Source organism: Tamlana sedimenti, from assembly GCF_038148895.1.
Classification (GTDB): domain Bacteria; phylum Bacteroidota; class Bacteroidia; order Flavobacteriales; family Flavobacteriaceae; genus Tamlana.
Genome location: NZ_JBBVGQ010000007.1, coordinates 57,672 through 112,920, shown reverse-complemented (window position 1 = coordinate 112,920; position 55,249 = coordinate 57,672). Strand labels below are relative to the sequence as shown.

Here is a 55,249-nt window from a genome sequence, read left to right as displayed (position 1 = left end):
GAACTATAATAGTTTACCTGCTCTTTGGTCAATCCTAAAGTTACTATATTTTATTATGCAAGTCTAAAGGAACTATACACATTGTTGGCTACAGTTTTTATTCATTTTTGGTTTTGGCTTAATGTCCGCTAAAAGTTCTTCTTTGTCAAATACAAATCTTTTAGTTCGCCTGTCAGATATAAATCCGTAATCTTTCCACATTATTTCGGCTCCGTCTTCAATATTTTCTTCATAAATTGGCAGAAGTTCTCCAATTCCGACAAAAATCCATTCCATTTCAATTTGGTCAGAGTTTATGAATTTGTATTCAGCTTCTTTTCCCATTTTGACAGCTTTGTCAAAGGCCTTTTCAGGTGAACTTGCTTTTATAAGATGGTGATTTCCCCAAGTTGTAACTCTTCGCAAATCTTGTTTTTCATTTCGGTTAACTGGTTCGCATTTTTCGACAATCTCAACTACGTACCAATCTCCGTTTTCGTTTGATATTTTCTCTTGGTTTTTCATTTTTCAAATTGTAGCCAACAGTTGGCTAAACGTATTACGTTTATCTACATTATATTTATTCCGTTAAATATAAATAATATTCTTACAGGTTTCTTCTTTCCGTAGAATAAAACTTCAAGTGAAATTAAATTATCTGTAGTTTATACTTGTAGTTTTTTTAACTTTCCGAGCAAAACAGTTTATAAATGCCCCTAATATTAACGTCCAATGCTTCTTCCTACATCGGTAATACCATTCTTGTTATTTTGGTATGTGGCGTGTTGGTTCTTTTTGTTTTTTACATCAAAAAGGTTATCACTTCTATTTTGGATGGCTTTGAAATGCTCTATGCCCGTTTTACAAAACGCCCCATATTTATTCATTTTTATCCTTTTAGGCGTAAATTAACTGCAGAACAAATAAAAATATTAAAAGATAATTTTGCCTTTTACAATAGGTTGGATGCCAAGCACCAAAGGTATTTTAGGCATCGCATGGCTACTTTTATTCTTCGTAAGCATTTTGAGGGGAAAGACGGTTTTGAAATCACCGAAGAGGTTAAAGTGCTTATTTCTGCAACGGCCATTATGCTTACTTTTGGTTTTAGAAATTATACCATTCCATACATTAAAAATATATTGGTTTACCCAACCCAATATTATTCCACAGCAAACAAAATATACCACAAGGGGGAGTATAACGCCCGATATGAAACCTTGGTACTATCTTGGGATAATTTTATGGAAGGTTATAGAATTGACGACGATAAGGTAAATTTAGGCATCCACGAGTTTACCCATGCCATTCATTACAATTGCATGAAACAGAATGATATTAATTCAATCATTTTTGTTGATACCTTTAGTGAATTGAGGGAGCAACTGGCTTCAAACGAGCAGTTGAAAAATGATTTGGTAGTATCAAATTTTATTAGGAGCTATGCCTTGACCAATGATTCTGAACTATTGGCGGTAATTGTAGAAACCTTTATTGAAGCACCCATAGAGTTCAGTCGGCTTTTCCCTGAAGTATATGCCAAACTGAAACAAATGCTGAATTTTAATTTTAGTGGATATTAGCCAAATTCAATAGTGGACAACCTGATTTGAAAACCGCTTTTTTTCGAGATAAATTTAATATTCGTACATTTAAAATTGTGCGCCTTTTTTACAGGTACATTCTGTTGGCATCAAGCTAAAATAGATTAAATGAAACGCATTATTTTCTTATTTACCTTAAGCGTAATATGGAACCTGTCTTCCCAAACAAAAACAACTTTTGTTTATTCAGTAAAAGGTGTGGATACGTTAAAATTAGATGTTTATACACCAAGAAGAATAAAGAAATCTGAAAAGCTTCCGGTACTTTTATGGATGCACGGTGGTGGTTTTTTTGAAGGAAAAAGAAATGATAGAAGTAATGTGAAGTTGTGTAAATACGCTTCTAGAAATGACTATATCGGGATTTCAATTTCATATAGATTACTTAGAAAAGGTACTGAAAGTAAATTTGGCTGTAACTGCTCAAAACAAGAGAAATTGGAAACTTTTAAACAAGCGGTTATAGACTTTCTGGATGCAGCAGCTTTTATTGTTAAAAATGCCAACCAGCTTCAAATAGATACTGAATATATCATAGCAGGAGGCAGCAGTGCCGGTGCAGAGGGCTCTCTAAATGCAGTTTATATGCGCGAGTATTTTGTGGACAGCCTTGAAAAGTATAAAGATATAAAATTCGCAGGATTATTTTCTTTGGCTGGGGCCGTTGTAAATGCAGATTATATAAAAAAGACCAATGCCGTGACCAGTGTGTTGTTCCATGGTACAAAAGACCAATTAGTACCTTTTGCATCGGCTCCGCACCACTATTGTAAACCCGAAAATCCAGGGTATTTAATGTTGGATGGGTCTGAGGTTATTGCCAAGAAATTGGAAGATTTAGAGACTTCTTATTATTTCAATGTGGTAAAAGAAGCTGGACATGAAATTTCTGGAGTACCATTCAGGGATTTAAATAAAGTGTTCCATTTTTTTGAACGTACCGTATTAAATGATGAAATCATTCAAACCAAAATTATAAAAACTAAATCTCCTTGATGTTGCTATTTGGTTTGGTTCAATCTGTGTTGAACTATTTTTCTTTATTTTATTTATTATAAATTGTTGTTTTCCAGTCACCTTAGGAATCCTAAATTAATGGAGCATGATTTTTATCATACAATTTAAATTTTTGTATCAGTAATTTTAGTCATACTAAACTAAAATACAACGTGATGATACGAAAAGCACCAGTTTCGATGATAATGACAGAGCACGTTATCACGCTAGGCAAAAAAGATTCCTTAGAAAAAGCAGAGCATTTATTTAAGCACCACAGGATAAGACATATACCCGTAGTTAGCAATCATGTTGTAATTGGTATGCTGAGTTACACCGATTTGTTGCGCTTGAGTTTTGCAGATATTACTGATGATTTTGACTCACCTGCCGATGTTATGGTATACAATATGTTTACCATTGAGCAGGTAATGAAGCGAAACATTGTTACCGTATCATCATCACATTCCATAAAGGAAGTAGCCGAAATATTGGCCACTAAAGAGTTTCATGCCTTACCCGTTGTTGATAATAACATTTTGGTAGGTATTGTAACCACAACCGATTTAATAAAATATTTGATAAAGCAATTTTAATTTTAAAGCTGATGTTATGATAGAAGATGCGCCTGTTTCAGAAATAATGACCAAAAATATCATTGCACTTACCAGATCCGATGATTTAGAAAGAGCAGAAGTCCTTTTTAAAAGACATAAAATAAAACATATTCCTGTGGTTGCTGAACAAACGATTATAGGTATGTTGAGTTTTACGGATTTAATGCGGATTAGTTATGCCGAAGTAGATTCAGAAGCCAGTAATTCCGTTGATTCTGTGGTTTATAATATGTTCACGATTGAACAAGTTATGGTGAAGGATGTTGTTACCGTTGCAAGTGAGACTACAATAAAAGAAGTAACCGAAATTTTAGCAGGACGTGAATTTCATGCGTTGCCTGTTGTTGATGACGGCGATTTGGTAGGCATTGTAACAACTAGGGATTTATTGAATTACTATTTAAAACAGTATTAAGAATTGGCAGCGGCTTTTAGTTCCTTTATGGTCTCAATTTGATTACTGCTCTTAAACACAAAACTTCCGGCCACCAAAACATCGGCTCCGGCATCTGTTAGTTGCTTGGCGTTTTTGGTAGTAACCCCGCCATCAATTTCAATTAATGTAGATGCGCCTTTTCGGGTAATTAATTCCTTTAGCTCTTTTATTTTTTTATAGGTGTTTTCAATAAAACTTTGTCCGCCAAAACCAGGATTAACACTCATTAAAATGACCAAATCAATATCGTTGATGGTGTCTTCCAAAACATTAATGTTTGTATGTGGATTTAGGGCTACACCTGCTTTCATGCCCTCTGCTTTTATGGCTTGAAGCGTTCTGTGCAAATGGGTACAGGCTTCGTAGTGTACCGTTAAATGATGGCTTCCCAAATCTGCAAAAGTTTTAATATATCTATCTGGGTCAACAATCATTAAATGTACATCAACGGGTTTCTTGGTATACTTTGTTATAGCTTTTAAAACGGGCATACCAAAAGAAATATTTGGAACAAAAACACCATCCATAATGTCGATATGAAACCAATCGGCATTACTTTGGTTAACCATTTCTATATCGCGTTGAAGGTTTGCAAAATCTGCAGCCAAAAGGGAAGGAGCAATAAGTTTTGAAGACATATTTGTTTTTGTTTGGACAAAGATAGTAAAAGCGATTTCCTTTTGAAAGATATTTTAACAAGGGTAAAAACAAACCCCCGGTAATCAGCCGGGGGTTCTTTCATCAATCAAAAAACGAACAGTTATGTGTAACTGTTTGTTACTGTAATTTAGTCGTTACGCTAGGGCGAAACTAACCTAAATATGTTTTTAATATTTTACTTCTAGACGTATGTTTTAATCTACGAATAGCTTTTTCTTTAATTTGACGTACACGCTCACGGGTTAAATCGAACGTCTCACCAATTTCTTCCAAAGTCATTGGGTGTTGATTTCCTAAACCAAAGTACAAACGGATAACGTCTGCCTCACGAGGTGTTAAAGTTTCTAAAGCACGCTCAATTTCTGTGCGTAACGATTCATGCAATAATTCTTTATCTGGGTTTGGTGATTCACCACTGTTCAATACATCGTATAAGTTAGAATCTTCACCTTCAACCAATGGCGCGTCCATACTAACGTGACGACCAGAATTCTTCATGGATTCTTTAACGTCGTTAATGGTCATGTCCAACTCTTTCGCTATTTCTTCAGCAGAAGGCGGACGCTCATGGCTTTGCTCCAAGAACGCAAACGTTTTGTTGATTTTGTTAATGGAACCAATTTTGTTCAATGGCAAACGCACAATACGAGATTGTTCAGCCAAAGCTTGAAGAATCGATTGACGAATCCACCAAACAGCATAAGAAATGAATTTAAAACCACGGGTTTCATCAAAGCGTTGTGCTGCTTTAATCAGACCTAAATTACCTTCATTAATTAGATCGGGTAAAGTTAAACCTTGATTTTGGTATTGTTTTGCAACCGATACAACGAAACGTAAATTGGCTTTGGTTAATTTTTCTAAAGCTACTTGATCGCCAGCTTTAATTCGTTGTGCCAATTCTACTTCCTCATCGGCCGTAATAAGGTCAACCTTTCCAATTTCTTGCAGGTATTTATCTAACGAAGCGGTTTCTCTGTTTGTAACCTGCTTCGTAATTTTAAGTTGTCTCATCTAATGTTCTCCTGTTAATTTAAAACGTGAATATAAAGGGCATTTAAGGGTTATACGTAATATAACAAGTAAATGTTACAAAAAGTTTAAAATTTTTTAACTTTCTGTTCATAAGACCCAAAAATTCCGTGAGGTTACAAATTTAAATTCTTCAGCAAATACTTAAATCTTAATCGGGTTTTTATCACTTAAATTGATGGCTTCCAACATGTCTTGGGTAAATTTGTAGTGCCCTCTTTTGGTGATTAGCTTAAAGCGATGCGATTTTAAATTGCTTAATGTGTTTAGAAAAAGCCATTTGGATTTTAAAAGTTTTGGCCTTTCTGATTTTAGACTGATGTCAAAGTAATATTTTCTGCCTTCTTTAATAGCTACCAAATCAGGGGTAATGGAGATGTTGCTACCTGCCTTGGTGTATGATTTTGGAGTTTCGTAACCTTCCGTATCGGCTTTGATATTTTCGAAACCGTGATTTTCCAAATAAGTTATGGAGTCTTCTAAAACGTCTAAATATTTTTCTTTGTCTTCTTGAATCATAACCTCTAAAGTAATGAAAATCAGTGTAATTTCAAATTTTTTAAGGAGGTTTAACGTTACATTAACTCTGAATGGGTTTATAAAAACGTCATTTTATCGTCCATATTGATGCGTTCTTTTGCAATGGATATCTTTTGATGAACCTTTTTAAAGAAAAGGGTTCTATCCCTTTCACCAGCTGTTGCCAAAAGTTTTGAGTTGGACATTTGTTTTTGCAAAAATTCAAACATCATTTCGCAGGTTTCTTGATGCTCTATTTTAAAATAGCTTAGTACTGTAAACGGCGAAAAAAACATTTTGCCAAAAGGAGTAATGACCATTATGGTGTTTGTAAGCATGTGCAAATCACATTTATATAACATGAATGAGTTGGAGTTGTTTTGGCCACCAATACTTTGGTCAATAGTTTGTTTTTCAACATGATCGATTACTTCATGGATATCATCACAAATTTGAAGAGCCAATTCTTTGGAAACCAATCCCGCTTCAAAATAATAAAGTACTTGTTGGATGGAGCCATTTACCGTATTGTCGCTCCAAAGCTCTGTTATATTGGTGTGTTTATAAATTTCACCCAATTCAAAAGCGCTATCCAATAACGATTTTGGAATGGTTTGTACCCAATCGTCAAAGGATATTTTGGTTTTGGCCATTTCGGTATTAAGGTCTTTTAACCAAACGTACATTTTGTAACGCGTTAAAAGAGAATCTGTTAGTGTGTGAAATAAAGGAATGTCCTTGCTGGAGTAGATGAACTGTGCATTTTTAATTCTTTTCAAGGCACTAATGTTCTGGATAGATTGTTCAATCCAAGTTTCCAAGCCTTGCACATCATTTATTGGGGGCGATATTTCGGTAACAATCATGTTCGAACTCCCAACCTCAAATAACTTGTTGAGCGAAATTTTATAGTGCTTGGCCAGTTTTACGCCTTCTTCAAGAGAAATATTGGTTTTTAGGTTTATTCTTCTGTATGCCGCATCGTAGCCAACGTCTAGTATACCGGCTATTTCCTCAACAAAGGAAGTGTTGTTGTTTGCCTTTTCTTTAAGATACTTTATGAATTGCTCTTGCATTTTTTGAGAAATTGGAAGTAGGTTCTCGTAGATTTTGTGAAATTTAAGAAAAAAATGTGGAATTTTTGGATGATTATCTAAGGCGTTTGCGAAATATTGCTATTATTTTTGTGTAGTAATGAAATAGTTATGAAAACTACAGCAACATACCAAAATTCGTTTCTATCCAAATTTATGGATAAATATATCAGCTACGTGGTTGTTAAAAAAAGTTACAAAGCATTATTTATGCAAAGAAACCAACAAGAATTACGAGTGCCTAAAGTAGGATTATGCTAGGCATAATATGGAAACACCTTTGTTGGAATCTAAACACTTTATTCTTCATTTAACGGCTTCTGGTTAAAAAAACTTCCTATTTACCTGAAATATTGGCCAATACCTCTATTCATTGTATGAAACTCGCTCTTTTTTTCTAAATTAGTGGGTAACTAACCAACCAATTGAATGAGTTTAGAAAATGAAGTCATTGACTCTGTTAAAACGGTCGTCAACTTTTTATTGATTGCCGGTGTTATACAAGGCTTTGGTTTTAATCTCGTAACCATCTTTGTAAAGAAGAAATTTGATAAGGTTATCATATTTCTCAATTTAACCGTACTGTTTATCTCCCTTAATAACTTACAGGCATGGCTAATAGATAAAGAAATTATCTGTAGCTTATATGTTATCAAACACCTGGAAGTGCCATGGTATTTATTGATTTTCCCCATGTTTTATGCGTTTACCGCCAATTTTTTAAGGATTGAAAAACGCGTTAATGACTTTATCAAGCCTTCAATGATTATTTTTATTTTGGAAATTGTATTAAGGTTAGTTGTTATATCTATTATGTATCACGACCCAACAAATACAGATGACGGCTTAATAAAAACATACACGAAATATGAGGAAATTTTCAATGCTGTATATGCTATTTTCTTATTCGCTAATACCAGTATCCTTGTTTTTAGGAAGCACGAAATGCTCGATTATATATTGGCCTTCGATGACCTAAAATGGATAAAACTGTTTTTTAAATGGGGCGTGGTGTTGATTTTACTTTGGATAGTGGCTATTATATTAAAAGGTGAGTTTGAAGATAAAACGGCTTATTACCCTTTACGCTTGGGTACTTCTATACTTTTATACTGGATAGGTTATCAAGGGTTTTATAAATATACTGTGGTGCAGGACCGTATTTTTTTACGAAGTACAATTGCAAACAATGAAGTTTTAATTTCTTCAAACGCAGAAAATCAGTTTGTTACTCAAAAGGATGAATTTATTAATGAAAGGCACCAAAAGGAATTTGATGCGGTAAAAAGCCATATTATAAAAAGTAAACTATACCTGAATCCACTGCTGAGCATGGAAACGGTTACCGATGAATTGGGTATTAGCAAAAGCCATTTGTCTAAATTGATTAATTCGTATAGCCAATTTAACTTCTCCGATTTTATAAACTTTTTGCGTGTAGAACAAGCCAAAAAGTTTTTATCCAACCACGAGTTTAGTGAATACACGATTGTTGCTATAGGCTTGGAATGCGGATTCAATTCAAAGTCAACATTTTACTCCGCTTTTAAGAAATTCACCGGAGAAACACCTACCACTTTTAGGGAAAGGGAATAGTCCGAGATTATCGTTGGACATCCTAATTTATCTATCCTAGACCTTCTCGGATATTAATCTTATTGTCTGCCAATAACTTTGCGATAGTAAAAATAATCTAAAACTATTAGCAATGATACCAGCACTTATTTTTTATCTCTTCAAGAAATTGAAAAAGGCTGATAATTCTAACAAGTCGTTAGTCAGTCTTAAAAAAATAGCATTGAAGCTAAAATCTGTTTTCTTTTAATTGAACATGTTTAAAAAGAAGAACCAATTGGAAAACAGGAAGGGATGTTTAAGTGTAATTAGTAGGTTTTTTTGTAAAAAGAAGTGATAAAAGTATCATCAAAATTTTTGCGAACCCTGATGAGGATCATTGTACAAGGATTTTTATAAAATTAAATTTAGTTAAAGCTCAGGTTAAGGCTTGTTCTTATAAAACTGAAATTAAAAAATTTATAAATGAAAATACTTGGAAAGCACTTTAGATTAATGTTTAAGAAAGTAAAAAGTATTAAGAAGGTACTTAACAGCGGTATAAAACCCATCACAAAAATCATGATGTTGCTGCTACTTTTTAAAACTTAGATGGTAAATAAATCCATTTTTCATAGCAATGGATAAGGTGGTTAAAATAAACTTAAAAAAACTAGTCATGATACCAGCACTTATTTTATACCTCTTCAAGAAGTTTAGAAAAATGGATATATTCATTAATTCACTATTGAATTTTAAAAAAATAGCTCTCAAGCTAAAGTCTGTTTTCTTTTTATTGGCCATTTTGGCGTCATTATCATTTACCGATAAAAGTATCAATAAAGCACTGACCTATAATGTGGTTAAAAATGACAAGGTTATAGGAACCATAGAAATAAACAAAAATGCTTTTACAGATTCAACAGTTTATAATTTAAAAAGTCGGATAAGCGCCAAATTTCTCTTCAAATTTTGTGTTACGGGCAAGGAAAAGTCGGTATTCAAAAATGGAGTGCTGGTATATTCCTCGGTTCATAGAACGCTAAACAATAAAACAAAGGTCAATCATAAAATTGTACTTAAAAATGGACAATACAATCTTTTGTTGGGCGGGGAAAATATTCCATCAAAGATTGGTTCCATCAATAGAAACCTAATCACGCTTTACTTCAGCGAGCCCATTGGTGTTACTGCCGTTTTTTGTGATAACCTTAAAAAAATGGTGCCCATAAGACCATTGGGAAATGGAGAGTACCGGGTAGATTTTGAAGATGGAAAGCACAATATTTTTCATTACAACAATGGAACCTGTGTTAAAGTTGAAGCTGTCAGTAAGTTTTTTAACGTCGTATTAATTCCTGCATAGCCATGAGTAATTTATCAAATATTTGGACGTTCATTGGTGTTTGTTTTGCCACATATTTCTTTGTTAGCTTTGTATACAAAAAGCTAGGAATAAATAATTTGCAAACCGCACTGATGTCGGCCAATGGTTTGCGATTATTGAATTTGAAACACCTGTTGGGCATTGTTCTTTTTGGTGTTCTTTCATACATCCAAACACCGGAACTGAACTATCTTGTAAAATCATTGGAAATAGCAAAACTGCATACCCTGATTCCATTTTTTATCATAGTGTTTCTATCGGTTTTTGCGTCGCAATCAAGTTTTAAAAGGCAACAAGGCTTAAGGGAAACGGAAATTAATCATTACAATTTTTCAAATGCATGGGTTTACTTTTCCATAAGGTTTGCATTTTTGTTTTGCTATGAGTACTTCTTTAGGGGTGTGATGCTATTTATGTTTCTTGATATTTTTAGTCTTCCCGTAGCTATATTTTACAGTACGGTTTTGTACGTGCTCATCCATATTTTCGATTCAAAAAAAGAAATAATAGGGGCTATTCCTTTCGGAATCATCCTTTGCTTATTTACATATTTAACAGGTAGCGTTTGGTATGCCTTTCTAATTCATCTGTCACTATCTGCAACCTATGAGATTTCAATGTTCTACTACGTAACGTTTAAACATAAAACCATCAAAAATGAAAAAGTCTAAAGTATTTGTAACAGGAGCTACAGGCTATGTTGGCCATCAATTAGCTAAAAAACTGGCCGATGAAGACTATGAAGTTGTTGCGCTGGTAAGGGATATAGACTCTGAAAAAATTCCGCGCCACAACAACATCTTACCCGTCAAGGGAGATGTGTGCGATTTTCATTCTATTGAGTCTGCCATAGATGGGTGTACATATGCTTTTCATACGGCTGCGTACACCAATTTAAAATGCAACAATGTAGATAGTTTTTATAACACCAATGTTCGGGGAACAGAAAATGTATTGAAGGCTGCCCAACAAACGAACGTTAAAAAAGTGATTTACTCCAGTACACTTTCCGTTTTCGGGCCTTCATATAAAGATATACCTATTACAGAATCTCAGCCTAGGTTGGAATCTTATGCGAATGATTACGAACTGACTAAAAGTATGGCCGAAGAATTGGTTTTGGACTATGAGAGGAAAGGTTTGCCGAGTGTTATTCTCAACCTTTCTAGGGTTTACGGACCTGGGTTGAAAACCTATTCCAACGGTGTTAACAAGCTTGTGAATATGATTAGAAAAAATGATTTTTTAATCGTTCCTTCAAAACTTGATATTGTTGCCAATTATGTGTACATCGATGATGTGGTTAATGCCCACCTTTTGGCTTTAGATAAGGGAAAAAGCGGTGAAAAATATATTATTGGAGGGGAAAATGCCAGTTACAACCAACTCTTTAAAAAAATAAAATCGCTTACAGAAAGTAAGATTAAAATTTTAAAAGTTAACTATAACATGGTAAAAGGTGCGCTCATGTTATTTTATAAACTCAATGGAGTATTTGAATTTGACGCATCGGTAACCCCCAAGGTATTGGACTCACTATTCACAAACCGGGGAGCTTCTTGCAATAAAGCAATTTCCCAATTGGAGTATAGAATAACCCCGTTTGATTTGGGGTTAGAAAGAACCATTAATTTTTTATCAAAATAACCATCATGAAAACATATACATTAATAACAGGTGCCAGCCAAGGTTTTGGAAAAGCCATGGCTTTAGAGTTTGCAGAACGGAAAATGAATTTAATGCTTGTTGCCCTGCCTCATTCAGGCCTGCCACAGTTGTCAAGTTTTATAAAAGAATATATGGATGTAGATGTCCGTTATTTAGAACTTGATTTAAGTACAACCAAAAGTTGTTATGACATTGCAGAATATGTCGACAAACACAAACTTCAAATTAAATATTTAGTAAACAATGCTGGCGTTTTGAGTAGAGGCCTGTTTGAAGGATTGAACGAAGAATTTATTCTCAAGCAAATAGCGGTAAATGTAACAACACCAACACTGTTGATTAAGCTTTTGCTGAAAAATATGAAGGCCGCTGCACCTGCCGCAATTTTGAACATAAGTAGTATGGCCAGTTTTTTTGCGTTGCCCAAAAAGCAGGTTTATGGAGCTACAAAGGCATACTTAACATCATTTTCCAAAAGTTTGGGTAAAGAATTGAAAAAGGACAATATTTCCGTAACAACCATTTGTCCAGGTGGTTTGAACACAACAACAAGGTTATGCTATCAAAACCGAATTCTAGGTTGGATACCAAGAAATACGGTACTAAATCCGAAAGAGGCTTCAAGAATAGCTATTAATGCCATGTTGAAAAGGAGAAAATTAATTGTGCCAGGTTTTATAAATAAATGTTTAATGCTATTGGACAAACTATTACCTGAATTTATAAAAGATGCATTGACCAATAGGGAGATTAATAAATTTCCTGCTGGAAAATTACAAACATGAATTAAAACGTAATGAACTTTTAAAATCTACAATTATCGAGATTCTGTAGAATCAATTTGACTTAAAATATCAATTATGAGAAAATATTCAAAAATACTTGTTACTGGAGCTAATGGTTTACTTGGAACGAATACCATAATAGAGCTATTGAATCAAGGCTTTATGGTTAGGGGATTTCTAAGGAATAGAGATAATTTTGTTGGACCAACTCATCAAAACCTCGAACTATTTGAAGGGGATATTACAAAAGTTAACCATTTGAATGAAGCTGTGAGAGATATTGATTGCGTTATTCACACAGCTGCTATTACCCGACAGCATATTCTAGATTACAAGGATTACTACAAGGTTAATGTTGAAGGTGTTGAAAACCTGGTGTTAGCCTCCATCAAAAATAAGGTTAAAAGAATTGTTTATGTAAGCACTGCCGCTCAATTTGGATATGGAACCCTAAAAGATTTGGGAAATGAGTCAATTGATATTAAGCAGCCATTTAAAAAGCAGTTTTATGTAAAAAGTAAGAAAGAAGCTTATGATTTTCTTCAAACCATAAAAAATGAAATAGAAGTAGTAACCGTTAATCCATCATTTATGATTGGAGCTTATGACTCGAAGCCCAGCTCTGGAAAAATAGTGCTTATGGGCATAAGAAACAGGTTGGTTTTTTGCCCTCCAGGTGGAAAAAACTTCGTATGTGTTCAAGATGTTTCAAGAGGTGCCATTAATGCAATGATTCATGGTAATAGTGGTGAGTCATATTTATTAGCTAATGAAAATTTAAGTTTTGAACAGTTCTTTAAGCGATTAAGAAAACTATCTAAAAACAATATGATAATAATTAAAATTCCAAAACTCATTATGATTTCATTGGGATACTTTGGAGATTTTTTGAGGTATTTAAAAATCCCGATTCAATTATCTACGGCGAATATTAGGCTACTGTGTGTAAATGGTTTTTATTCTAACAATAAAGCTAAAAATGAATTGGGTGTGCATTTCAGCCCCATTGAAAATGGAATACTTGATGCCGTGCATTGGTTTTCAAAACATAGGTCTTAATCGTTTTCTCATTAATCATTCATTTTAGATTTGTCCTAAATTATCCATAAAACACCAAATGGGATATCGGTACCAAAAGCTTATGGTAGTTTTGAATCATTAACGAAGCAAACTGTATGAATCATGAAAACTTTACTTCAACTATTGATTTTATTGTTGCTCACTTCATGTGGATCACATAGGGTTTACACCACGGCATTATACGGGTCTTTAAAGTCTTATACCGAAAAGCAACATTATGTAGATAAAAAAACAACAGAAACCTATGTTTCAGGAGATTTAAGTTTTGGTAAGCATATGCAGGAGTCGGGGGATTTTGATGATACCAAAACTATAGGTTCATTAAATGTGCACCGCAATACCACCGGAGAATTTTATAATTACTATTACGGTTTGGGAGCCTCGATGGGTACATATATTTAAAGAAGCTTATGAAAGTATCGTGAGCAAAGGTGAAAAGGCAAATTTTTATAATATCCATTTAAAAACGGGTATCAATTACACGTATACAAGACCTAAAGTTGATTATAGGTTTTTAGGGGTGGAATTTGCTTATCATAATGAATTTGGCGACTATCAAAAAAAGTTGGAAGAGCTCATCAAGGTTGATGATCCAAATTTAATTGTGGTAAATCAAAAATCGATGTTTACCTATCACTTGTATTCAGAATATGCCTTTAAATCATCAAATCAAGATGCTTTTACTGTTGGTCTTTATGTTGGAGGTTTGATTGGACTTAAAGAAACCGACATGTTTAGTGGCGATGCCACCTACAGTGGTATAACATTGGGGTTGAGGTTAAAAAAATATACCATCAGTTTAATTTACGAATCTGGACAAAATCAAATTCGCTCTTCAAAACTGGGGTTGACTTATCAATTGTAAAAATTGAAATATGGTTTTGTTAAACAATAAAAATTTTAAAGGAAATGAAAACTTTAAGATTAATTACAGCAAGTTTTCTCTTGGCCATTTCACTGCTTTTAAGTAATTGTTTATATGGGCAAGTTGAATCAAAAAGTGTTTTTATTCGAGTATACAATCTCGAAGGTAAAAAAATTAGCAAGGGAAAGATAGTTTCTCTAAATGACTCTATTCTACGTTTGACATTGGCAGGGGTCAAAAAGAGTGTTAACTTTAAAGACATAGGTTATATAAAAACCAAACGATCTGGCGGACACAATGTTGGTATGGGTATTTTAATTGGAGGTACTGTTGGGGCAATTGCCGGGGCTACTTTATTTGAGCCCGACCCACCTGGAACTTGGATACGTTACACAAGGGGAGACAATGCCGGAATTGGAGCAATTTTAGGATCTATGTCTGGAGCTGCAATTGGAGGTGTAACAGCTTTAACCAAGAAATCAAAGACTTTTATTATTAATGGCAATAGTCAAAATTGGAATGCTTTTCAAGAGGCTTTTAATAATTAAAATTATGAAAAGAGCATATTTAAGAGGTTTGATTTTCGTGCTTATTTTTGCGGTAAACTTTAGTTTACTCAATTGTGAAGGAGCCCTTAACTGTTTAACGGGTTTAAAACCTCCAGAGCTTCCAACAAAACAATTAATGCCCGGATATTTCGAAAAGAACTATTACGATACTCTTGTGCCATATGTGCCTCAAAATCCAGATGCTCAAGGGTATAATTGGTATTTTGAACTTGAAGGGCAATTACCAGAAGGAATAGAGGTTTATCTAGATGCTGAAAAAATAGTTTTTGAAGGCATTCCGAAACAGACAGGAATATTTGAGTTAAAAATTTTTCTGGATGTTGACCCAATTAATGGGGTAGGTTTATGCGATTCTGCAAGAACATCAAGAGAATATACCTTACAAATAAACCCTTAGTAGGTTATTGAGACTAAGTTTGAAAACTAAAATTTAATCTACCTGTTGTTTTTAATTATACTCTAACATGCCCATCACCAAATACATAATATTTATTGGTTACCAATTGTTTTAAACCCAGTGGTCCACGGTGATGCAATTTATCTGTGCTAATGGCCAATTCGGCTCCAACACCCATTTGTCCGCCATCGGTAAATCGGGTAGAGGCATTGTGGTAAACGGCGGCACTATCAACTTGTTCCATAAATTGTGCAGCCTTGTTTTTGTCTTCTGTTAATATGGCAGCGGAGTGCCCACCAGAATAGGTGTTGATTTTTTCAACAGCTTCATCGAGTGAACTTACTTCTGCAAGTACTATTTTTAATGCCAAAAACTCCTCGTACCATGTGTCTTCTTCTTGGATTTTATTTTCACTTGAAAGAATATTTCCAATGTTTTCGTCCACAAGAATGTTGACGTTGGCCCTTCTTAAAACATGTTGCAGTTCTTTCAGCTTGGCTTCGTAATTCGGTATGTTTTTATTGATCAATACTTTATCCAAAGCATTACAACCGGAAATTTTATCGGTTTTAGCATTTAAAATAACTTTCAAGGTTTTCTCCCAATTAGCATCCTGCGCTACGTATAAAAAGTTGTTTCCACGCCCACTTATTAGTACGGCGCAGCTTGCATGGTCTTTAACGAATTTAATTAAGCGCTCGCCGCCTCGAGGTACAATTAAATCTAAGGGTTCTGACGGGTTTCTTAGAAATTCTTGGGTTTCTTCGCGTTTTAAATGCAAAAGTTTTATCCAGTCTTTTGAAAGGCCATTTTCCACCAAAGCCTCATGCCAACACTGCTCCAAGATTAAATTGCTGTTTATGGCTTCTTTGCCGCCTTTCAGCAATATTTTGTTGTTGGCTTTAAAGGCTAAAACCGCAGCTTCAATGGTGACATCTGGTCTCGATTCATAAATAATCAAAATTGTGCCGAATGGTGCCGTTTTGTTCGTAATCTTCAAACCACTATCCAAAGTTAAATCGGAAATAACGTTTCCAACAGGGTCGTTCTGTACTCTGACTTCTTCAATGGCTTTTATCATGCCATCAACTTTGGCTTCGTTTACAACCAACCGATCGAAAAGGGCTTGGTCTTCGCGGTTAAAGGCATCGAGGTCTTTTTTGTTGGCTTTAATGATGTTGTGCCGTTCGCGATCTATAATTTTCACCATAGATTCAAGAACTTTATTTTTTATCTCTGAACTTAAAAGTTTCATTTCTTTGTTTTTTTAGTGAATAAATTTTGTGCCAATTTCTTTGTTGTCAAGAATATCAACAATAACATTTTCACGCTTTCCATTGGCAATATATGTCGGGATATTTTTTTTGGCTGTACCCTTTGCGATTTTAATTTTTGAAGCCATGCCGCCTCGTCCTTCGCCTTCCTTTTTATTCGAGGCTTTTACATATTTTTCAACGTTTTGGTTTACTTTAACTTCATTTAGTTTTTTGGAACCTTCATCATCGGGATGTCCGGTATAAAGGCCGTCGGTATCGGATAGTATGATTAACCTATCGGCATCTATTAACTCCGCAACCAAACTGGCCAACTCGTCATTATCTGAAAACATGGACATGGTCAACGAAACGGCATCATCTTCATTGGCAATGGGGATTACCCCTTCAGACAATAAACCTTCGTAACAATTGATCATGTTTTCGCGGTGCTTGCCGGGGTCGAAATCTCTTTTGGTAGCCAAAACCTGTGCGCATTGCATACCATAATCGTGAAATATATTATAGTAATAACGCATCAACCTGGGTTGCCCTACCGATGAATAAACCTGGCGTCGTATAGATTTGTCGGTAATGCTGGTTTGCCCCAAAATTTCCCTTCCGGCTATGGCAGAACCCGATGATACCAAAACCACCATGATGTCTCGTTCATAAAGCACAGAAATTTGTCTGACCAATTCCCTTAATACGGGACCTAAAATCCGGTTGTCTTTGTTGGTCAGTACATTGGTGCCTACTTTTACAACTACTCTTTCAATATCTTGTGCCATTTTATTTATTTTTTCCAAGTTCTACAGCTCTGTCAAATGCAGCGTAAGCCCCTTCTTGAATCAGTTGTTTTACATTGTTGTCTTCCATAGAATCGATCGCAGCTTGGGTGGTTCCGCCTTTTGAGGCCACGCGGCTTATCCAAGTTTCGGGCGACATGTTATTTTTGTTAAACAATTCTATGGCACCTTCAAAGGTGTTGCTTACCAATATTTTTGAGTCGTATTCTGAAAATCCCATTTTTTGGGCAGCTTCCAACATGGACTGCATAAAGTAAAAGACATAGGCAGGGCCACTTCCCGAAATACCAGTCGAAGCATCAATGAATTTTTCAGTATCAACATGAATGGAAGTTCCTGTGGTATCCAACAAGTTGCGAACCATAATAAGTTCAACTTTTGAAACATCTTTAGATTCGGTATATGAGGTCACGCCTTTGCCAACTTGTGCGGGTAGGTTAGGCATGGTTCTAATTACTTTTTTGGCGTTTAGTTTTTGTTGTATGGTATTTATGGTAACCCCGGCCATGAGCGAAACGATTAGTTGCCCTTGGCTGAGCATGGGTTTCATTTGTTCAAATAAGCTATCGCTGTGATATGGTTTTACGGCAACGAATACAATGTCTGCCTTGGGGAGGCAATCGTCTAAATTGTCGTAAACATCAAATCGGTCGTCTTTACGTAATGTTTCAATTTTTTTTGGATCAGTATCATAAATTCTGAGCTTGTGTTTGCTCAATAATGATGAGTTTGCCATGCCCTCGGTATAGGTTAAACCCATGTTTCCTGCTCCAATTACTAGTACTTTCATTTTTTATTGTTTCAATATTTTTTACGGGTATAATGCCGCAAGGATTGTGCAACAGTGCCAAAATGAAATTTTGATTTTGAGAATTAGGATATCTTAAAGCTTTTTTGCCAATCGTTAGAAGATTTGAATGATATCAACATAATCGTTAGGGAAACACTAATTGAAAAAAATAAAAAATGTGGAAATATGACAGGATGTCGGTGACAATTTGTAATTTTTGTAAGAAAAGAACTCAATTCAGCCCTTCAAAATTTCTTCACACTGATATTGATCATTGCGCAAAAATTTTTATCAGACTAAATTTAATAGATGCACTAAGCAATCAAGACACAAAATCAACAAAGTGTTTTTATTGCTTCAAAAAATTTAAAAGATGAAAGGGTTAAGAAAACATTTTAGGCTCATAGCCATGGCTTTTGGCATTCTAGTATTGTTACAAAGCTGTGTTGCATACAAGAAAGGGAACTATACTCTCGAACAAGCTGTTGCCGAACAAAATAGGGTGAAAGTAAGAACTGCAGAAGGTAAAACCATTAAATATGAAAAAGTAGAGTTTTTGGATGGAACATATTATGGCAGAAAAATGATAAAGGGAAAAAGTAGCTTGGTTGCCCTTGACGAGGAAGATATAAGCGATGTAATGCTTCAAAACAAAAAGATGTCTACTCAATTATCCATTATAGCTCCTTTTGTGGTTATTGGTGTTGTTTTGGGTATTAGAGAAAGCGTTAGAAACAGTATAAGCGTTGGTTGGTAGTTAAACGAAAGTAATTTTTAAGTAGAATCATGAAAGCACTCAATAAACATAAAAAAGTGATGGCACAATTCATGATGTTCCTTATACTTTGTCAAAGTTGTGTACTTTATAAATCTACACCCATAACTATGGATGAGGCCGTTAAAAATGAAAGTAAAGTAATGGTTAAAACCAATAATAATGAAATTTTAAAATTTAAAAGAATTGGTTTTGAGAATGGGGATTATTATGGTTTGAAACATAGGACGGGCAAAATAGCAAAAATGCCTTTAGAGAAGGAAACCATTACTAGCATTAGAGAAAAGGATAGGGCACTGTCTACCATTGTAACTATTGGTATGCCATTGTTGATACTTCTTAGTGCCGCTATTATGGTTGAAGAATCACTTTCTTTTGAATTAGGAGGCTATTAAAAGTCTATTGATTTTTAAAGGGTAAAGTTAGTGATTGGAAGCGGATTCGACTTCGTCCGAATCCGCTATAATTTGGTTTGTAGATTGTTGTGCCTTATTGGTATTATTCCGATTTATGTACTTCCAGTTCTATTTCAATCATAAATTCAGGAAGTGCCAATTCCTTTACGCCAAGCCAAGAACCTGTTGGAAATTGTTTTTTGTAAATTTCAGCTCTGTAACCTGATTTTTCAAGCATTAAAGGCATGTTTGTTGTAAAAATGTTTTCTACAACTACGTCATCAAATGTGCAAGCAAAATGTTTTAAAATCTTTTCTAAATCTGAATAGCAATTTTTCATTTGCTGTTCCAAGTCGCCAATTGCTGTTGGATTTCCCTCATCGTCCATACTAACCGCTCCAGAGATTTTAATGTCATTGCCAATTTTTACGGCATGGGAATATCCATAAGCTTTTTCTACTTCAGGTCTTAACAGGAAATATTCAGGTTTCTCAGGTTGAACAATCACTTCTTTTTCAACTTCGTTGGTTTCTTCTTTTTGTTTTTGTTCACAACTTTGCAATAGAAAAGCCAAAGCAAAAAATGTTGCGAGTAAAGTCAGTTGGTTGGTTGTTTTTTTCATAAGTCTGATTGTTTAGTGCCTGCTTTGGTCGGTTTTTGGCTATCCCGTTTTATTGTGAGTTTTAGTTTTAAGTAAGGCTAGCAGCGAGTTTGCTTATGGGGCATGCATGTTAAACGTTGTTAGTAATAAATTAGTTAAATTAAAGGATTAATTCTCAAAGTTTGAAGAAGCGACCTCTCTATGAAGTCTCCATACTCCATCATCTCCTTTTTTCAATATAGCTAGGAAGGTATTTCTTAACTCAATAGCCTGACCGTCCTGATTCGTATAATATACATTGCTATTGCCAAAATCATAGGCAATACTATCAGATACTATGATGGTCTCCTTTGGAAACATTATTATGCTATCATAAGGAAACGATCCCTTGTTCAGAGCATTTGAGTACATATCAACCCATGCAGCACTTCCTGGGCCAATTGTCCTCACGCTATTGGTAACGAGCTTTCCTATACTTTCACCATCATTATCCTTCACAGCTTTCATGAATTTTTCTCGTGTAGTCTCAATGCTCAATAACTCAGCCTTAATATCAAATTTATTCGTATGGACTACCTTATCATTTCTGTTGTTACAACTGATAAATAAAAGAAACAGTAAAATTAATTTGAATTTATACATGATATATTTTTTAATTATTGCCAACGGTTTTGTGTCAGGTTATTTGCGTGTGCGAGCAACTAACTTAATAAAAAAGGAACAAACTTATCACTTAACAGTCATCTGCTTCATTTGAATTTCAGGTTTTGAAATTTTTATAGATTGCCAACTACCATTTGTTCCACTTCTCCAGAGCCATTCCAGTGGCCCGTATTTATATTTACTGAACCACCATTTACTAAAATATATTTGTCCTATAAAGAATAATAGTCCAAGCCCCAATGCTCCTGTTCCTGATAATTTCAATAGCAAGCCTAATCCGTAACCGTAAAAAATGAAAATTCCAAAGGCAGATTGTAAAACATATGTTGTAAGACCCATTTTTCCGACTGGAATTAACTGTTTTATAAATTTCTGCGTAATGCTTGATTTATATAGAAGAAGTACTAATCCAATGTATAGAAGTGGAATAAAAATATTTGATGCATCTTTGGCAATGGACCCAAAATATCGAGTTAATTCAGAATTTGTTGGTGCCGACAAATAGAAATTAATTAATACTAAAGGAATACCAACAAAAGCTGTTACAAGAATTAATTTAATGAGCGGGATTTTCTCAATATTCTCGTGCCATTTTTTCCGTCCAACCCAAAGGCCCAATAAGAACAAGCCCGGTATTACCCAAAGTCTGCCACTAAATTTTAGATAATTATACTTATTGATAAATCCTATGGTACTATTTGAAACAAGTAGCTTTTGGTATTCGCCATCAATAATCAATTGAAAGTAATTCATGGCCATTTCTACCGGATTTGGATTTATCGTGCCAGGTTGATTTACCTGAACCGGCGGCTGAATAAGTGCAATGGCTTTTATAAAATTACCGGGAACATTCAATGCAAAAAACAATCCAAGTATCAAAATAATTTTTGTAGGGAATTTTCTGAAAGGAATTAAAGCCATTCCAAACACAGCATAAACCGTTAAAAAATCTCCACGATAATGAATATGGTGGAAATATCCAATTACAAAAAGTAAGACCAGTCGCCAGGCAAATTTTAAAGCACTTGAATTTTCTTTCTGACCTAATATCAAATAGAAACTTAATCCGAAAAGCATAGAGAAAATCGCATAAAATTTTCCTACAAATAAATTTTGAATTATGACCTGAGAAACTGAATCTATTGGGAGAATTATATTAAATCCCGCATATTGCGGTGGTGTCATACTTGCCGGATAACCTTGAAACATATGCGTCATAATAATGCCGAATAAGGCAAAACCTCTCATTGCATCTATTTCTTCAATTCTTTTCATAAATCTAGTTTGTAGTGTGTTCGTATTTTTGTCAGTTTTTAGGCTCTATTGTTTCATTTCAACTCTAATCAGTCTAATTTTTTTAGTGTCGCTTAAATTCTCTACAGAGTGAGGTGCTTCGGGCATTTTGTACATGGTTAATGGGAAAACAAGAGGTTCAGGTATCTTGCGAGTATCCATAATCACATTTCCTTCAGCATCACGATCAATAAAGTCTCCTGCTTCCATGATATAAAGAACACTTGGCCATTGGTGATGATGAACAGGTTCTAATTCATTTGGTGCAAGAGTTACTTCCAAAACTCTAACTTTGTCATTTTCCAATAAAATTTTATGGTTATTCGGTGCAGAAACTACAGCATCTTGGTCCTTAGGCCAATCTGTTGGATTTCCCGTTTTGTACAAAAGTTTTTGTTTTTCAGTTATTTGTCCAAAAACTGAAATAGTAGAAAATGCTGTAAAGCACAGCACAGCAGCTAGAAATTTAAATGTTGATTTCATATTTGGTTAGTTTTAGTTTTTTGTGTTTACTCTAATGGGTTTTCGGCTTACTTGTCAATTTTAGTTTTTCGCTTCAAGTTGATTGTTCAAACTTAGTGCATCAGGAAACCCCCATTGCTCTGCTATTTTACCGTTTGCTATTCTGTAAATAGCAGTTTCATAGATGGTAACTTTCTTTCCAGTTGGGTCAAGTCCATTAAACGCTCCCAGTTGAGTTCCTGTAGATTTAAATCTTGTTACCACTTTGTTGCCTTCGCTTATCATATCAACTATTTCTTCATTCCAGTCGGGAAAGGATTTTCTATGACTTGTAATAGAACTATTTGCTCCTTCAATTCCTATCCACTCAATTCCGTCTATAAAATGGCAGACAAAATCTGGCGCTAATATTTTGTCTAATTCATTCACTTGGCCGTTACTCCACACTTCATGATATTTTTTTACGACATCACGATTTGCGTCCAAGTTAGTTTGTTTTGTATTTGAGCTACAACTGTAAAAAAGAATACTTGCTGTTAGAAGCAAAATTGAGAAGAAAGATTTTTTCATTTGAGCTTTAATTTAATTGATATTTTAGTTGTTATTCCTGACAATGAAATGAGGTCGTTTTAAAATGGCTTACAACATGATTGGCTATGATTCCGTTGCGAGTAAAATCCGCAGGATTTTCCGAAGCAGGAATCATAGTTTGTTAAAATTAGGAAATTTTGTTTTACCTATAAACAAGCAATGGATTATAGCCGGTGTTAGCAAAAGTACTTTTTTATTCACATCGTTTTTGTCAGTCAAAAGTCAGTTCACAGAAAATCCGGAATTGTAATATTAAGATACAATTTTGCAAATGGTCGAATAACCAGCATTATAATCGGCCAAGTCATAGCTATAATTACAATGAATTGTAAAACAGTTCCTAAGATTGATAAATAGCTTTTCTCTTTTATTTTGCGTTTAATTGATGATACTGAAATAACAATTAGAAATAAATATCCAAAAATACCGATTAGAGACAATCCAGTAAATCCAATAATTTGAGCTATTAGCAAAAGCCATTTTATATTACCTAATTCATTCATCGAGTCTAAATTTGTAGGATGAATGGTTAGGAGTAAACTTATAATAAAACTCAATCCTAAGGCGATATAAAAATTGACATTTTCCCTGATGTCTGAATATTTATCCGCTTTTAGGTAGTCAAATATTTTTATTCCAATTTTCAATTCAGTTGTAATCTAATTAGAGTTTTGTTGTTGGGTATTTTTGTTAACTAGTTATATAGTAACCTCTATTCCTGTTATCCCATAAAGATAATCTTTTTCCCATTTAATAAACACATAAAAAAAAGCCTGTTTCAAAATGTGAAACAGGCTTTTTACCTTTTAAAGATTATAAAAAATTAATCTTCTTTTCTATCGTTGTTGCGGTTATCTCTATTGCGGTTGTCGCGCCCACGATTATCACGTCCGCGGTTATCACGTCCGCCACCTTTATTATCTCTTGGTGGTTTTGGTTGCCAACCTTCTGGTTTTGGCAAAATAGCCTTGCGCGATACTTTTTCCTTACGTGTTTTTGGGTCAATACCAAAATACTTCACATCAAAAACATCGCCCATATTAACCACATCGGTTACGTTTTCGGTACGCTCCCAAGCCAATTCGCTTACGTGCAATAAAACCTCGTTTCCTGGAGCTTCGGTATATTCTACAACCGCACCAAAATCAAGTATTTTAATCACTTTTACTTCGTAAACGCTGCCAACTTCTGGCTTAAACATTAAGGCGTCAATGGTTGCCAAAACTTTATCGATACCTGCTTGGTCTGTCCCTAAAATTTCAACAATACCTTCTTCTGTAACAGGATCTTCATTGATGACAATCGTGGTATTGGTTTCTTTTTGTAATTCTTGAATCACTTTTCCACCAGGACCAATCAATGCGCCAATATATTCGTTAGGAATTACCGTGGTAACCATTTTTGGTGCATGTGGTTTAACGTCTGCATTAGGCGCAGCAATAGTTTCGGTTAGTTTACCTAAAATATGCAAACGGCCATCGCGTGCTTGTTTTAAGGCTTTTACAAGGATTTCATAAGATAATCCCTTAACCTTAATGTCCATTTGGCAAGCGGTAATACCATCAGCGGTACCTGTAACTTTAAAGTCCATATCTCCAAGGTGGTCCTCATCACCTAAAATATCAGATAACACGGCGTATTTACCGGTTTCGGTATCGGTAATCAATCCCATGGCAATACCAGAAACTGGCTTTTTCATTTGAACACCAGCATCCATTAGCGCCATAGTTCCGGCACATACGGTTGCCATAGATGAAGAACCGTTGGATTCTAATACCTCAGAAACCACACGAACAGTGTATGGACAATCTGCAGGAACCATACCTTTTAAGGCACGTTGCGCTAAGTTACCATGTCCAACCTCACGACGTGAAGTGCCACGAATCGGTCTTGCTTCTCCCGTTGAAAAAGGAGGGAAGTTGTAGTGTAAATAGAAACGCTCTTCGCCTTCAAACGATGGCATATCTATTTGGTTGGCTTCTCTACTTGTACCTAAGGTAACCGTTGCCAAGGCTTGGGTTTCCCCACGGGTAAAGATTGATGAACCGTGTGTTGATGGTAAATAATCAACTTCGCACCAAATTGGTCTGATGTCTGTTGTTTTACGTCCATCTAAACGTAAACCTTCATTTAAGGTTAAATCGCGCACGGCAGCTTTTTCTGCTTTACCGTAATATTTTGAGATTAAACCACCCAATTCTTCTTGCTCTTCTTCTGAAAAACTAGCGATGATTTCTTCTTTAATTTCAGCAAATGCAGCACCTCTTTCATGTTTTGAAGAACCAGCTTTGGCAACAGCATAAACTTTATCGTATGCCATATTATTGATTTTCTTTGCCAAATCCTCATCTTCTGTCTCAGGCTCGTATTCGCGTGTTTCTTTTTTGCCAAAAGCCTCGGCTAATTTGGTTTGTGCCTCACACTGTACTTTAATGGCTTCGTGCGCAAACTTGATGGCTTCAGTCATTTCCTCTTCTGAAATCTCGTGCATTTCGCCTTCAACCATCATAACAGAATCTGCGCTCGCACCAATTACCATATCGATGTCGCTTTCTGTTAATTGTGAAAAAGAAGGGTTAATGATTAATTGACCGTTAACACGACCAACCCTAACTTCAGAAATAGGCGTTTCAAAAGGAATGTCAGAAAGCTGAATCGCTGCAGAAGCCGCCAAACCTGCCATGGCATCGGGCATAACTTCAGCATCATGAGACATTAATTGAATCATTACTTGTGTTTCACTGTGGTAATCTTTTGGGAAAAGCGGACGCAATACGCGGTCTACCAAACGCATGGTCAATACTTCACCGTCACTTGGTCTTGCTTCTCTTTTGAAGAACCCGCCAGGATAACGACCTGCTGCGGCAAATTTTTCGCGGTAATCTACAGTTAATGGTAAAAAGTCTACATCTGCCGCTTGGTAGTTGGAAACAACGGTACATAACAGCATACAGTTTCCTGATTGCACAACAACGCTACCATGGGCTTGTTTTGCTAATTTTCCGGTTTCAATAGAAATTTCTCTACCGTCACCAAGGTCTATGACCTCTTTAAATGTTTTTGGAATCATAAAATTTTTCTTGTAATTCAAGCAATACCATGCTTGAATCATGTTAAACAATGGTCGTTGTGTTGTTGTGTAGTTGTTGTGTGTTTCGACCAATGAAAAACTATAAAAAGCTTCTTCAAACGCGTTTATACTCTGCGCGGAGTTGTATTTTTAAACAAAAAACCACGCTAAAGGCGTGGTCTTTTCTTATTTTCTTAAACCTAATTCTTTAACTATGGCACGATATCTTAAGATATCTTTCTTAGTTAAGTAATCTAGCAAAGCACGACGCTTACCTACCAGTTTTACCAACGAACGCTCAGTGTTATAATCCTTACGATTATTTTTTAAGTGTTCCGTTAAGTGATTGATTCTGTGCGTAAATAACGCAATTTGTCCTTCTGCACTACCAGTATCGTTCTTGCCTTTACCGTGTTTTGAGAAGATTTCTTCTTTTGCTTCTTTTGATAAATACATGCTAATATTATTGTAAATGATTTTTATGTATACGAAAGGCTTTCTTTCGAGCGGCAAATATAACAACTTTTTTGGGTTTAAAAGTTTTTTTGCGTAACTTTTACTATTATTTCCCTAGTATAGAACTTAATAGTTTGAGTGATTTAAATAACATTAACTCATAACTCCATGTTTTATGAAATCAATATTCCCCCCAAAAAGCTTTCCTGATACCTACGATTCCCTAGAAAAAATTTTCAATAATACTTATAATGGCATCGCTATATTGACTTTAGATGGTGATTGGATTAAAGTGAATGATAGTATGTGCAACTTGTTGGGCTATACTAGAAATGAGCTCTTTAACATGAATATTGAAAACATTGTTTTTCGGGAAGATTTGGGTGTTCATGAGAAAAAGTATGACAAGCTTATGCAGGGGAAAATTGACCGTTATCGGGTGCGGCAAAGATATTTCCATAAGGATGGTTCAATTATTTGGGTTTTGATATCGGTTTCATTAATCCATAATGCAGATGGAACACCAAGTCAAATGATTTGGCAATTTTCTGATATTACAAGCAGAAAGCTAAATCAGGACAAACTCAAGTTAATGCTAAGTGTGGTGCGGGAGCAAAATGAAAGACTTAATGCCTTTGCCAGTATTATAACGCATAACTTACGGTCGCACTCTGGCAATCTTTCCACTATTAAAGGTTTTTTGGAAGAGGAGTTTTCTTGGTTAAGTGAAAATGAAAATTTTAAACTTTTAGCCCATGCCATAGATAATCTTGAAGAAACAGTGTCCCATTTAACCGAAGTGGCTAAAATCAAACAAGCCGATGAAAATGAAATAGAAGTTTTAAATCTATATGATTATGTTGAAAAGGCCATTTATACGGTTGCCGCTGTTGCCCAAAACACCAACACGTCGATTATAAATAATATAGATGAAGATGTTGAGGTAAAAGGAATTCCCGCTTATTTGGACAGTATAATTTTAAACTTTTTAACAAACGCCATTAAATATGGTTCTGAGACCAGAAAACCAGAAATCATGCTTTCAACACATAAAGAAAATGACTATGTTGTTTTAAAGATTGCCGATAACGGAAAAGGAATTGACATGGAAAAGTATGGGAAAAATCTTTTTCAAATGTATAAAACGTTTCACTCGAATAAAGATGCTATTGGCATAGGTTTGTTCATTACCAAAAACCATATTGAGTCGTTAGGAGGGAAGGTTGAGGTGCAAAGTCAGGTTGACGTGGGGACTGAATTTTCAATATATTTTAAAAGCGCATAAAAAAACCTGTCTTTTTTGGACAGGTTCTAAAATGATATTTGTTTTACTTTAAGCTCTTAAAGGCTGATTAAGTATTAAATCCAGATACTGATTAACCTTATTTTTTAAGTCTTTTCTAAGTGTAATAAAATCTAGGAAGCCATGTTCCAACAGGAATTCTGAAGTTTGGAACCCCTCAGGTAAATCTTTACCTGTGGTATCTCGAACAATACGTGGTCCTGCAAAACCGATTAAAGCTCCAGGTTCACTGATATTAATGTCTCCCAACATAGCGAAAGAAGCTGTAGTACCGCCAGTAGTTGGGTCGGTACACAGAGAGATATAAGGAATTCCTGCATCAGCCAATTGAGCAAGTTTTACCGATGTTTTGGCCAATTGCATTAAAGAAAAGGCTGCTTCCATCATACGGGCACCACCAGATTTTGAAATAACCATCAATGGAATTTTTTTCTGTAAAGCATAATCTGCTGCTCTAGCAATTTTTTCACCAACAACGCTTCCCATTGAACCACCAATAAAGGCAAAATCCATGCACGCCACAACCAAATCTTTCCCTTTTGATTTTCCAACGGCAGTTCTTATAGCATCTTTTAATTCGGTTTTTTTCTGAGCCTCTTTTAAACGGTCAGGGTATTTTTTTGTGTCTTCAAATTTTAAAGGATCTTTAGATTCTAAATTAGCATCTAGCTCCTTAAATTTATTATCGTCAAAAAGTATTTCAAAGTATTCCTTACTTCCAATTCTTACGTGGTAGCCGTCCTCAGGACTTACATAGAAGTTTCTTTCCAATTCATCGGCATCAACTATTTTTCCTGTTGGAGATTTATACCATAGCCCTTTTGGGGTATCTTTTTTTTCCTCCGTTGTGGTTGTAATTCCTTTTGTTTTTCTTTTAAACCAAGACATAATGATTTACGATTTTAGTTTTTAGTTTCCCCAGTTTTTAGGGGTAGACCTCGAAAAGTCTGCCTACAAAATTAAGCCTTTTTTTAATTTTGTGGTTACCACGAAAAAGTTTTGTTGGTTAATTATTGTTGGCTAACACCTAAGATACTGTTTTTAAATTGTATAACAAAAAAAGGCTTTACAACTATGTAAAGCCTTTTGTAATAATTTGGTTACCTAATTTATAAGGTATTTATGTTATTTAAATCTTCAAATGCTTTTTTCAAACGCGTTACAAAGGTTTTTTCACCCTCACGAAGCCAAACGCGTGGGTCATAATATTTTTTGTTTGGAGAATCATCACCTTCAGGATTTCCAATTTGTCCTTTAAGGTAATCAGATTTTGAATTCATATAATCACGGATACCAGCCATAAATGCATATTGTAAATCGGTATCAATGTTCATTTTAATTACACCATAGCTAATACCTTCACGGATTTCTTCAACTGAAGAACCGGAACCTCCATGGAATACAAAATCGATATGATTGTGCTCTACACCATATTTTTCAGAAATATATTCTTGCGAATTCTTTAAAATCTTTGGAGTTAATTTAACGTTACCTGGTTTGTAAACCCCATGCACGTTACCGAAAGCAGCAGCGATTGTGAATCTTGGACTTACCTTGCTTAATTCTTCATAGGCATAAGCCACTTCTTCTGGTTGGGTGTACAATTTAGAATCATCAACATCAGTATTGTCAACACCATCTTCTTCACCACCTGTAATACCGAGTTCAATTTCTAAAGTCATGCCCATTTTGCTCATGCGTGCAAGATATTGTTTGCAAATTTCGATGTTCTCTTCAATAGGTTCTTCAGAAAGATCGATCATATGAGAGCTAAACAAAGGTTTTCCTGTTTCAGCAAAGTGTTTTTCACTAGCATCTAACATGCCGTCAATCCAAGGCAATAGTTTTTTTGCACAGTGGTCTGTATGTAAAATAACTGGAACACCATAAGCCTCGGCTAAAGTATGTACATGTTTTGCACCTGCAATAGCACCAGCAATAGAAGCTTTTTGTCCTTCATTGCTCAATCCTTTTCCAGCGTTGAAAGCAGCTCCACCATTGGAAAATTGAATGATTACAGGGGCATTCAAATCTCTTGCTGTTTCCAATACACCGTTAATAGTGTCTGAACCAATAACGTTAACAGCCGGTAATGCATAATTGTTTGCTTTGGCGTGCTTGAAAATCGCTTGTACTTCATCTCCTGTGGCTACACCTGGTTTTATATTGTGTCCCATATTTTTTTATTTAATTGATTAGTAATTAATGAGGTGCAAAAATAATCAATTTTTGTGTAAGTCATTGCTGTTTTGATGTGTTAAACTGAATAAAAAGCCTAAAACGTTATAGTTGCTGTATGAATGATGTCTTCAAACACGTTTAGGTTAGAAAGGATAGTTTATTCCAATGTTATAAACGGCATTAGAAAAATTGTAATCATTAAACCATCTATTGTTTACTTCGTAAAACGGGTCGTAGGTTTTAAAGCCAATATCAAATCTGAAAACGAAGAAACTGAAATCGTATCGCAGTCCAAATCCAGAACCAATGGCAATATCTTTTAATGAATTGAAACTGTTAAAAACTGCGCCCTCAGTATTTGTGTTATCCAGCACATTCCAAATATTTCCTGCGTCAACAAAAATGGCGCCATTTAAGTCCTCAAATATATTGAAACGTTGCTCTGCGCTTAAGGTAAGTTTTAGGTTGGCCTCATTAAACTCGTTAGTGGTATCAGAACTTCCAGGACCTAAACTATAGGCTGTCCATGCCCGATTATCGTTTGGTCCACCTGCAAAAAAACTCTTTGCAAAAGGAATACTGTTAGAGTTCCCATATGGGATGGCAATACCAAAAAAGCTTCTCATGGCAAGCACATTTTTCTTACCCAAATCCCAGTGTTTTGTGTACTCAAATTCGGTTTTTACATATTGTGAATATGCCACATCAAATAGTTCAAAACGGTCATTGCTATTTTTTTGAAAACCTAACAAGCTAGATGCCGTTGCAAATAAATTTCCCGCTAACTCCAATTTAGAACGGAATATGGAGAAGTCTTCGTCAAATAAATTGGTGCGCTCATCATAAATCAGGCTAAAACTGGATGAAATGATTAAGTTGTTTTCCGTCAATCTGTCTTTACGTTCTTTTATGCCGTTAACATCTTTATATTCATTTGGGTTGCTGCTTGCGTAACCACTGTCATCTAAGACTAAATTTATAAAATCATTAGATCTTGATTTATCCAAAATAGGATTTCCGTTGGCGTCTGCTAAAATAAATTCGGATGGTGTATTATAGCTGTTTAACGCAATATCTTGTAAGTTGCCAAAAGATGTGCTGTACACATTGAAATAATTATCAATGTTTAGATTTTTTACATATTGCACATTAAATACATCCAGTTTATTGGTCACTTTTTCATTGGGAAACCAATTATAATTAAAAGCGCCACTAAAGGTTTGTTTGTCCAGTCCAATATTGGTTTGGCTTGTTGCTGCAAGACTGATTCGTGTGCTGGGCAACATGTATTTCGGGATGATATTTTCAGTGTAAAAGGGTGAAAACAATCTTGGTATGGTCAATTTAACATCCAATCCATACTCGTTAATATCAAAAAAAGGATCTCCTTCCTTGGGTTCTTTTGATGAACCAATAGATCCTACAGCCGATATTTGCAGGGTTTCAGCACCCCTAAAGATATTTCTAATGAGTAAGCTGGGGTTCAACGCTAAACCAACTGTTTGTATGTTGCTTGTAGAAACATCTGTGCTAAAACCTAAGCTGAATTTTTTTAACGGAGTTAGCCTTATCGTATCCGTTAACGTATAGTCGTTATTCTCAATTTGCTCTATGTTCGGATATTTAAAAGTGCGCAATTCGTTTAAATGCCTGTAGGTTCGCGTTCGGTCAATGTCCTTAAAAACTTCACCAGGAGTAATAAATACGGCATCTGTTAACGCTTTAGGCTGGTACCGCATTTTGTTGTAACTGTAAAGTTTGTAACTGTTATAACGAATGGAATCTTGAAATGGTTTGCCACGGTTTTCAAAGGTGTAGTCTGTAATGATATTTACATCCCTTATTTTATAGATTTGAAAGGGTACGCGCCGCACCGAATCGGGGGTTCTTATAGCCCTATTTTGAATTTTTACATCAACATTGACATTTCCGTTGGTGCCAATGGTGTCAATTTCAAAACCGACATAATCCTGATTGAAATGATAAACACCGGCATTTCGCAATTCACTTGAAATGCGCTCACGTTCCTGGTCAAAATTTGATGTTCTGTATTGTTCCCCCTTTTTTATAACAGCATCATTTTTAATTTTTTTGTACAATGATTCAACTACTGGGGATTTTATTGTAGCGCTTATGGAATCCAACACAAACGGACGCCCGGTTTCTACATTGTATTCAATTTCGGCACGGTGGTTTTCATTTATGTCAATATCATAAGTGGTTTCAACATTAAACCAGCCATTGTTTATGTAATAATCTTGAAGCCGTTTTGCTGATTTCTTTGTTAGGCTTTCATCAACAATTGTAGGAGGCTCCCCCGTTCTTTTTAACCATTTGTTGAAATTTATTCGAGCTTCAACTTCTCTGTCAACCTGTTTTCTGGAAAGCTTTTTAGTTTTTCTGGCAAGCTTTTTTGGGTTATTGTATATTTTTTCTTCTAAAATAGAGTCAATATTGGGACGAGCCAAATTGTATATATGTAAACGCAATGGAATGCCAGCTATTTTTCTATTGGGCTTTTGGTGCAACAAGCTATTAATGGCAACACTATTGTCTTTTTTGTCATTAATAGTGACGGAATTTTTTGTGAGCAGGTATTCGTCTTCAGCAACTCTTTTTGTGGCATCACAAGAAAAAAGACTTCTTGAAATAATGATTAAAACTAATATTTTTAAGAGTTGAGGTTTCAAATGTGATGATGCTAAAATTGAAGTAGTTTTATGTTCATATAAGGCTCAAAAATACATTATTTAAGCTGAAATAAATAGTTTAATTAATGGTCTTGAATATTATGTTGGCAATATTTTCTTTTCTTTATAAAAAATTATTGTTAAAGCATGCTTTCAAAAAACCAAATAAAATTAATAACCAGTTTAAACCAAAAAAAATATAGGCAACAACATGGTCTTTTCGTTGCCGAAGGCGTAAAAACCATAAAAGAACTTTTACAATCGAACCTCCAATTACATGCTTTATATACCACAGCAGCTTTCAATATTGATGCCAAAGATGAAGTTCTAATTTCTGAAAAGGATTTAAAACGGATTAGTTTTTTGAAAACACCAAATACGGCCTTGGCCATATTTAAAATACCGGCTGCTAAACCCATTGAAGATAATGCGCTTATTGTTGCTTTGGATGCGGTTAGAGACCCCGGAAATCTGGGCACAATTATTAGGTTGTGCGATTGGTTTGGCGTAAAAGATTTGGTTTGCAGTAACGAAACGGTTGATTGCTACAACCCAAAAGTGGTCCAAGCTACGATGGGTTCTATAACACGAGTGAATATAAGTTATTTGGATTTGAAAACGTTTTTAATGACCAATAAATCTCCCGTTTTTGGGGCCTTTATGGAAGGTGAAAATGTTTACCCAAAACAATTGCCCCAAAACGCTGTTTTGGTTATGGGAAATGAGGCCAATGGCATTTCAAAAGAGATAGAAGAAATTATAACCGAAAAAATATCTATTCCTCAGTTTGGTAATTTGCAAGAAACCGAAAGCTTAAACGTTGCCACGGCAACTGCAATTTTTTTGAGCGAATTTAGAAGGGGTTGAGTTATTTAGCATTTAAAAACCACTCAACTTAACATATCACAACTAAACACCAAACAATTTATTGAAACGTAAAGTTTAAAAACACTCCTCTTGTTTTCATGCTTGTGATGTTGCTAGTCCATGGGCTATTGGGGTCTTCGTCCCTAACCAGTTCGTCATTAATTCCAAAAAGACCTCTTACCGATGGTGTAAATTTGAAGTTGTACAGGTAAAAATCAATGCCAAAGCCAAGTTCGTAAAAGATAGAATTTTTGGTTGTTCTAAATTGCCCGGCACTGTTATCTTCAGGGTTATTTTCGTTGCTAGAAAGGTTCAATGCTGTTGAAAAACCACCAACAATAAACGGTTTAAAATTATTGATGCGTTTGGTGGAAACTTTTACCAACAAAGGAATGTGTATGTAGGTGGATTTTACCTCTCTGTACAAATCTGAAGTTTTTACATCGGGCACGCCGTCAAAATATTGTTGACTATAATAAAGCTCACGGGTAGTAATTAACAATCCCGGTTCTAAACGCAAATCAATAAAACTGTTTACGCGCAGATTTCCGATGAGACCGACATTAAAACCAGGACTTCGCTTTACGTAAATATCACGTAAGTCTTCATTGTAATCAAAATTGAAATCGTAATTGCTTATTCCCAAAAAGTAGCCCCAACGCAGTAAATTATTGTCTGTTGACCCTCGCCCTTGATTGGCATCATAAGTCACTTTTTCTCTTTTAAAAAGCTGTGCACTTGAGGTTTCAATGATGAATAAAAATGAGACTAATGCAAAAAAGTATTTCATCTGGTTGCGTTTATTGTTTTTTATGGGTCAGATGCAATTCGCCATTAAACTTTTCGATATGTATAAACAAATTGTTATGGCTCATTTCATATTACTATATTACTACTTAGATGATTTATAAATTGTTGCCACGCCAAAAGTTTGTGGAAAATCTTCAACACTAATAAACCCAATTTTGCGTAAAATATTGTTCAGCGCTTCACCATATGGAAAAACCGATGCCGATTCACTTAGGTATTTATAAGCGCTTCTGTCTTTTGAAAACACTTTTCCTATTAACGGCAGAACGTTTTTTGTGTAGAATTTATAGCCTTGATTATAAGGAGTTTTGGTAGGAACCGAAGTTTCTAAAATAACAAAAGTGCCATTAGGTTTTAACACGCGGTAAATTTCCTTGAGCCCATTTTCCAAGTTTTCAAAATTCCGAACGCCAAAAGCAACGGTTATGGCATCAAAAGTATTATCTTCAAAAGGCATCTTTTCGCTATCACCTAAAACCATTTCAATTTTAGATTCCAATCCCTTCTTTTGCACTTTTTGCTTGCCAATAGCCAGCATGCCGCTACTAATGTCTAATCCAACAATTTTATTGGCATTGGTTTCTGCCAAATTAATGGCCAAATCTCCGGTGCCTGTGGCTATATCAAGAATCGTTTGCGGATTGCTTTCTGCAACCATCTTCACCACTTTTTTCCGCCATTTTATATCTATTCCAAAAGAGATTACGCGGTTTAGGCCATCATAGTCGCCAGAAATGGTGTCAAACATTTTGGTTACTTGTTCCTTTTTGCCTAAATCACTGTTTTTATAGGGCTTTACTTTTGACAAATCTGTAAATTTTTGGACAAATATAAACTTTTACTCGATAATCGAGATTTAAAAACCTTGAAGCTTCCGTTGAATTTAAACTTTTGTTTCTTTAATGCCTTCCGGGATTGTTGCGAGGTAGTTTACAACAGCATAAAATAATTAGTGTTAGAAGATTATAAAGAATCAAAATTTACATCAATGTCTATTTTATAGTATATTTGCCATACTTTTTATGATATATAAATAATGAAAATTATTATTGCTGGAGCTGGTGAAGTTGGGTTTCATTTAGCAAAATTATTGTCTTACGAATCTCAGGAAATTACCCTAATAGATACAGACAAAGAAAGTTTAGTTTACGCCGATACGCATTTAGATATAAAAGTAATCAGGGGTGATGCCACTTCAATAGCTGTTTTAAGGGATGCTCGAATAGCATCGTCAGATTTGTTTATTGCCGTTACCGCCAGCGAAACCACAAATATTACTGCATGTGTTTTGGGAAAGCAATTGGGCTCAAAGAAAACAATTGCCAGAATTTCCAATACAGAATTTATAAAGTATAAAGATGAAGTTGGCTTTACCGAATTTGGTATTGATGAGCTTATCTCGCCGGAATCTTTGGCCGCATCAGAGATTGAATTGTCTTTAAAACAGTCGTCCTTTAATGATACTTATGAGTTTGAAGGTGGGGCATTGACCATGGTAGGTTTAACGCTTTCCAGGTCGGCGTCGTTTGTGGGTAAAACTGTTAAGGAAGCTGCTAAAATTTTTCCAGAAATCCATTTTGTGCCCATTGCTATTCAGCGCTTTGGTACGCAATATACTATAATCCCAAGGGGTGATACCCAGTTTAAACGTGGCGATAATGTTGTTTTTATTACTTCTGAAGGTGGAGCCGAAGAGTTATGTAAACTCACAGGAAAATCCAATAGGGAAATAAAACATGTCATGATTTTGGGCGGAAGTAAAATTGGATACAAATCTGCACGCGATTTGAGCGATAAAGGGTTCAATGTGAAACTTTTTGAGGCCAACAGAGAGCGCGCTTTTGATATAGCCGATGATTTGCCAAATGTTTTGGTGATACAAAGTGATGGACGAAATGTTGATGTTTTGGATGAAGAAAACATTAGCGAAATGGACGCCTTTATTGCCGTTGGGGAGAATTCTGAAACCAATATCATGTCCTGCTTGGTGGCAAAATCAAAGGGTGTTAAAAAAACAGTGGCCTTGGTTGAAAATATGGATTATTTCGAGTTGTCACATTCTGTCGGTATAGAAACACTTATCAATAAAAAACTTTTGGCGGCAAACAATATTTTTAGATACATCCGGAAGGGCGAAGTTGTTGCCATGACCAAATTAAGCAATATGAATGCGGAGTTGCTGGAATTTGAGGTTCGTTCAAGTTCTATTGTTTGCAATAAACTTATTAAAAATATCGATTTTCCAAGATCGGCAATTATTGGCGGTGTCGTGAGGAACGGCGAAGGTATTATAGCTTTGGGCGATTTTAAAATTCGGGAAGGAGACCGCGTTGTTGTATGTAGCTTATTGCAATCCATAAAAGGTGTTGAAAAATTATTCAGGTAAAAATGAAGCTTAATTTTAAAATCATTTTTCACTTCCTTGGCCTGATGTTGGTTTTCAATGGTGGCTTTATGCTATTGTCTGCGCTCATGAGTTTGGCATATCAAGATGGTGTAACTTCGCAGCTATTTTTATCGGGCATAATTACTTCCTTGGTTGGAGCTGTATCAATGGTTTTAACCAGAAAGCATAGAAAGGAAATCAATAAGCGTGAGGGTTATATTGTTGTTACTTTTGGTTGGATAATAATGTCCCTTTCTGGAACCATTCCCTATATACTCACAGACAGCATTCCAAGTTTTACAAATGCATTTTTCGAGACCATGTCGGGTTTCACCACAACGGGTGCATCAATTTTAAATGATATTGAAGCCGTTCCGAAGGGTATTCTATTTTGGCGAAGCTTAACACATTGGATTGGCGGTATGGGAATTATCGTATTGGCCATTGCTATTTTGCCTTTGTTGGGCATTGGTGGTATGCAACTTTTTGCGGCCGAAGCACCTGGGCCCAGTGCCGATAAATTGCACCCAAGAATTACCGATACCGCAAAACGTTTGTGGCTCATTTATTTTGGGTATACAGCTGCCGAAACTTTACTTTTAAAAGTGGCAGGCATGTCCTTTTTTGATGCCATAAACCATGCGTTATGTACACTTTCAACGGGTGGGTTTTCAACCAAAAATGCTAGTGTGGCTTACTGGAATGGCCAACCCATAATTCAATACATCATTATTTTGTTTATGTTTTTGGCAGGTACCAACTTTGTATTGAGCTATTTTGCTTTTAAAGGGAAGGTTCAAAAGGTAATCAAGGACGAAGAATTTAAACTATATTTCAAGTTTGTGGCCGTATTTACCATTATAGCGGCACTAGTTATTTATTTTAGGGCAGATGTATCTACATCATCCATCGATCACCCTATGGTTTGGGGAAAAGCAGAAAGTGCCTTTAGGCATGCATTGTTTCAAGTTCTTACGGTTATTACTACAACAGGTTTTATTTCGGCAGATTATACCATGTGGACACCCTTTTTGGTGGTGTTCTTCTTCGGACTCATGTTTTTGGGTGGTTCGGCCGGTAGTACCTCAGGCGGTGTAAAAGTAGTACGCCATTTAATTTTAATAAAAAATGGTTTTTTAGAGTTTAAGCGCACGCTTCACCCTAGCGCCATTTTGCCTGTGCGTTATAACAAAAGAGCCATTTCGGGGAGTATCGTATTCAATATATTGGGCTTTTTTATACTATATATGCTCTCTTTTATCATTGGGGGCTTAGGGTTTTCCATGTTTGGTATCGACTTCAGTTCAGCCATTGGTTTGTCGGCTTCCACATTGGGTAATGTTGGTCCTGCTTTGGGTGATTTTGGGCCTGTAAATAACTATGCTGCATTACCTGATTTGGCGCAGTGGTGGGCCTCGTTTTTAATGCTTATTGGGCGTTTGGAACTCTTTACGGTGCTTATTTTGTTAACGCCTTTCTTCTGGCGGAATAGATAATTTCGAATATTTTTATCTTACTGTATACCACGAGGAGGCTTTTCGCTACTATCCTGACGTGGATTTTACACGGTTTTTGTAACAATTAGTTAAAATATAACACCAATTATATATAATTATAAAACTAATTTATCATGAGCTTTGGGGTCGTTCAGTCGGCAATTGTTTCTATTAGGAGTAATTTAGGATTGCTTTCAAAAAGAGAAAGGCTTAACAAAACCTTGTCTGGTTCTGGAAGAAATAAATATGAAACTAAATCACCATCAGCCAGTCCTTATGAACTAAAAAAGTTAAGGAATAGAATTTTAAGAGAGAATAAAGCAATAAGAATAAAGCAATTGGTTTTTGTTATAACTATTGTAGCTTTATTAATTTTTGGGTTTCTGTACTATTTTATTTAACTCATTTTGAAATAGCTCTAGTTTGTGAGAATTTCATAGATTGAATTATTTATTAAAAAAGTTACTAAATTACTCTGTCATGGGAGGAGAAGGTTCAATGGCTAGTGCCAATACTACATTAAAAAATAACAGGAATCTTTTATCCAAAAGAAAGGAAAAGAATGCTCTTTTGGGGAGTTATGCCAATGCCGAGATGAAAGATTTTCCAGAGGCAACGCCAGAGCAATTATCTAAATTAAAACAAAGACTTAAAAAAGAAAATAGGCGAGCTATTGTAAAGAATATGCTTTTATTTATCGTTCTTGCTGTGCTAGTAGTCAGTTTCTTCTTGTATTTCTTTTTTTGAAAACAAAAAGACCTGTCAGTTTTCAAACAAACAGGTCTTTTAAATTGTGTTTTTAAAACAGTTAGAATTAGCTAACAGCTTCTTTTATACGTTTTACAGCTTCAATAATTTGTTCTTGTGAGGCTGCATAAGAAATTCTTATACAATCTGGGTTACCAAATGATTCACCGTCAACAGTAGCCACTAAAGCTTCTTCCAATAAATACATTGAAAAATCTGAAGCATTGTTTATGGTCTTTCCACGAAGTGTTTTTCCAAAGAAATAAGAAATATTTGGGAACACGTAAAAAGCACCTTCCGGTACGTTGGTTACAAACCCTTCAATATCGCCTAATAGTTTCAAAATTAAATCGCGACGCACTTTAAATTCGTCTATCATGTATTGAACACGAGAAGGCGACTCGTTTAAGGCCGTAATGGTAGCACGTTGCGCAATACAGTTGGCACCACTCGTAATTTGACCTTGCATTTTGTTGCATGCTCTGGCAATTTTTTCTGGAGCACCAATGTACCCAATACGCCAACCGGTCATGGCAAACGCCTTAGATACACCGTTTACCGTAATGGTGCGGTCGTACATATCTTCAAATTGAGCCATACTGGCATGTGCACCAACATAATTGATGTGTTCGTAAATTTCATCCGATACCACGTAAATGTTTGGGTATTTTACCAATACATCTGCTAAACCACGTAATTCTTCTTTGCTGTAAATAGAACCACTTGGGTTGCAAGGTGAGCTAAACCAAATCATTTTGGTTTTTGGTGTTATGGCTGCTTCCAGTTGCTCTGGAGTCATTTTAAAATCTGTAGCGATGGTGGTTTTAACTTCAACAGGTATACCGTCGTTAAGCTTTACAAGGTCGGCATAACTCACCCAATATGGACAAGGCATAATAACTTCGTCACCTTTATTGGTCATAACACCTGCAATATTTGCCAACGACTGTTTCGCACCTGTTGAAACTACAATTTGGTTCGGGGTATAGGTTAAATTGTTATCGCGCTTAAATTTTTTAATGATGGCCTCTTTTAAATCACCATATCCATCTACTGGTGAATAAGAGTTATAGTTATCATTAATAGCCTGAATAGCGGCCTCTTTAATAAAATCTGGAGTGTTAAAGTCTGGTTCACCAAGACTTAAGCCAATAATGTCTTTTCCTTCGCCTCTAAGTTCTCTCGCTTTGGCTGCCATGGCCAATGTAGCAGATTGGGCCATGTTTAAAATTCTATCAGATAGTAATTGCATGAAATTTTAAGTAAATAAATAGTAATTAAATTTGTAATGCTGGTTTTCTTCCCATTTCCTTTAAATATTTAAAATGGGATATTATAGCACTGCGGGTTGATTTATATTCGTTGTATGGTAAGTTGAATTCTTTTGCCGTTTCCCTAACTATTTTTGAAATTTTAGTGTAATGTACATGGCTAATGTGAGGGAAAATATGATGCTCTACTTGGTGGTTCAATCCGCCAGTAAACCAATTGACAATTTTATTTTTTGTGCTGAAATTGATGGTTGTTTTAAGCTGATGGATGGCCCAAGTATTTTTTAAAGTACCATCTTGTTCTGGTAGAGGCATTTCGGCTTCATCCATAACATGCGCCAGTTGGAAAACCACGCTTAAGATTAAACTTGCCGTATAGTGCATCACAAAAAATCCGATTAAAATTTTCCACCAAGCGATGTCTAAAAACAGCATAGGAATAACAATCCAAATGGAAACATATATTATTTTAGAGATGACCAATTTGCTCCAATTCCAAATCGGATTTGGGAATTTGCCATACGATAACTTACGTTTCATATAGCGTTTCATTTGTAACCAATCTGTAGTTATGGCCCAATTTATAGTCAATAAACCATAAAGAAGCAAAGAATAGTAGTGCTGAAATTTATGGTACCATTTCCATTCTGAGTGTTCTGTGAATCTTAAAATTCTACCGGCATCCAAATCTTCATCATGTCCGTGAACGTTAGTATAGGTATGGTGAAGTACATTATGCTGTACTTGCCAATTGTAAACGTTTCCGGCCAAGATGTAAATACTGCTACCCATTAAACGATTAACCCATTCTTTATTTGAAAAAGAGCCATGGTTGCCGTCGTGCATCACATTCATGCCCACGCCAGCCATACCTATCCCCATTACGATGGTAAGAAGCAATTGCGCCCAACCAGGAATATCAATGGTCAACAATAAAAAATATGGAGTTAGGAACAAAGAAAACATAACAATGGTTTTTACCCATATTTTCCAATTTCCGGTTCGTTTTACTTTATTTTCCTTGAAATAATCGTTCACTCTTTTGTTGAGTGTTCGAAAAAATTTAGCAGAATCAACTCTTGAAAATGAAAGTGCTTGTTTAGTCATGTTGGTACTTTTAATATGATAAATTTAAAAAAAAACGATTGATCATACCCGCGGCAAAGATAGGTATAAACAAAGTTAACTTGTAACGTTTTTTTGTAAAAATATGTATTTAAAAAGCATATTTTTGTTGAAAATTTAACACTAATGGACCTTATTTTAAAGTATTTTCCTAACCTTACGGAAGACCAAATAGAGAAATTTAAAAAATTGGAATCGCTCTATAAGGATTGGAATTTGAAAATCAATGTCGTGTCCCGAAAAGATATTGACGAGCTTTATTTAAGGCATGTTTTGCATTCCTTGGGGATAGCCAAAGTGTTGGAATTTGAAGAAGGCTCCAAAATTCTTGATGTAGGTACTGGTGGAGGATTTCCAGGAATACCATTGGCCATTTTATTTCCAGAGTGCTCGTTCCATTTGGTAGATAGTATAGCAAAAAAATTGAAAGTTGTAGATGGAGTTGTTGAAGGCTTGGGGTTAACCAATGTAAAAACTACCCATAGCAGGGTTGAGGATATTGATGACACATACGACTTTATAGTAAGCAGAGCTGTAACGGCCATGCCAAATTTTGTGCAATGGGTTAAAGGCAAAATAACCAAAAAACAAAACCATGAACTTAAAAATGGTATTTTGTATTTAAAAGGAGGCGATTTAACCGAAGAGCTTCAAAGTTACAGAACGGCGACCATTTATAATTTAAGTGACTTTTATTCAGAAGAATTTTTTGAAACCAAAAAAGTAGTCCATTTACCTTTAAAATACAGAGGTTAATTACTCTAGTCTTGCTATGTTGGGGATAATGTTGTTGAAATAGTAGTACTGATTTTGAAACCAATAAGTATTGCTGTATTCTGAAATATTGTTTACATCAGGGCCAATGGATAAAATATTGTTGGCGCGCTCGTAGCTTTCCTTGGATTTTGTTAATTCATTCAATTTGTAATAGGCCATGGCCAACCCCAAGTAGGCATCAAAATCAGTGGAATCAAATTCAATGGCATTTTCAAAGTCTTTTACTGCGTCCTCAAATTTGCCCAACATCAAATTGGAAATACCACGGTAAAAATAAGCATAAGCATTGTATTTGTTCAATCCCACGGATATGGTAAGGTCTTCATTGGCTCTTTGAAAATAATTAAGGGTCAATAAAAAAGTTCCGCGACTGTAATAGTTTTCGGCGCTTGGGTCTATTAAAATAGCTGTTGAGTAGTCTCTTATTGCCTCATAATGATTCTCGAGAGCGGCATAAACCGAAGCACGAAGAATATAAGTATTAGGTTGTGTTGGCGCTTCTTTAATCACTTTGGTGAAATCTGCCAGGGCTTTTTCGTATTCACCTAAATCGTAGTTAACACATGCCAAACTATAAAGTGCATCAATAAATTTATCATCAAGCATATAGGCTTTGGCATAATCTTCTTTCGCGCCCGTTAGGTCTTTAATGCTATATCTGGAGTTACCACGGTTATAATAGGTGTCTGCATCTGGTTCTTCCACAATTATTTTCGAATAATCTACAATGGCGCCGTGGTAATCGCCTAAGTCATTTTTGGCAATAGCCCTTTGAAAATAGGCATCCAAATTTTTAGGTTCTTCTTCAATAGCTTGGGTTAAAAGCGATATTTTCTCATTCAAATTGGTTGAGCGCATCGCTTTTCGGTAAAGTTTGTTTGCTTGTCCTATGGTTAGGCAAGGAATGACAACGAATAATGTAAATAGTAGTTTTTTCATCAGCAAAATTCATTCAACAAAAAACATGCCGTTATTTGTTTGAAAAAATCAAATGAAAGATAACTGAAATTTTAATCAAAATATAGACTAAAGCACAAATAAAGTTTCTTTGTGAAGGATTTTTGTTAAAATTTTAAAAAAATGTAAGAAATTATTTTTTTAATCAAAAGTTTTGTTACATTTGTCGAAGATAATCGCTATTCATCGATAAAAAAATTGAAAAGTTTTAGTTTTAAAATTTTTCAATATGAAGAAAAAGAAAAATGTACTCTCCGGTTTTGCGTTCGGATTTTTGTTGTTTGTTTCAACAGTTTTTGTTGCCAACGCTCAAATTATTCAAGTGGAAATTATTGGGGGAGCAGTTGTTACCCAAGGCTCTACAGTAACCATTAATGCAGGTAATAGCCTGGATTTTAGGATTACCAACGTTGAGCCTGGCGCTTGCCAAAACAATAATGGATTGAAAGTTGACGGGGTAATCCTTTCAAACACCACGGATTTTGATATTTCTCCAAATAACCCCAATAAGACTATAAAGCAAGCAAGTTGTGGGGGCAGCATTAGTACCCACCGTTTAGACTTTAGCGTTGAAAATATAAGTGGTAGCTGTGTTACCACAAATACTTTGGTTGCTATAGAATTAAGGGATTTTGCAGATTTTAGTTTTACTCTGGAAATCAATTCGGCACCTGAAATATTTGTTCTGGGAGGAAGCCCTTACGCCGACATTTATCATGGTGATACCAATACAAGTGATGCCAACGGAACACACTTTGGGGTAGTTGATGAGGGTAGTGCAATTACCAGAACCTATGTTGTATCAAATATTGGAAGTTGCGATTTAGATGTAACAGCCGTATCCAGTTCAAATTCAGATTTTGCTGCGTATTCTCCGTTTGGATTGTTACCGCCAACCATAACTTTAGCACCATTTGGTTCTACTGTAATTAATGTAACCTTTACTGCGCCAGTTGCTGGAACTGGAACACAGACTTCCGTTATTAGTATTTCAAATTCAGATAACACGACATTCACGTTTACGGTTGATGCCGAAATGTTTAATGAAAATATTCCTGGCCCTGGAGGTATTACGGCTGATTTTAGATTATGGTTAAAATCAACACGAGGTGTTGTGCAAAGCTCATCAAAAGTTTCAGAATGGGGAGATTTGGGCACTAACGCCAAGGACGCCATTCAGCCAACATCGTCAAATCAGCCAACCTATTTGGATACGGCTTCAGACAACATCAATTTTAATCCAGTTATTAAGTTTGAAAATGATGGGGCAACAGTTGAGCAATACCTCTATAACAGTTCAAATGGGTTTTACAGTCAGGACATTTTTATAGTCATGGTCCCAGACGCTACCATGACCAGCGCATCATCAAGAAATACCATTTTTGCAGGTGTTTCAACGGGAAGTGCGGGAGATATGACTGGCGTAGGGTTTGGAGATTACTCTTCCGAATTTACCAATGAAACCTTATCTTATAACCAAAATATTCCTGGTGGAGGAAACTATAATGGTGCCGCCGAAATAAGTTCTACCTATTCAAGTGCGGGAATCATTAACGTGCGCAATAACGCGGCGGTTTCACCAACGGGTCAAGACATTTTGTATAACGCGCAAGTTTTAACTACTTCTAATGTAAATGATATTGCTTTTGCCAATATAGGCAGTGCTGGACCTCCTGTTTTAGGAAGTGAATATTGGATTGGTAGAAACTTTGATGTTCAGGGAAGCTTAAATGGACGAATTGCCGAAATTTTTACGTTTGCTGAACGTGTTCCTGATGCCGACCGACAAAAAATTGAATCCTATTTAGCCATTAAGTATGGTATTACCTTAGGCACTTCAACCGAGGCACAAAAAGATTACATTAATTCTTTTGATACCAAAGTTTGGGATATCGTGGCAAATGCCGGCTACAATTATCATGTGGCAGGAATTGGTAGGGATTCCATTTCCGATTTAAACCAAAAGCAGTCTAAAACTTTAAATCTTGCAAACGAAGTAACCATTGGTTTAGGAGGCGTTTATGATAAAAACAGCTCAAATTCAAATGAATTCACCAAAGATGGCGACTTTCTTGTCTGGGGTAACGACGATGGTGCCTTTTCTGGTACCAGTACAAATACCGTTACCATTGCATCGGGCATTACAACTTCATTAACTCGCATTGACAGAAAGTGGAAAATTATTGAGTCCAATGAAGATGTTGCTGGGGATGTTGAAACCGTTTATGTGTCCATACCAGTGGCTGCATTTAGTGGTTTTTCAAAAACTGCAACAGAGGAATATGCTTTAATAGTTGCAGATAATGCCAATTTTGCAGATGGCGATATTATTGATGTCATCCCGCTTCGGTCAACTGATGGTGGAATAAACCTAAAAACATGGTATGATTTTGATGGCACTAAATATTTTACTTTCGGAAAAGTTTCCCAGCTAACTGAAAACCATTCCGTTAGTATAGCTTCTGGTGATTATTTGGTTGGAGAGTATTCATTAAATTTAAGTTCGGATGCCTTTACCATTTCAGCATGGATTAAATGTGCTTCTACAGCTAGCGATAGAACGGTTATGGCTAAAGGTGAAAAACTTCAAATCAGATTAAATTCGTCAGGTAACATTGAAGTTTACATTGATGATGCCGTGACGCCAAAATTTACATCAAATGTGGTCGTAGACGATGGCAAATGGCATCATACCACATTTGTTTATGATAGTGGCACCATCTTAATGTACATTGATGGTGTTCTAGATAAGTCCATTCAAGATGTTGTGCACCCTTCCCCCAATTTTAACAACTATTGCGTTGGAGCGGTTTATATTGACAAGGGTAATGTTATAAACCCGCTTTTGGGTGAGGTTGATGAGGTCTATGTTTGGGATTTGGCTCTTTCTGAAGCGCAGGTGCAATATTTAATGAATCAAGAAGCAGAACGTTTTGATATTAGCGGAACAGATTATGTTAACTGTAAAGTATTGCCCCAGGCATCAGCGAGCAATGAGGTAGCCACAATTCCTTGGAGCAGTTTAAGGGTTTACTATGATTTTAATTCGTTTTACGGTTCAACCATAGAAGGATTGACAGATGATCGCTACTTCCTCAGATTAAAATATCTTGATAAGGACAAAACGTTGTTGGAAAGCCAAACGATCCCTGCTCCCTATGTTTCCATAGCCGATGGAACATGGGATGATACAGCAACTTGGGCAAACGGTGCTAATATTGTTTTGCCAAACAGCCTTGGTTTGGATGGCACTTCTGTTGATTGGAACATAGTTGAAGTTGGTCATGACATCACTTCCGGTGATAGAAATGTGTCCCTTCTTGGTCTTATCCAAACGGCGGGTACTTTAACCATTGCAGACCCTGTCGACGCCCAAGATGAAACTAATTCTGGCCAAGCGCTCAGGATATCACATTATCTTGAGTTGGATGGCGTAATTGATTTGGTTGGCGAATCTCAATTGGTTCAGTTTGATGGAAGTATAATTGACGCCGATAGCGGCGGTTATATCGAAAGAGACCAACAAGGGACGGCCAACAGCTTCAATTACAATTATTGGTCATCATCTGTAGGACCTATTGGTGGAAATTCTGCAACGCGGGGTACTGGTGTGTCCTCAACAAATGCCAACCATACTTTAGCCGATGTTTTAAACGATGGAACCATTTCAGCCCTGTATCAAAGTTTGAATTATGATGCGTCACCAACGGGGGGAGGAGCTATTCCGCCTCCTGGTTTTGCAAAAACAATTAGTACGTATTGGTTGTATAAATTCTATGGCGCTGCCGACAATTATTTTGCTTGGGAAAAGATTGATGAAACATCCTCAATTGCTGCTGGAGAAGGCTATACCATGAAGGGTACTTCAGGTTCAGTGCCTATTTCAACCGAACAAAATTATGTGTTCAGAGGCTTACCCAACAACGGCGATATAACTTTGACACTAGATAATTCCTCAGGAGAAGTAGATCGTTTAATAGGGAACCCGTACCCTTCGGCTATTGATGCTTCCCAGTTTATTTTGGATAATATGAGTGTTGCTGATGGAGGGAATAACGCCACAGGAAACATTTTTAATGGTGCCTTATATTTTTGGGATCATTTTGGTCAGCAAGATTCACATGTATTGTTAGAATATGTTGGGGGTTATGCCACGCGGAATTTAACGGGTGGGGCCGTTGCTATTTCAAATGACGCCAGGATTAACGATAACTTGTCAACAGGTTCAAAAACACCGGGACCATACATTCCCGTTAATCAAGGGTTTTTTGTAAGTACTGAATTGGATGGATTTAACAATGAAAATGGTACACCACTTTTAACGGTTGATGGTGGCAATATTGTGTTTAAAAATAGCCAGCGGGTTTATGTAACTGAAGATGGCACAAATTCCCAATTTTTAAAATCATCTGGGAAAAAACAAAATCTTGTAGCGACCGATAACCAAGATAAAAACCCATTGATTAAATTGATGTACAATTCCCCAAAAGGGTACCACAGACAAATAGTTTTGGGGGCAAATGTAAATGCATCTGTAGATTTTGACATGGGATACGACGCCTTTATGGTTGATGTAAATGATGAGGATATGTATTGGCATTTTGCCGGCAGTAAATTTGTGATTCAGGGTATTGACAAATTTGAAGAAAACCAAGAATTTGGCATTGGTTTAAAAGTGAAACAAGCAGGAATAATTAAAATAAAGTTGGATGGCGTCGAAAACATGAGCGACTCCATAGCCCTTTTCATTAAAGATGACTTAACTGGAGAAACGTTTGAAATCAACAACAATTCATTTGAATTGTTTTTAGATCCGGGAGTTTATAACGACAGATTTAAACTTGTTTTTCAAGAATCTGCTGTCATCTTGAATGTTAGTGATGATGTCGCTTTAGATGGACTTTCAGTATATTACAATACCGAGTTGTCTAAGCTGACCTTAATAAATAAAAACAACTTAGCGGTTTCTGGAATCGCCGTTTACAATATTTTAGGGCAAAATGTTCAAACTATAGCGTTGGAATCCTCTAAAGATGAAACCATCCGCATGAAGTTAAATAGCGGAGCCCATATTGTGAAAATCAAAACCGCAAATGGAGTTGTCAGCAAAAAAATAATGGCTAAATAATATTTAGTTATTATTTTCAATCTTTTAATTTATCAGTTTCCAACAATTTGAATGAGCTTGTTTTTTGCCTTTTCAAAATGAGCTTGCAATTTAGGGATAGAATGTTCACCATAACCTCTTTCTAGTCTCGCTTTTGAAACTTCTAAAAGTTTCATTAAGTTTTTGGCGGATTGTTTGGCCACTACAGCATCAGTACTACCTATTTTATTGAACCATATTGGAGCACTTTCAGCAAACGGATAACTATCCATAAGTGGCCAATCCACCTTTCCTCCTGAAACCCTTGCGGTTACCCATCCTCCTTTAAGAACATCCAAAGTACCTTTGTAAGTTTTGCTTCCTGCTTTACTGTTTCCTTTTTTGGTCCAAACAACTTCTCCATTTACAAATAGTTCAACCTTTTCATATGGAACAGCCGAGTGCACATCAAGTGTCCATGTAACTTTTTTGCTTTCTCCTGAAATGACATCACCAGATATTTTATCATCAACTTTAAATTCGATTAAAGGCCCATTGGTGACAAAACTTCGTCCAGCTTTTATTGCTTTTAAATAACTGTCCATAGTTAGATTTTCTTCTGGCTTTACATAAACTCTGGTTGCACCAATGGCCATAGTTCGATACAGGTCATTCATAACATCACTACCGCCCGAAATGGTAACGGGCTCACCAATATTTAGCATTTGGTGCCAAAGCGCTGCTGTGCCTATTTCGTCAGACCATAAACAGCCCAATTCAATATAATCGGTTTCACCCAAAACGGCATCGGCAATTAGCTCTATGGGAATGTATCTTGCTCCATCATCACTCAATGGGTTTTGAACACTTGTGGGGTGAACATAACCGCCTAATGCATTTTGACTTTTTGCGAACCTGAGGGGTTCTGCGTTTAATCGGTCATCACGACCATAAATATCATAGCGAGGCCCCCAAACCCAAGGCCAATACAAATCTTGTGTTCCTATTAGGCCCAAATGCCCAAGAAAATGTGAGCGCACTTCTTGTCCAAAGGCAATGAGCGGTGCTTCATCGCGTTTCCAGCCCCAAAGGTTTTGTTGTAAAAAGCGCTGTCCTAAATTGGCCAACAAAGGAAAAGCGGCATCAAGGTCTTCTGCTTTTATATCCAGAACAATATCATTGGGGTCTAACTGACTGGTGCCACCATAATTGATGTGAAAATGATTGTCCCCACTATACCATCCATTGGCGTTGGCATCCCAAATACTTGATAAGTTGATTTCCGCAGTTTTTGTGTTTTCATCCAAATTGATTTTCGCAGTAGTTTTAACCGTCGAAAAACCATGAACCGCAGTTATGGTTAGCTCGCCTGTTTGGGCTTCTATTTCAATCTCATCAGGCGAATAAAAGAAAACAATACCGTTTTGCCCATCAGAATGAACAATGCCATTTTCGGGAATAACGGGGTGACCGAAACTATCGGTAATGCTCATACGTACGGCATCAACTTTTCCATCAACGGTGCTTTTAATTTTAAGTTTTGCCGTTGGGGCGTTCCAAACCCAATTGTTAATTTCCAAGGTTTCGGGCATTCCACCATTGACGCTGATGCGTTTTAATTCCGAACGCTCATCAGAATTAAACTCATAATAATACACCCATGTTCCGTCGCCATTAAACTTTGGCCCCAATGGTAAATGGTTGCTTTTTGTGAGCAAAAGGGTGCTTTTTGGGGTAAGGATGTCCAAAAGCCTTAATTCGTAAAAGTCGTCTCTTGGCCATGTATATACTAAGGTTTGATTGTCAGGCGATAATGAAAAAGCCGCTTGTGAGGTGAAATTTTCCTCTGCTAACGGGTTTGACTCATTCGACGCTGTATTCAACAATTCAATGGAGTCATATGAAAAGCCTTCTTTTTTTAAGTACACCAACCATTCGCTTGAATTGGTTGGAATGGGCAAACGTTCCAAATGGTCTTCCTTGGTAATAAGCTGTTTTTCGTTGGTTGATAAATCTATGCGCCAAAGGTCAAGCGAGCCAACATCTGCCGACGCGTAATAAACATAGTTCCCATCCCTAGAAAAAATCGGGTCTAAATCCAATGCTTTGGTATTTACCAAAACGGTTTCGGCTTTAGTTTCTAAATCCAAAAGAACAATTTCGGTATCTAAGCTGTTGTCGCGAATAAAAACAATTTTTTTGCCATCGGGCGACCAATTTGGTTTGGAGTCTAAATGTGCGCTGGCCGTAATTCTTGTGGCTGTTTTTGAGTCAGTTTCCATTAGCCAAAGCCAACCTTTTGCTGCAAAAACCAATTGACTATTTATTGGTGAAGGTGCCGGGTCTGTGGGGCCGGCATTTAAAATGGGCAGTTCGTAACCTTCTAAATAAACATGATGCCCAAAACCATCAACATGCGGATAACGGTTGGTCCATTGGCTGTGCATAAGGGAAATGTTAAAAATACAAAGGGCAATTAGGCTAATGTAGAATTTCATAAACAGATACTTTTTGTTGTGGTTAAGTAGAATGTGGAATTGAAAAGAGGCTGCTTTTCCAAATTTAACTAATTATAGGAAAATTTGGTTAATCTCTTTTATAAATATACCTATTGAAGAGACGGAGGGTTTATTGAAGAATTAAGTATGCTTTTTCTCCTCGTTTAACGGTTCGTATAGGAATAGTGCGGTTTTGTGTCCGAGGATTTTCCGTAGGAAAATCAGAGTGACCAAAAAAGCACTAACCTTTTGATTAAGTATAAAACTAAGCATTATTTTTATACAATGTTATGTGCTGGCTTTTTTATAAAAGTTTAGTTTTTTTAGAAATATGATTACTAAGAATTTTTAATAATTGTGGTAACTTGGAATATTGAAATCATACCATAAGGCACATATAATACCCATAAATTATTCCATTTTTTAAATAATTCCTTGTTTTTGTTTTCGGCACTTATGGTATTAGTAGCTAACCAAAGAGAGATTTTACTGCCATAATGAAAAATAAATAACGCTAAACTAAATCCGATTAAAATTATAAATAGCTTATTTGGAAGGGATTTATAAAAAGGGTTTACAAAATGTAAAATCAAAAGTGGAAGTAGAGTTGTCAAAAGTCCGATTCTGATTTTTGGCTTTATTGATATTTTTTTTGTCAGTTTTTCAAAAATCAGAATATTTATTATTCCGAAAAATATGATGTAAAGAATATTCATTTTTTATTTAGAAGATAGTTTTTTTAGCTTGCATATAACTTGGTGATATGCGTCGATTTAATGACTTAGATAGTCGTTACTGAAACAAGTTCAGCATACATAAACGAATATAGCTGAAAATTTTTGCAAATTCAAAAAGAGTTAAAAAAAGAGGCTACAAAATTTGCAGCCTCAATGTTTTATCTAATAAGATTCCTGCGAAAGCAGGAATTTGTTACTCACCCAAAAACGGATAACGATAATCTGTTGGCGTTACAAAGGTTTCCTTAATTAACCTCGGCGATACCCAACGCAACAAGTTTTGGGCACTACCGGCCTTATCATTGGTTCCAGATGCTCTTGCACCTCCAAAAGGTTGTTGGCCCACTACGGCACCGGTACATTTGTCGTTAATGTAAAAATTACCGGCACTGTTCTGTAAAGCTTCAGTGGCTTGGGTAATGGCGTACCTGTCGGTAGCCAATATGGCTCCTGTTAGGGCATACTCACTGGTTTCATCAACCAATTTTAAGGTTTCTGCGTAAGCGTCGTCCTCATAAACATAAATGGTAATAACAGGGCCAAATAACTCGGTACACATGGTGGTGTATTTTGGGTCTTGTGTAACGATAACAGTTGGTTCTATAAAATAACCTTTGCTTTTGTCGTAGTTGCCACCTGCAATAATTTCAACTTCGGCATCGTTTTTTGCGGCATCAATGTATTTTGCCAATTTATCAAACGAGCCTTCATGAATTACGGCGGTTATAAAATTGCCCATATCTTCAGGCGAACCCATTTTAAAGGATTTTACATCTTCCAAAATATATTTTTTCACGTCGCCCCAAATGCTTTTAGGGATGTAAGCCCGTGATGCAGCACTACATTTTTGCCCTTGGAACTCAAATGCTCCACGTGAAATTGCAGTCGAAACTTGCTTTGGAATGGCGGATTTGTGCGCCACGATAAAGTCTTTTCCACCGGTTTCACCAACAATTCTAGGGTAGGTTTTATAGTTGTGGATGTTGGTGCCTATTTGTTTCCAAAGTTCTTTAAAAATGAATGTTGAACCCGTAAAGTGCAACCCGGAAAAATCGGGACTTGCCAAAACAGTATTGGTAATCATTACTGGGTCTCCGAATACGACATTTATAACCCCTGGTGGCACACCAGCTTCCTTAAAAACATCCATGATGACTTTGGCAGAATACACTTGGCTATCGCTCGGTTTCCAAACAACCACATTACCCATAAGTGCCATACAGGATGGTAAGTTACCAGCAATGGCAGTAAAGTTAAATGGCGTTACGGCATAGGTAAAGCCTTCAAGCGGACGGTATTCCACACGGTTCCAGGCATCGTTGGTGCTTTCGGGTTGTTCCATGTAAATATCGGTCATGTACTGCACATTAAAACGCAGAAAGTCCACAAACTCACAAGCCGCATCAATTTCCGCTTGATGTATGGTTTTGGATTGTGCCATCATCGTGGCCGCGTTTATTTGGGCTCTATATGGCCCAGCAACCAGTTCTGCAGCTTTTAAAAAAATGGCTGCACGTTGTTCCCAAGGCATTTGGCTCCATGTTTTTCTGGCTTCCAAAGCTGTTGAAATAGCGTCCTCAATATGCTTTTTTTCAGCCAAATGATAGGTGCCTACAATATGTTTATGGTCATGGGGCGGCGACATGGTTCTTGTATTACCGGTTATAACGTCTTCCCCGTTTATGTACAATGGCACGTCAACTTTGCTGTTGTACATGGCTTTATATGCCTTTAAAACAGCAGTCCGTTCAGGAGTGCCTGGGGCATAAGATTTTACAGGTTCATTTACGGCAATTGGTACGTTAAAAAAGCCTTTTCCCATGATTTTTGAATTTTTGTTATTGAATTTTCAGTAATTATGCCGCAAATTTAAGAATTTTCTAAGGATAAATGCGGATGAAGGATTCTTAAATGCGCGTTAAAATTTATTTATTTTTTGTAAGTTGCCTTAATGTTTTAAGACTACAGATTTTATGTGTACCGTAACCATTATTCCCACTAATGACGATGATTTTGTGCTGACTTCCAATAGAGATGAAGCACCTACCAGAAAATCGCTTGCTCCAGATTTTTATACCGTTGATGGAACCAAATTATTGTTTCCAAAAGATGAACTGGCCGGGGGAACGTGGATTGGTGTGAGCGAAAAAAATAGGTTGGTCTGTGTTTTAAATGGGGGTTTTGAACTTCATGAACGAAAGGAAACATATAGAAAGAGTAGGGGTGTTATTGCCAAGGATTTTATGGTTGCTGAACACATCGTGAAAACTATTGAACATTATGTGTTGGTGGATATTGAACCTTTTACCATCGTAATAGCGGATTGGAATAATACGCTAAAATTTTATGAATTGGTTTGGGACGGCGCCGAAAAACATTTTGTGGAGTTGCCACTTGAACCAAAAATATGGTCGTCGTCAACTTTGTATACTGAAGCTATGAAACAGGAGCGTTTGCAGTGGTTTGAAAATTTTAAAAAAGGTAATGAATTGAGTGCAAAGTCTTTGATGAATTTCCATAAAACGGCTGGAGTAAATAACAAGGATTATGGTGTAATCATGGACCGAGGCTTTGTAAAAACCACTAGTATTACCCAAGTTGAAAAAACTGGAGATACCATTGAAATGCGCCATCAAAGTCTTCAAAATAAGTCAAATTCCTCTACAGTGTTTAATCTTCCGCAAACTGTCAATGAATAATACGGGCATTATTTTAACGCTGGCCTATCCAGAAACCATTGTTATGGTTTCAAAGGAATGGTTTTCACCATTTCTGCGTTTTGTTGGTGTTGGAAAAAAGAATTACCTACGGGCTGGCCATGCGGCCTTGGTACTTATAAATAAGGAGACAGGCATTTTGGAGTATCACGATTTTGGACGCTATATAACCCCTGAACCAACGGGGCGTGTACGCGGAAAAGATACCGATAACGAATTAGATTTTCCCTTAAAGGCTAACATTGAAAACGACAAAGTCACGAATCTTGATGAGATTCTGGAATTCTTGGGCACCCATCCCAAATTAACGCATGGCGATGGCAAACTCATTGCATCGGTGTGTCACGCCATTGATTATAAAAACGCTAGAACGCACATCACTAAAATGCAGGAAAAACATTTTATTAGGTATGCCGCTTTTATTAAAGACGCTTGTAATTGTGCGCGTTTTGTAACCGATAGTTTAATTGCTTCGGTAACCGACTCAAAAATTAAGAAGAGACTTATAAAATCAAAATGGTTTACACCGAGTACGGTTGGCAATGTGCTTTTGGCAGATACCGAAAATCAGGTTTACGAGGTTTCTGAAAAAGGTGAAATAACCGAATTTGAAGGGTCGCAACAAAGTGAAAATATCCGCTGCTTTTTAGATAAGCTAAAAGGCCATAAAGTCAATTTTGTGGGAACCTTACAGCCCAGACCAGTTGATGGCTTACATGATAAGGCGCAATGGTTGTCTGGTATTGCTGCTGGTGCTTGGTTTGAGCTTCATAAAATTGGCCATGATGTGGAGTATCATTTTAAGCGTATTTCGCCATATGGCAATTTAGATGTTCACGATAGGTTTGTAGTTGATGATGCCTCTTTTGATTATCATTTGGAGTTTGAATTTATTCATTATTCAAACTGCAAATTTTTTCATGTCAGGCAGAATGGAAAGGTTTTTAGGTTTGAGCGGGTGGTTTAACTAAAAACAGAACTCAAATCACTTACCCCTTGTAATGAAGTCTGTTAATTTATAGCAAAAGGAGCACTTAGCTTAAAAGTAGGTATGGTAACCAAAAACTTTTTGGTGGTGGTAAAGTTTACCATACTGTAATGTCCTTGCATGGCACCAAAAGGAGATGTTAGTAAACATCCTGAAGTATAGGTATGCGATTCGCCAGGTTTTAAAACAGGTTTTTTTCCAATAACACCTTCA

54 protein-coding genes (1 of these 54 running past the window's edge) are annotated in these 55,249 nt (G+C 36.1%); 26 read left to right on the top strand and 28 right to left on the bottom strand.

Features of this window, described 5'->3' with window-relative positions:
* Positions 1 to 72: 72 nt before the first annotated feature.
* A complete protein-coding gene (locus WJN01_RS14995) occupies positions 73 to 504 on the bottom strand; it encodes a DUF4288 domain-containing protein (protein ID WP_445197973.1) in 432 nt (143 codons plus the stop codon).
* Positions 505 to 689: 185 nt separating this feature from the next.
* Between WJN01_RS14995 and WJN01_RS14990 the strand changes: the two genes are divergently transcribed.
* From WJN01_RS14990 to WJN01_RS14975, 4 genes are all read left to right on the top strand, one after another.
* On the top strand, positions 690 to 1,562 hold the full coding sequence (locus WJN01_RS14990) for a zinc-dependent peptidase (RefSeq protein WP_445197972.1): 873 nt from the start codon (positions 690 to 692) through the stop codon (positions 1,560 to 1,562).
* A gap of 129 nt (positions 1,563 to 1,691) precedes the next feature.
* Positions 1,692 to 2,579, top strand: a complete 888-nt coding sequence (locus tag WJN01_RS14985; RefSeq protein WP_445197971.1) for a carboxylesterase family protein — start codon at positions 1,692 to 1,694, stop codon at positions 2,577 to 2,579.
* 176 nt (positions 2,580 to 2,755) lie between these two features.
* On the top strand, positions 2,756 to 3,175 hold the full coding sequence (locus tag WJN01_RS14980) for a CBS domain-containing protein (protein ID WP_445197970.1): 420 nt from the start codon (positions 2,756 to 2,758) through the stop codon (positions 3,173 to 3,175).
* A 16-nt stretch (positions 3,176 to 3,191) separates the two neighbouring features.
* On the top strand, positions 3,192 to 3,611 hold the full coding sequence (locus WJN01_RS14975) for a CBS domain-containing protein (protein ID WP_445197969.1): 420 nt from the start codon (positions 3,192 to 3,194) through the stop codon (positions 3,609 to 3,611).
* Here the strand turns inward: WJN01_RS14975 and rpe are convergent.
* From rpe to WJN01_RS14955, 4 genes are all read right to left on the bottom strand, one after another.
* Positions 3,608 to 4,270 carry a ribulose-phosphate 3-epimerase gene (rpe, locus tag WJN01_RS14970; RefSeq protein WP_445197968.1) on the bottom strand — a complete coding sequence of 221 codons (663 nt, stop codon included), beginning with the start codon at positions 4,268 to 4,270 and terminating at the stop codon, positions 3,608 to 3,610. The genes WJN01_RS14975 and rpe overlap by 4 nt on opposite strands.
* A gap of 172 nt (positions 4,271 to 4,442) precedes the next feature.
* Positions 4,443 to 5,306 carry a sigma-70 family RNA polymerase sigma factor gene (locus WJN01_RS14965; protein ID WP_027137161.1) on the bottom strand — a complete coding sequence of 288 codons (864 nt, stop codon included), beginning with the start codon at positions 5,304 to 5,306 and terminating at the stop codon, positions 4,443 to 4,445.
* 162 nt (positions 5,307 to 5,468) lie between these two features.
* Positions 5,469 to 5,843, bottom strand: coding sequence for a hypothetical protein (locus WJN01_RS14960; protein ID WP_445197967.1), 375 nt, complete (start codon positions 5,841 to 5,843; stop codon positions 5,469 to 5,471).
* Positions 5,844 to 5,920: 77 nt separating this feature from the next.
* Complete coding sequence (locus WJN01_RS14955) at positions 5,921 to 6,919, bottom strand: hypothetical protein (RefSeq protein ID WP_445197966.1); 999 nt, start codon at positions 6,917 to 6,919, stop codon at positions 5,921 to 5,923.
* 447 nt (positions 6,920 to 7,366) lie between these two features.
* Here WJN01_RS14955 and WJN01_RS14950 point away from each other — a divergent pair, with 447 nt between their 5' ends.
* The 10 genes from WJN01_RS14950 to WJN01_RS14905 all read left to right on the top strand — a co-directional run bounded on the left by WJN01_RS14950 (position 7,367) and on the right by WJN01_RS14905 (position 15,242).
* Positions 7,367 to 8,533, top strand: a complete 1,167-nt coding sequence (locus tag WJN01_RS14950; protein ID WP_445197965.1) for an AraC family transcriptional regulator — start codon at positions 7,367 to 7,369, stop codon at positions 8,531 to 8,533.
* 637 nt (positions 8,534 to 9,170) lie between these two features.
* A complete protein-coding gene (locus WJN01_RS14945) occupies positions 9,171 to 9,857 on the top strand; it encodes a DUF6134 family protein (protein ID WP_445197964.1) in 687 nt (228 codons plus the stop codon).
* A gap of 2 nt (positions 9,858 to 9,859) precedes the next feature.
* Positions 9,860 to 10,549 carry a CPBP family intramembrane glutamic endopeptidase gene (locus WJN01_RS14940; protein ID WP_445197963.1) on the top strand — a complete coding sequence of 230 codons (690 nt, stop codon included), beginning with the start codon at positions 9,860 to 9,862 and terminating at the stop codon, positions 10,547 to 10,549.
* Positions 10,536 to 11,525, top strand: coding sequence for an NAD-dependent epimerase/dehydratase family protein (locus tag WJN01_RS14935; protein ID WP_445197962.1), 990 nt, complete (start codon positions 10,536 to 10,538; stop codon positions 11,523 to 11,525). Before WJN01_RS14940 ends, WJN01_RS14935 begins: the two co-directional genes overlap by 14 nt.
* Positions 11,526 to 11,530: 5 nt before the next feature.
* Positions 11,531 to 12,331, top strand: coding sequence for an SDR family NAD(P)-dependent oxidoreductase (locus tag WJN01_RS14930; protein WP_445197961.1), 801 nt, complete (start codon positions 11,531 to 11,533; stop codon positions 12,329 to 12,331).
* A gap of 75 nt (positions 12,332 to 12,406) precedes the next feature.
* On the top strand, positions 12,407 to 13,390 hold the full coding sequence (locus tag WJN01_RS14925; protein WP_445197960.1) for an NAD-dependent epimerase/dehydratase family protein: 984 nt from the start codon (positions 12,407 to 12,409) through the stop codon (positions 13,388 to 13,390).
* A gap of 123 nt (positions 13,391 to 13,513) precedes the next feature.
* The gene (locus WJN01_RS14920) at positions 13,514 to 13,813 is read left to right on the top strand and encodes a hypothetical protein (protein WP_445197959.1); all 300 of its coding nucleotides are present in this window, start codon (positions 13,514 to 13,516) and stop codon (positions 13,811 to 13,813) included.
* A complete protein-coding gene (locus WJN01_RS14915; protein WP_445197958.1) occupies positions 13,737 to 14,276 on the top strand; it encodes a hypothetical protein in 540 nt (179 codons plus the stop codon). The genes WJN01_RS14920 and WJN01_RS14915 overlap by 77 nt, the downstream gene beginning before the upstream one ends.
* 44 nt (positions 14,277 to 14,320) lie before the next feature.
* Entirely contained in the window at positions 14,321 to 14,824 is a 504-nt protein-coding gene (locus WJN01_RS14910; protein WP_445197957.1) for a hypothetical protein, read from the top strand.
* Between the two features lie 4 nt (positions 14,825 to 14,828).
* Positions 14,829 to 15,242, top strand: coding sequence for a hypothetical protein (locus tag WJN01_RS14905; protein ID WP_445197956.1), 414 nt, complete (start codon positions 14,829 to 14,831; stop codon positions 15,240 to 15,242).
* Positions 15,243 to 15,297: 55 nt separating this feature from the next.
* Here WJN01_RS14905 and WJN01_RS14900 read toward each other — a convergent pair whose 3' ends face one another.
* From WJN01_RS14900 to proC, 3 genes are read right to left on the bottom strand one after another with little or no spacing between them, the layout of a single operon-like run.
* Positions 15,298 to 16,497, bottom strand: a complete 1,200-nt coding sequence (locus WJN01_RS14900) for a glutamate-5-semialdehyde dehydrogenase (RefSeq protein WP_445197955.1) — start codon at positions 16,495 to 16,497, stop codon at positions 15,298 to 15,300.
* A 12-nt stretch (positions 16,498 to 16,509) separates the two neighbouring features.
* Positions 16,510 to 17,286, bottom strand: coding sequence for a glutamate 5-kinase (gene proB, locus WJN01_RS14895; protein ID WP_445197954.1), 777 nt, complete (start codon positions 17,284 to 17,286; stop codon positions 16,510 to 16,512).
* Between the two features lies 1 nt (position 17,287).
* Positions 17,288 to 18,094, bottom strand: a complete 807-nt coding sequence (gene proC, locus WJN01_RS14890; protein WP_445197953.1) for a pyrroline-5-carboxylate reductase — start codon at positions 18,092 to 18,094, stop codon at positions 17,288 to 17,290.
* A gap of 373 nt (positions 18,095 to 18,467) precedes the next feature.
* Between proC and WJN01_RS14885 the strand changes: the two genes are divergently transcribed.
* A complete protein-coding gene (locus WJN01_RS14885) occupies positions 18,468 to 18,851 on the top strand; it encodes a hypothetical protein (RefSeq protein ID WP_445197952.1) in 384 nt (127 codons plus the stop codon).
* Positions 18,852 to 18,880: 29 nt separating this feature from the next.
* Positions 18,881 to 19,264 (top strand): hypothetical protein, encoded by a 384-nt coding sequence (locus WJN01_RS14880; protein WP_445197951.1) that lies wholly within the window; start codon positions 18,881 to 18,883, stop codon positions 19,262 to 19,264.
* 103 nt (positions 19,265 to 19,367) lie between these two features.
* Here the strand turns inward: WJN01_RS14880 and WJN01_RS14875 are convergent, their stop codons facing one another.
* From WJN01_RS14875 to rpsO, 8 genes are all read right to left on the bottom strand, one after another.
* Complete coding sequence (locus tag WJN01_RS14875) at positions 19,368 to 19,886, bottom strand: RidA family protein (RefSeq protein WP_445197950.1); 519 nt, start codon at positions 19,884 to 19,886, stop codon at positions 19,368 to 19,370.
* Between the two features lie 147 nt (positions 19,887 to 20,033).
* Positions 20,034 to 20,507 (bottom strand): YybH family protein, encoded by a 474-nt coding sequence (locus tag WJN01_RS14870; RefSeq protein ID WP_445197949.1) that lies wholly within the window; start codon positions 20,505 to 20,507, stop codon positions 20,034 to 20,036.
* Between the two features lie 87 nt (positions 20,508 to 20,594).
* Positions 20,595 to 21,803: a DUF418 domain-containing protein gene (locus tag WJN01_RS14865; protein WP_445197948.1), complete on the bottom strand. Its 1,209-nt coding sequence runs from the start codon at positions 21,801 to 21,803 to the stop codon at positions 20,595 to 20,597.
* A gap of 45 nt (positions 21,804 to 21,848) precedes the next feature.
* The gene (locus WJN01_RS14860) at positions 21,849 to 22,304 is read right to left on the bottom strand and encodes a hypothetical protein (RefSeq protein WP_445197947.1); all 456 of its coding nucleotides are present in this window, start codon (positions 22,302 to 22,304) and stop codon (positions 21,849 to 21,851) included.
* A gap of 60 nt (positions 22,305 to 22,364) precedes the next feature.
* Positions 22,365 to 22,853 (bottom strand): ester cyclase, encoded by a 489-nt coding sequence (locus WJN01_RS14855; RefSeq protein ID WP_445197946.1) that lies wholly within the window; start codon positions 22,851 to 22,853, stop codon positions 22,365 to 22,367.
* A gap of 248 nt (positions 22,854 to 23,101) precedes the next feature.
* A complete protein-coding gene (locus WJN01_RS14850; RefSeq protein ID WP_445197945.1) occupies positions 23,102 to 23,521 on the bottom strand; it encodes a hypothetical protein in 420 nt (139 codons plus the stop codon).
* 176 nt (positions 23,522 to 23,697) lie between these two features.
* Entirely contained in the window at positions 23,698 to 25,944 is a 2,247-nt protein-coding gene (locus WJN01_RS14845) for a polyribonucleotide nucleotidyltransferase (protein ID WP_445197944.1), read from the bottom strand.
* A 186-nt stretch (positions 25,945 to 26,130) separates the two neighbouring features.
* Positions 26,131 to 26,400, bottom strand: coding sequence for a 30S ribosomal protein S15 (gene rpsO, locus WJN01_RS14840; RefSeq protein ID WP_445197943.1), 270 nt, complete (start codon positions 26,398 to 26,400; stop codon positions 26,131 to 26,133).
* 175 nt (positions 26,401 to 26,575) lie between these two features.
* Here rpsO and WJN01_RS14835 point away from each other — a divergent pair, with 175 nt between their 5' ends.
* On the top strand, positions 26,576 to 27,685 hold the full coding sequence (locus WJN01_RS14835) for a sensor histidine kinase (RefSeq protein ID WP_445197942.1): 1,110 nt from the start codon (positions 26,576 to 26,578) through the stop codon (positions 27,683 to 27,685).
* Positions 27,686 to 27,733: 48 nt separating this feature from the next.
* On the opposite strand, the gene accD is transcribed toward WJN01_RS14835, so the two are convergent.
* The 3 genes from accD to tamL form a co-directional block, all read right to left on the bottom strand.
* Positions 27,734 to 28,591: an acetyl-CoA carboxylase, carboxyltransferase subunit beta gene (gene accD / locus WJN01_RS14830; protein WP_445197941.1), complete on the bottom strand. Its 858-nt coding sequence runs from the start codon at positions 28,589 to 28,591 to the stop codon at positions 27,734 to 27,736.
* 221 nt (positions 28,592 to 28,812) lie between these two features.
* The gene (fbaA, locus tag WJN01_RS14825) at positions 28,813 to 29,880 is read right to left on the bottom strand and encodes a class II fructose-bisphosphate aldolase (RefSeq protein ID WP_445197940.1); all 1,068 of its coding nucleotides are present in this window, start codon (positions 29,878 to 29,880) and stop codon (positions 28,813 to 28,815) included.
* 147 nt (positions 29,881 to 30,027) lie between these two features.
* On the bottom strand, positions 30,028 to 32,574 hold the full coding sequence (gene tamL, locus WJN01_RS14820) for a translocation and assembly module lipoprotein TamL (protein ID WP_445197939.1): 2,547 nt from the start codon (positions 32,572 to 32,574) through the stop codon (positions 30,028 to 30,030).
* 147 nt (positions 32,575 to 32,721) lie between these two features.
* On the opposite strand from tamL, the gene WJN01_RS14815 reads away from it, so the two are divergent.
* On the top strand, positions 32,722 to 33,441 hold the full coding sequence (locus tag WJN01_RS14815) for a TrmH family RNA methyltransferase (RefSeq protein WP_445197938.1): 720 nt from the start codon (positions 32,722 to 32,724) through the stop codon (positions 33,439 to 33,441).
* Positions 33,442 to 33,499: 58 nt separating this feature from the next.
* Here WJN01_RS14815 and porT read toward each other — a convergent pair whose 3' ends face one another.
* Positions 33,500 to 34,231, bottom strand: a complete 732-nt coding sequence (gene porT, locus WJN01_RS14810; protein ID WP_445197937.1) for a type IX secretion/gliding motility protein PorT/SprT — start codon at positions 34,229 to 34,231, stop codon at positions 33,500 to 33,502.
* 102 nt (positions 34,232 to 34,333) lie between these two features.
* Complete coding sequence (gene ubiE, locus WJN01_RS14805; protein ID WP_445197936.1) at positions 34,334 to 35,059, bottom strand: bifunctional demethylmenaquinone methyltransferase/2-methoxy-6-polyprenyl-1,4-benzoquinol methylase UbiE; 726 nt, start codon at positions 35,057 to 35,059, stop codon at positions 34,334 to 34,336.
* A 228-nt stretch (positions 35,060 to 35,287) separates the two neighbouring features.
* Between ubiE and trkA the strand changes: the two genes are divergently transcribed.
* The 4 genes from trkA (at position 35,288) to WJN01_RS14785 (ending at position 38,880) form a co-directional block, all read left to right on the top strand.
* On the top strand, positions 35,288 to 36,637 hold the full coding sequence (gene trkA, locus WJN01_RS14800; RefSeq protein WP_445197935.1) for a Trk system potassium transporter TrkA: 1,350 nt from the start codon (positions 35,288 to 35,290) through the stop codon (positions 36,635 to 36,637).
* A 2-nt stretch (positions 36,638 to 36,639) separates the two neighbouring features.
* Positions 36,640 to 38,133, top strand: coding sequence for a TrkH family potassium uptake protein (locus tag WJN01_RS14795; RefSeq protein WP_445197934.1), 1,494 nt, complete (start codon positions 36,640 to 36,642; stop codon positions 38,131 to 38,133).
* Positions 38,134 to 38,267: 134 nt separating this feature from the next.
* Positions 38,268 to 38,534, top strand: a complete 267-nt coding sequence (locus WJN01_RS14790; RefSeq protein ID WP_445197933.1) for a hypothetical protein — start codon at positions 38,268 to 38,270, stop codon at positions 38,532 to 38,534.
* A gap of 79 nt (positions 38,535 to 38,613) precedes the next feature.
* The gene (locus WJN01_RS14785) at positions 38,614 to 38,880 is read left to right on the top strand and encodes a hypothetical protein (protein ID WP_445197932.1); all 267 of its coding nucleotides are present in this window, start codon (positions 38,614 to 38,616) and stop codon (positions 38,878 to 38,880) included.
* A gap of 67 nt (positions 38,881 to 38,947) precedes the next feature.
* Here WJN01_RS14785 and WJN01_RS14780 read toward each other — a convergent pair whose 3' ends face one another.
* Positions 38,948 to 40,132, bottom strand: a complete 1,185-nt coding sequence (locus WJN01_RS14780) for a pyridoxal phosphate-dependent aminotransferase (protein WP_445197931.1) — start codon at positions 40,130 to 40,132, stop codon at positions 38,948 to 38,950.
* 25 nt (positions 40,133 to 40,157) lie between these two features.
* Positions 40,158 to 41,258, bottom strand: coding sequence for a fatty acid desaturase family protein (locus WJN01_RS14775; protein ID WP_445197930.1), 1,101 nt, complete (start codon positions 41,256 to 41,258; stop codon positions 40,158 to 40,160).
* 144 nt (positions 41,259 to 41,402) lie between these two features.
* Between WJN01_RS14775 and rsmG the strand changes: the two genes are divergently transcribed.
* A complete protein-coding gene (gene rsmG / locus WJN01_RS14770) occupies positions 41,403 to 42,032 on the top strand; it encodes a 16S rRNA (guanine(527)-N(7))-methyltransferase RsmG (RefSeq protein ID WP_445197929.1) in 630 nt (209 codons plus the stop codon).
* Here the strand turns inward: rsmG and WJN01_RS14765 are convergent, their stop codons facing one another.
* On the bottom strand, positions 42,033 to 42,992 hold the full coding sequence (locus WJN01_RS14765) for a tetratricopeptide repeat protein (RefSeq protein ID WP_445197928.1): 960 nt from the start codon (positions 42,990 to 42,992) through the stop codon (positions 42,033 to 42,035).
* Between the two features lie 247 nt (positions 42,993 to 43,239).
* Between WJN01_RS14765 and WJN01_RS14760 the strand changes: the two genes are divergently transcribed.
* A complete protein-coding gene (locus WJN01_RS14760) occupies positions 43,240 to 48,138 on the top strand; it encodes a DUF8202 domain-containing protein (RefSeq protein ID WP_445197927.1) in 4,899 nt (1,632 codons plus the stop codon).
* A gap of 32 nt (positions 48,139 to 48,170) precedes the next feature.
* Here the strand turns inward: WJN01_RS14760 and WJN01_RS14755 are convergent, their stop codons facing one another.
* The 3 genes from WJN01_RS14755 to pruA form a co-directional block, all read right to left on the bottom strand.
* On the bottom strand, positions 48,171 to 50,594 hold the full coding sequence (locus WJN01_RS14755; RefSeq protein ID WP_445197926.1) for a CehA/McbA family metallohydrolase: 2,424 nt from the start codon (positions 50,592 to 50,594) through the stop codon (positions 48,171 to 48,173).
* Between the two features lie 338 nt (positions 50,595 to 50,932).
* Entirely contained in the window at positions 50,933 to 51,310 is a 378-nt protein-coding gene (locus tag WJN01_RS14750) for a hypothetical protein (protein ID WP_445197925.1), read from the bottom strand.
* Positions 51,311 to 51,524: 214 nt separating this feature from the next.
* Positions 51,525 to 53,153 (bottom strand): L-glutamate gamma-semialdehyde dehydrogenase, encoded by a 1,629-nt coding sequence (gene pruA, locus WJN01_RS14745; RefSeq protein WP_445197924.1) that lies wholly within the window; start codon positions 53,151 to 53,153, stop codon positions 51,525 to 51,527.
* 151 nt (positions 53,154 to 53,304) lie between these two features.
* Between pruA and WJN01_RS14740 the strand changes: the two genes are divergently transcribed.
* Both WJN01_RS14740 and WJN01_RS14735 read left to right on the top strand, forming a co-directional pair.
* Complete coding sequence (locus tag WJN01_RS14740) at positions 53,305 to 54,030, top strand: NRDE family protein (protein WP_445197923.1); 726 nt, start codon at positions 53,305 to 53,307, stop codon at positions 54,028 to 54,030.
* Positions 54,023 to 55,015 carry a DUF6695 family protein gene (locus tag WJN01_RS14735; RefSeq protein WP_445197922.1) on the top strand — a complete coding sequence of 331 codons (993 nt, stop codon included), beginning with the start codon at positions 54,023 to 54,025 and terminating at the stop codon, positions 55,013 to 55,015. The genes WJN01_RS14740 and WJN01_RS14735 overlap by 8 nt, the downstream gene beginning before the upstream one ends.
* Positions 55,016 to 55,059: 44 nt before the next feature.
* Here the strand turns inward: WJN01_RS14735 and apaG are convergent, their stop codons facing one another.
* A protein-coding gene (gene apaG, locus WJN01_RS14730) for a Co2+/Mg2+ efflux facilitator ApaG/CorD (RefSeq protein ID WP_370476960.1) crosses the window boundary here: on the bottom strand, positions 55,060 to 55,249 show its final stretch. It continues 197 nt past the right edge of the window; 190 of the gene's 387 nt are visible here — the last part of the coding sequence; the start codon falls outside the window, past its right edge — the gene reads right to left on this strand; its stop codon occupies positions 55,060 to 55,062.

Bases quoted from the DNA above. Each gene is read 5' to 3' on its own strand.
- WJN01_RS14995 (WP_445197973.1), bottom strand. From the start codon at position 504: ATGAAAAACCAAGAGAAAATATCAAACGAAAACGGAGATTGGTACGTA.
- WJN01_RS14990 (WP_445197972.1), top strand. From the start codon at position 690: ATGCCCCTAATATTAACGTCCAATGCTTCTTCCTACATCGGTAATACC.
- WJN01_RS14985 (WP_445197971.1), top strand. From the start codon at position 1,692: ATGAAACGCATTATTTTCTTATTTACCTTAAGCGTAATATGGAACCTG.
- WJN01_RS14980 (WP_445197970.1), top strand. From the start codon at position 2,756: ATGATACGAAAAGCACCAGTTTCGATGATAATGACAGAGCACGTTATC.
- WJN01_RS14975 (WP_445197969.1), top strand. From the start codon at position 3,192: ATGATAGAAGATGCGCCTGTTTCAGAAATAATGACCAAAAATATCATT.
- rpe (WP_445197968.1), bottom strand. From the start codon at position 4,270: ATGTCTTCAAAACTTATTGCTCCTTCCCTTTTGGCTGCAGATTTTGCA.
- WJN01_RS14965 (WP_027137161.1), bottom strand. From the start codon at position 5,306: ATGAGACAACTTAAAATTACGAAGCAGGTTACAAACAGAGAAACCGCT.
- WJN01_RS14960 (WP_445197967.1), bottom strand. From the start codon at position 5,843: ATGATTCAAGAAGACAAAGAAAAATATTTAGACGTTTTAGAAGACTCC.
- WJN01_RS14955 (WP_445197966.1), bottom strand. From the start codon at position 6,919: ATGCAAGAGCAATTCATAAAGTATCTTAAAGAAAAGGCAAACAACAAC.
- WJN01_RS14950 (WP_445197965.1), top strand. From the start codon at position 7,367: ATGAGTTTAGAAAATGAAGTCATTGACTCTGTTAAAACGGTCGTCAAC.
- WJN01_RS14945 (WP_445197964.1), top strand. From the start codon at position 9,171: ATGATACCAGCACTTATTTTATACCTCTTCAAGAAGTTTAGAAAAATG.
- WJN01_RS14940 (WP_445197963.1), top strand. From the start codon at position 9,860: ATGAGTAATTTATCAAATATTTGGACGTTCATTGGTGTTTGTTTTGCC.
- WJN01_RS14935 (WP_445197962.1), top strand. From the start codon at position 10,536: ATGAAAAAGTCTAAAGTATTTGTAACAGGAGCTACAGGCTATGTTGGC.
- WJN01_RS14930 (WP_445197961.1), top strand. From the start codon at position 11,531: ATGAAAACATATACATTAATAACAGGTGCCAGCCAAGGTTTTGGAAAA.
- WJN01_RS14925 (WP_445197960.1), top strand. From the start codon at position 12,407: ATGAGAAAATATTCAAAAATACTTGTTACTGGAGCTAATGGTTTACTT.
- WJN01_RS14920 (WP_445197959.1), top strand. From the start codon at position 13,514: ATGAAAACTTTACTTCAACTATTGATTTTATTGTTGCTCACTTCATGT.
- WJN01_RS14915 (WP_445197958.1), top strand. From the start codon at position 13,737: ATGTGCACCGCAATACCACCGGAGAATTTTATAATTACTATTACGGTT.
- WJN01_RS14910 (WP_445197957.1), top strand. From the start codon at position 14,321: ATGAAAACTTTAAGATTAATTACAGCAAGTTTTCTCTTGGCCATTTCA.
- WJN01_RS14905 (WP_445197956.1), top strand. From the start codon at position 14,829: ATGAAAAGAGCATATTTAAGAGGTTTGATTTTCGTGCTTATTTTTGCG.
- WJN01_RS14900 (WP_445197955.1), bottom strand. From the start codon at position 16,497: ATGAAACTTTTAAGTTCAGAGATAAAAAATAAAGTTCTTGAATCTATG.
- proB (WP_445197954.1), bottom strand. From the start codon at position 17,286: ATGGCACAAGATATTGAAAGAGTAGTTGTAAAAGTAGGCACCAATGTA.
- proC (WP_445197953.1), bottom strand. From the start codon at position 18,094: ATGAAAGTACTAGTAATTGGAGCAGGAAACATGGGTTTAACCTATACC.
- WJN01_RS14885 (WP_445197952.1), top strand. From the start codon at position 18,468: ATGAAAGGGTTAAGAAAACATTTTAGGCTCATAGCCATGGCTTTTGGC.
- WJN01_RS14880 (WP_445197951.1), top strand. From the start codon at position 18,881: ATGAAAGCACTCAATAAACATAAAAAAGTGATGGCACAATTCATGATG.
- WJN01_RS14875 (WP_445197950.1), bottom strand. From the start codon at position 19,886: ATGAAAAAAACAACCAACCAACTGACTTTACTCGCAACATTTTTTGCT.
- WJN01_RS14870 (WP_445197949.1), bottom strand. From the start codon at position 20,507: ATGTATAAATTCAAATTAATTTTACTGTTTCTTTTATTTATCAGTTGT.
- WJN01_RS14865 (WP_445197948.1), bottom strand. From the start codon at position 21,803: ATGAAAAGAATTGAAGAAATAGATGCAATGAGAGGTTTTGCCTTATTC.
- WJN01_RS14860 (WP_445197947.1), bottom strand. From the start codon at position 22,304: ATGAAATCAACATTTAAATTTCTAGCTGCTGTGCTGTGCTTTACAGCA.
- WJN01_RS14855 (WP_445197946.1), bottom strand. From the start codon at position 22,853: ATGAAAAAATCTTTCTTCTCAATTTTGCTTCTAACAGCAAGTATTCTT.
- WJN01_RS14845 (WP_445197944.1), bottom strand. From the start codon at position 25,944: ATGATTCCAAAAACATTTAAAGAGGTCATAGACCTTGGTGACGGTAGA.
- rpsO (WP_445197943.1), bottom strand. From the start codon at position 26,400: ATGTATTTATCAAAAGAAGCAAAAGAAGAAATCTTCTCAAAACACGGT.
- WJN01_RS14835 (WP_445197942.1), top strand. From the start codon at position 26,576: ATGAAATCAATATTCCCCCCAAAAAGCTTTCCTGATACCTACGATTCC.
- accD (WP_445197941.1), bottom strand. From the start codon at position 28,591: ATGTCTTGGTTTAAAAGAAAAACAAAAGGAATTACAACCACAACGGAG.
- fbaA (WP_445197940.1), bottom strand. From the start codon at position 29,880: ATGGGACACAATATAAAACCAGGTGTAGCCACAGGAGATGAAGTACAA.
- WJN01_RS14815 (WP_445197938.1), top strand. From the start codon at position 32,722: ATGCTTTCAAAAAACCAAATAAAATTAATAACCAGTTTAAACCAAAAA.
- porT (WP_445197937.1), bottom strand. From the start codon at position 34,231: ATGAAATACTTTTTTGCATTAGTCTCATTTTTATTCATCATTGAAACC.
- trkA (WP_445197935.1), top strand. From the start codon at position 35,288: ATGAAAATTATTATTGCTGGAGCTGGTGAAGTTGGGTTTCATTTAGCA.
- WJN01_RS14795 (WP_445197934.1), top strand. From the start codon at position 36,640: ATGAAGCTTAATTTTAAAATCATTTTTCACTTCCTTGGCCTGATGTTG.
- WJN01_RS14790 (WP_445197933.1), top strand. From the start codon at position 38,268: ATGAGCTTTGGGGTCGTTCAGTCGGCAATTGTTTCTATTAGGAGTAAT.
- WJN01_RS14785 (WP_445197932.1), top strand. From the start codon at position 38,614: ATGGGAGGAGAAGGTTCAATGGCTAGTGCCAATACTACATTAAAAAAT.
- WJN01_RS14780 (WP_445197931.1), bottom strand. From the start codon at position 40,132: ATGCAATTACTATCTGATAGAATTTTAAACATGGCCCAATCTGCTACA.
- WJN01_RS14775 (WP_445197930.1), bottom strand. From the start codon at position 41,258: ATGACTAAACAAGCACTTTCATTTTCAAGAGTTGATTCTGCTAAATTT.
- rsmG (WP_445197929.1), top strand. From the start codon at position 41,403: ATGGACCTTATTTTAAAGTATTTTCCTAACCTTACGGAAGACCAAATA.
- WJN01_RS14765 (WP_445197928.1), bottom strand. From the start codon at position 42,992: ATGAAAAAACTACTATTTACATTATTCGTTGTCATTCCTTGCCTAACC.
- WJN01_RS14760 (WP_445197927.1), top strand. From the start codon at position 43,240: ATGAAGAAAAAGAAAAATGTACTCTCCGGTTTTGCGTTCGGATTTTTG.
- WJN01_RS14755 (WP_445197926.1), bottom strand. From the start codon at position 50,594: ATGAAATTCTACATTAGCCTAATTGCCCTTTGTATTTTTAACATTTCC.
- WJN01_RS14750 (WP_445197925.1), bottom strand. From the start codon at position 51,310: ATGAATATTCTTTACATCATATTTTTCGGAATAATAAATATTCTGATT.
- pruA (WP_445197924.1), bottom strand. From the start codon at position 53,153: ATGGGAAAAGGCTTTTTTAACGTACCAATTGCCGTAAATGAACCTGTA.
- WJN01_RS14740 (WP_445197923.1), top strand. From the start codon at position 53,305: ATGTGTACCGTAACCATTATTCCCACTAATGACGATGATTTTGTGCTG.
- WJN01_RS14735 (WP_445197922.1), top strand. From the start codon at position 54,023: ATGAATAATACGGGCATTATTTTAACGCTGGCCTATCCAGAAACCATT.